Here is a 57,671-nt window from a genome sequence, read left to right as displayed (position 1 = left end):
GGTTGCAGTCAAAGAAAATTCATTTTCATTTATGTCTGTTACATTGGTTCCATCATCCAGTTGAAGCGATAGTTTTCTGTCAAAAATATCAATACCATTTTTATCGAAGATAGTGTATGAAATAATTCCATCTTTTGCTATATAGCCAACTTTAATATAATCAGGATTGCTTAGTGAAGCATAAGTTTGCGTCAATTCCTGATCTTCGACGTTTACTTCTACAAAAGGAATGGTAGTATCTTGATTGTGTAAAATAGTGTAAGTTCCTATTCGATCAACTTCTACTTCGATATAATCTTCATCAGTGTGAAGCGTTCCACCGATTTTTATCCATTTTTCATAATAATCTTCCCAGCGATAAACATTAAAATTATTCTGGTTTTCCAGATACTGAGTTAAAGAATCGGTAGAGCTGTAATTTATGCGAATTGTCATACTGCCATTATTCACAAAATGACCAATTGAATCTGCTAAAATATCTTCACTCAAAGTTCCCACTTCATATACTTTGGAATATGTGGTATCAGGAAGCACAACAGTGGAAACGTCAGGCTGATTTAGCGGTTGCAAATAATCATTTTCATTAATATAAATAATTGGTTGCAAACTGTTAATCTCCGACGAAAATTCGCACTCAAAATTGTTATCAAGAGAGGTAGCTACTGTGCCATTTTGTGCCAGATACATATTCATCTGATATATATCGGAAAGCAGCATATTATTTGAAAGAGTGATCTCCGCAAAAGATTCACCGTATTGATTGATAATTCCAAAGAATTTAGAGAAATTATTCATAAGTGGAAGCGGAACATAAACCCATCTTCCTTCTGATACTGCTAAAGGATCGATACTTTGAGTAGACAGAAGATTATAATTATCCAGAGCATCATATATTCTAAGGTTGAATCCGGGAGCATCGATTTCACCAATATTTCGCATAAAAAGTTTAACTGCTGGTTCATTATTAAATTCAGATAACTGAATATGTTCCAACCAGAGATCAGGTCCTGCAATAATAACTTCATAATTATCAGTTGTAGTTGAGTCTCCGATAGCATCAAAGATCTTAAATCGGAAGTCGATATCACTGCCGGGAATGTGTGGAGGAAGTATCTGGTTTAGCTGATAATAATTATCTTCCACATTTACCATATCCAAAGCATATCCTTCGGAAAGATTATAAAACTTAACTTGATCGATTCCATCTTCATCGAAGAAATCAGCTCCGATCATTATTTCGTCATATTCTGTTGGTTGCTCGGGAGTTATTGTCAGGTTGGAAAGCACCGCTTGACCAATCGAATAGTCGTCAATTCCAACCAGTTCTTTTTCTGGTCCTTGAGCAAAAAGTTTTACTGAATGATTCGTAATTCCGCTATATTCATCAGGAATTATGAAACTTCCATTAATATAACCATTTGTGTTTGGAATATTAAAGGGAAAATATAGATTCAAAGGCAGTTGAATATCATTTTCATCATAGATTACGAATTTTCCTTCTTCGATATCATTACCTACAAATGCTGAAAATTGCAATGTATCACCAACAGCAAGGTTATGATCATTCAATTCAATATCAACTGTTTCATCGGGAATGTAAATGTTGATAAATGGATCGCCCAGAAGTGCGCAACCGCTTGTTAAAGCATTACCAATTGCACCATTTCCATAATGGGCATAGAATTGTGCCTTGGTGAAATCAACTATTTCACCTACGTTCGACATGTTAAGACCAAAAAGTGCCTGATTGATCTTAAGTGCAAAATATTCATCAGCATTCAAATAGCCATAACCTGTAAAACCGATATGTCCGATCGCTCCTTTGCCCGGTGTAAGGATCAGTTCTTCTCCGATGCAGGAGGAGCCGGCAAAATTGAAAGCCGAACCATAACAGGAAAGGCTGGATACAAGTGGATAATTCTCATTATTAAATGTATTAATATCATATTTATTCAAAAGGTTATAATCTGCCCAGACATAGCCGCCACCATGACCCATAAATTGAACATAAACAGATCCGTCATTGATATTGCTGATTAGACTGGTTGTGTTACCAAAATATCCTGAGGGCAGATTTTGCACATTACAATATATTCTTTTTACGTTGAACTTGTCTGGTATCCAAGTATGACGAACATTTTCACTTTGCAAAGCGAAAAAAGAGCCTTCACCTGGATTTCCGCCGGCTGCAAGTGTAACATTGCTGTGCCAGTAATCTTCAAAGTTATTTGTATTTTTATAATAAATAGATTTATCCAAAACAGGTCCGATCTGATCTTCCTGCCAGATCGTGATTCTGCTGATACTGATATCGGCTACCGGATCGTCTCCGATAATACAAGCCATCCAATTATCGCTGGCAATAGCACCACGAGCTTCAACCCAAACGTTTTTGAAAGGGATCAAATTGTTTCCACGAAGTGGACTGTTATCTCGTTCATCAGTAAGGCCATCACCCAACAGCAACACGTGAGAAAGTAATGTAGCACTCCAGTTATTGTAGGCATAGCTCAAGAAATCTCGAATTGCTTCTGCAGATCGAATACCACCATTGAATTCGTCAAATATATCTTCTACGGATACGATCTTAAGAACATGACCTTCATCTTCCCAAACTTGTTTATACTGCAGCAAAAATTCATTCTGCTTAAATTCTTGAGCAGTAATAATGATATACTCCGCTGAATTCATAGGATCACGCAAAGATGACGGAAGATTTGGCTGAATCTTTAGCGGAACTTTTTTCATGCTGTCGGTAACAGCGATGTATTCAAAGGAATCCAGGTTTATACTGTCTTGAAAAGTAGCCATGTATGGCGCACCACCTGTATCATCGTCAGGAGTTATGAGTACATTTTCAAATTTACTGGAGCCGAGTTTGTAAACTGAAATATCGGGAGTGGAAAAATTTTCCAGTTCAAATTCATAGATGCCTGAGGATTGATCGGGAGGACGTTGAAAATGGAGATAGTTCGTATCTGTTTTATATTCACGCCAGTAATTCAATTCAAGATAATCAAGTAAAACGCTTTCATTTTCAATGCCGGGAATTCCTGGAAGATTTACATAAAGAATATTTTCTCCATGCTGCAAATGAAGATTTACAAGTGGATTATCGTTGTTGTTCAATATCTTTTCAGTTTGACCATACCATTCATCGATGTCGATCAGTGTTTCATTGATATTTATCTGAGCTTTATGATTGATTTCTTCGTAATTATAACGATTATATGTAAGACCAAACAAACAAACCTCTGCAGTAAATCGACGGCTATTTGATTCAACCGGATATTGGATATCAAAAGGATAGGCATGCAGGCTGGGAGCAGTAATTTTATCCCAGAACCAGATATCTTCTCTAAAGAAATTAGGTGTATTAAATTCCCATTGAGCAACCAGAAGATCGGTCAAGCTTTGCTGTTCAATTCTTACAGTTTGCAGGAAGGAGGTTGGCACAGTTATGGCATTCGGATTTACGGCATTCAAACCACCATTTTCGATAGCCATGCGGCTTCCGAAATGATCTTCTAAAGAAAGATTATAAACGTTTTCTGCTGTAAAATCGTCGTTGAATTCATTATCGCCGTTATGCCTGTCTCCGAAGAATTCGAAATAATCATTTGAATCGAAAGAACCGTCAGCTTCACCAACAAAGTTTATGGGAACAACACCATATTCATTTCTCAATTCCAGAAAACGTGGATCGATATCATTCCAATCGAAAGCCATTTCAAAATCGATGGGAAATTCAGGATCGGATACCGCATCCTGCAGCATTTGGCGAGTTATTTTATAGATTCCTTCTTCATCTACAATAATCTGAACTTCATTAACAAGATCGCCGTCTCGATTGCTGGAATAAGAACCAGAAGTGTTTTCCCGCGGTCTTCGCCAATTTTGCGAAAAACGATTGTTCAGGAAAAATTCGTCTCCGTATTTATCGATGAAATTTTCACTTCTTGTAAATGTAGATCGCCCGTTATCGACACCTTCGATGTCGATTCTAAAAGTTAATTCTGTAGTTACTTTTATTGTTTTAGTTGCTTCATTATATTGAAAAGGAAAAATACTGAATCCACAAAAATATCTATCTCCCAGATATGCCGGTTCGTTTTTCTTTAATAATAGGGGAGGGTAAAGCTCGTTTGATCTCTGTTTTTTTCTTCCATTTGGATTTTCTTCATAAAAAGATTCTTGAACAGGCAATAAAAAATTTGTGGAAATTTTGGTTTGATGCTGATCGATGATGCGAATATGCATATTTCCATCAATTGGCAAACCGATAGTTTCACCAAAAAATGGCAGTACATAACGATCACGATCATTTGTGTAAGCAGCGCCTTTACAAAAGATGCGATCATATTGTACACTATTTCTTTCAACTTTCTCAATTTGATAATCTGGAAGAGTAAATTTTACCATTAAATAATCTTCTTCCATTTCAATAACTTCAAACGAATTTGCCAGAAGACATAATGGTAAAAACAAACTTACCAGAATAATGAGCTTTCTAAGCATCAATACCCCACATTCTTAGACCTCACAAAATTCTCTGCCGACTTCTTGACAAGAACTTTTTTTCAAGGTGAAACTCATTTTTTTTGTAAGTTGGTGACATTATATATATTTATAAATTAAATTTGCATTAAATATTTTCTAAAATCAATTTAAATAGGGTATGAGTTGATTTTTTGCGAATCATTTCTCTATCGCCACTGAAAACATATTTAGTTTGAATAACTTTTCCATCAATATAAAGTGCGATATGTACAGTTCCCACAGGTTTATTTTTGGAACCTCCGGTAGGTCCCGCAATTCCGGTAACTGAACCCGCAATTGTAGATTGGAAAATCTCAGCACAATTTGTTGCCATTTCGATGGCAGTTTCTTCACTGACAGCACCGTGTTTTTTCAATGTATCTCTTTTTACATGCAATATTTTTATCTTCGCACTATCTGCATAGGAAGTTATTCCACCCATAAAATATAATGAAGAACCAGAATATTGAGTAATAATTTCCTGTATCATTCCTCCGGTACAAGATTCTGCTAAACTTAGTGTTAATTCTTTTTTGGTGAGTAATTCATGTACTTTGCGTGATGTTTCTGCAAGTTCTGTATCAATGTTGATCTCTTTTATAAGCGGTTTTGCTTTCCAACCTTTCAAGTTGCCATGCCGAACGTTTCCTTCCGGTTCAGTTTCACGCAAAATGTCTTTCTTGGTTCTACCCAGATCATCTCGTTCCATTATTTTCATGTGAAGGCGTTTATATTTTACAGTATCACCACCTTTTAAAACATGACGCTGTTTAAAACTGGTTTCATCGTTTACCATTACCTGGCCACGTTTTATAGCAAAACTTACTTCTTTATAAGTTGGGATCGCTCCAGCTGCTTTGAGTGCCTGGAACAAATAGATGAATCCGTCTTTATCAATCCAGAATTTCATTTTATATTAAAATCCTTTTTCCTTAAGTTTCTCCCTTGTTAAGGGGAGATGTTCTGCTCTTCTAAACAGAACAGAGGGGTTATTTTAGTTTTCATAAATTTATATCAAACATTCCGAAGATACAGGATTTCTGTAACATTCGGAAGTTGACCTAATATGATTTCGCTAAAATCACACGCTTTTTGCTATCGTTTCCACAGCAAAAACATTTACCAGATTCTTCCTTAGAATCTAATGGAATGCAGCGAATAGTAACTTTCAGATCGTTTTTGATTTTTTCTTCACAAGCTGCATTTCCGCACCAGTGGCTGTAGGCAAATCCGCCGTGAATTTCGGGATTTTCTTCATTTTTTGGAGTGAAGAATTTATAGAATTCATCTTTATCATCAATCTCAAAAGTATTTTCTTTTCGGAATTTCAGAGCTTTCTGATAGATATTAATCTGCATTTCATCCAGAATGGAAGTTATATTTTTTACAAAATCATCAGCGTTTAAACTCTTTTTGTCTTTGGGTGCTTTATCTCGTCTTCCCATAAAAACTGAATTATTTTGAATATCACGAGGACCGATTTCCAAACGAATTGGCACACCTTTTTTTATCCATTCCCACAGTTTTTCGCCACCCCGCAGATCACGATCATCCACATGAATCTGGATTTTCTTTTCATGATAGCGGAGCACTTTAGTTTTTTCGATCAGGTTATTGGTAAAATCCATCACCAGTTTCTTTTCTTCTTCATTTCGGTAGATAGGAACGATAACGACATGAGTTGGTGTGATGCGGGGAGGAAGGATCAGTCCATTATCATCGCTGTGAGTCATTACAAGAGCACCGATCAATCGGGTTGTAACGCCCCAGGAAGTAGTCCAGGCAAATTCTTCAAAACCTTCTGCATTTTGAAATTTTATCTCGGAAGCTTTGGCAAATTTTTGTCCCAGAAAGTGAGAAGTTCCAGCCTGCAGAGCTTTCTTATCCTGCATCATTGCTTCAAAAGTAAAGGTAGATTCTGCGCCGGGAAATCTTTCCGATTCGGTCTTTTCGCCTTCGATAACGGGCATCGCCAGAAACTCCCGGGCAAAATCTGCATACAATTTCAGTATCATCATTGTTTCATCTATCGCTTCCTGCTTTGTAGCATGAACTGTATGACCTTCCTGCCATAAAAATTCAGTGGTTCTCAAAAAAAGTCGAGTTCTCAGTTCCCAACGAACCACATTTGCCCATTGATTTATAAGTAGTGGCAAGTCGCGATAAGAATTTACCCATTTACTGAAAGATGCTCCGATAATTGTTTCACTGGTAGGTCGCACGATGAGTTCTTCGGTGAGTGGACCAGCTGGTTTCAAGCCGCCTTTGCCGTCATCTTCCAGGCGGGAATGTGTAACAACCGCGCATTCTTTGGCAAAACCTTCCACGTGCTCAGCTTCTTTTTCAAAAAAACTTTTGGGAATAAACAGAGGGAAATAAGCGTTTACATGTCCGGTCTCTTTAAATTTGTCATCCAGTTCACGCTGAATATTTTCCCAGATCGCATAACCCCAGGGCTTGATGACCATACATCCGCGAACATCGCTGTTTTCTGCCATATCTGCTGCTTTTACCACTTGCTGATACCAGGCAGGATAATTTTCTTCCCGAGTCGGTGTTATTGCAGTTCTTGCCTGCTTTGCCATAAATTAACTCCAATATTATTAATAACTTGTTCTAAACTTTTGGATAGCGGTTCTTTGTCAAATCAAAAAAGAAACTGTTAATAAATGAAGAGCTTATCACTTGATCAGTTGGAATTGACTCAAAAGGAAATTAGAGTTAAGGACAACCGGAAAGAAACAAAGATTCATAAAGAATAAACTCTGAAAAGCTTTCATTCGAGAATTCTGCCAGTTAAGACTTTCAGAGTTGGATTGAACCTTGAAAGTGTTAAGCACGAAGTTGAATTGAGAGAAACCTTTTCAAGGTGGATTTCATTTCAATAACGTTACTTTCTGCAAAGCAAGCTGCTTCTTGGTTTCGAGGTTTACAAGCTTACAAAAATACACACCGGAAGCTTGGTTTTCGGCGTTCCAGGTGATAGACCCTTCTACTCCGCTCAGGATGACAGGCAAGGTTTTTATCCTTTGCCCTTTTACGTTAAAAATCTCAATTTGAAGATTGTCATAATCTTCTGCTTTAATTTTGAAAGTAACAGTGGGATTAAACGGATTTGGGATAGATATTAAAAGTAATATCTGCTTTCGGGATAATTTCTTCCTCAACATTTATATTAGGATATTGTTCAATTATACCGGCGTGACCAGCAAAAACAAAGGCCAGAATCTTGATAAGAGAAATATATCGGTCAACGGTTTCAACCGTTTGCACAAATAACAAACCATTGAAATGTTTACTATAAAAGGTTTTGCTTGTTTTTCCCATGAATAACCCAGTGAAATTGAATTGATTTCACAGGTTAAAAATTCATGGGCTTGGCAAAAATGAAATTATAGTTTTTTTTGTTGATTTTTGAAAATAAATATTTTTCGTGGGATGCAAGCGAATTTATCAAACTTGACATCTAAGTTCATTCAATTGATTTGGAAAAGATGAAAATTGGAAATATGAAAAAATACGATGTTATCGTGGTTGGAGCAGGTCATGCCGGCATTGAAGCAGCGATGGCAGCTGCCAAAATGGGAGCGAACACGCTCATTATTGTTATCAAGATCGAATCGATCGGCAGAATGAGCTGTAACCCGAGCGTGGGTGGACCAGCAAAAGGACATCTAGCACGGGAACTTGATGCTTTGGGTGGACAGATCGGTAAAGCGGCTGATATCACCGGAATTCAGTTTCGTATGCTGAACCGCAAAAAAGGTCCAGCTGTCTGGGCTCCACGCTGCCAAAATGACCGCACCCAATATTCCATTTTCATGCATCACACTTTGGAGGAGCAATCCAATTTGGAGATCAAAGAATCGATCATCGATGAATTGATCTTGAGTTCCGATAAAAAGAAGATAATTGGAGTAAAATCTAATCTGGGAGAAAGCTATTTTGCTCCCAAAGTAATCTTGGCAAACGGTACTTTTCTGCGTGGTTTGGTTCATGTAGGAGAAGTTCATTATAGTGCCGGCAGAGCAGGAGAACCTGCTTCGAACAAACTTTCAGAATCGCTGATAAAATCGGGATTGGAAATTGCCAGATTTAAAACAGGAAGTCCACCGCGTGTGGATCTGCGAACTTTGGATTACAACAAATTGGATGAACAGCCCGGTGATAAAGATCCACAGGGATTTTCCTTTTATCGAGATATCAAACTGGATAATTCCGTGAGTTGTTACCTTACTTTTACCAATCCCAAAACGCACAAGATAATCAATTCAAACTTAAAAAGGTCTTCGCTTTATGGCGGATTTATCGACGGAGTTGGACCGCGATATTGTCCCTCCATCGAAGATAAAATAGTTAAATTTTCTCACAAAGAACATCATCAGGTTTTCATCGAGCCGGAAGGAAAAAACACTTTTGAAGCTTATGTGAATGGCATTTCCAACAGCTTGCCGCCGGAAGTTCAAACGCAAATTGTACACTCCATTCCGGGTTTGGAAAAAGCTGCGATCATCCGCTATGGATATGCAATTGAATATGATTACATAATTCCCAACGAAATAAAGGCTACCATGGAAAGTAAGAAGATTTCCGGATTGTATTTAGCTGGTCAGATCAATGGAACTTCGGGTTATGAAGAAGCTGGAGCTCAAGGTTTGGCAGCAGGAATAAATGCTGTTCTTTCTTTGGATAAAAAAGATCCCATGATCTTTGATCGTTCACGTTCCTATCTGGGAGTCCTGCTGGATGACTTGGTAACAAAGGGAACAACAGAACCTTATCGACTTTTTACTTCTCGAGCTGAATATCGTTTGTTTTTACGTCAGGATAATGCTGATGAAAGAATGATGCCGACTGGTTATAAATTGGGCTTAGTAAGCGATATGCGCTGGCAGAAATTCAGTAAAATGAGAGAGATTTTCCAGCGCGAAATGCAGAAGCTTTCCAACAAGAAAACAAAGAAAATGGAAGAGCTGCGCGAGCCGACAAAACTGATAAATATTTTAAAAAGACCGGAAATAGAGTTTGACGATTTAGAAAGGTTTGGTTATAAAATCGCTGATGATGTGAGTGAAGAAATAAAAACGAAATTGACGTTGGAAGTGAAGTATGAAGGCTATTTGAATAGGCAATTGGCGGAGATCGAGAAGTTTGAGAAAATGGAGAATTCACCAATTCCAATCGATATCGATTATATGAAGATCGATTCCATCGCCTACGAAGCGCGTGAAAAATTGAATAAGATCAAACCAACTTCGCTGGGTCAGGCTTCCCGAATTTCGGGAGTTAATCATACCGACATTACATCATTAATGGTCTGGTTAAAGAAAAATAATGTGTTCGTGAAGAGTAAAGATGAGTGATTTAATCGTCATTCTGCCTGCCCTGTGGAATGCAGCTTTGCTGCTGGCTTTTCCAATTCCACCGGGCCTGCCAAGCCGACTTGTCATGCCGTAGTCAATGACGAAGGCAGAAGCTTTGCGAAGGTTGGACGTTTCATGCACGATGTTCTTTGGAAGAATCTCTTTTACATACAAAGCGAGAAATAAAGCTAAAAGAAATTTCAGGAGATCTTTTGGAAAGTAATGCAACAGGATTCCTCAAGATGACAAAGTAAGTTTGATATTTAGGTGGAACTATGAAAAAATTAATTTTGTTGATTTTTATTGCAGTTTTGTTGGTTAGTTGCGCTTCCAAAAAGCCGGAAGCGAAGCCACCAAAAGTAGTTAAAAAAATAGTACAAGAACCACTTCCAGCCTGGGTTTACCAAATTCCAGCAGGAAGAGATTGTGTGATAGGAATTGCATCTCGTACGATCTATGAAGATCAAATGAAAGATGCTGCCAAGCAAATGGCAACGATAGTTCACAGCAGAAATAAAGCTTCTTACACGATTGAAAAAGCTGCTTCCACCGATAAAGAAAATTATCTTCAGGGTGGTTCGGCAGAATTCAAATTGAATGTGAGTTCTTCACCGGAAGAAACACAAAGAATCTACGAAAATCTTCAACTCTTGGACGAAGCTTTTTATTACGAATTTTATCTGGCACTTTTTGCTGAAAATGGTGATAGTTTATCCAGTTTGTGCACAACCAAGTTCATTGCAAATTTTCCCGATTGGTATGAGAATGATGGCCTGAAAGTGGATGAAAATGGAATTCGTTGTTATGCTTCCGAGAGTTCTTCCAACCTGATTTCTGCCTGGCAGAGAGCAACTGAAGAAGCACGTTTTGAACTGGCAAAATATCTGGAAAAAAATGTGCAATCCCAGCTTCTGAGCAAAGATGAAAATATTACTAAAAAAATCGCTATTGAAACTAGATTGAAACTGGAAGAGATGCAGGTCACTCGCAGCTATGTTACATCCGAATTAAAAGATAATCTACGCAGCTACAAGGTATATCTTGAAATGATCTTGAGGTAAAAATGAAAGCGATTGCAATAATTCCTGCCCGTTATGATTCCAACAGATTTCCCGGAAAATTATTGGCAAAACTTGGCAATAAACCTATCATCCAACACGTTTATGAAAGAGCTGTAAAAACCGGATTGTTCGACTGCGTTGTAGTGGGAACAGATGATCAGCGGATTTATGAAACAGTAGATAGTTTTGGCGGGAAAGTGTCACTTACCAGTAAAAAACATCAGAGCGGAACTGACCGAATTGCTGAAGTTTGCCTCAAATTGGAATGCTGCAAAGATGCTGATATAGTTGTGAATATTCAAGGTGACGAACCTTTTATTTCTAGCAAGCCATTACGAAATCTGATCGCTTCTTTCGATAATGAAAACGTGCAGGTTGCATCCTTAATGCACGAAATTTCAAAAGACATTGAAAATCTCAACAAGGTAAAAGTCGTTTGTGATAAAGCTAATTTTGCTTTCTATTTCTCCCGTTCTGTCATTCCTTTCGATCGTGATAAAAATCAGACTCCACAATATTATAAACATGTAGGTGTTTATGCTTTCCGGCGTGAAATGCTGTTTAAATTTGTGGATATGCCGAAAAGTAAATTGGAAGAGATTGAGAAATTAGAACAGCTGAGACTTCTGGAAAATGGCATTCGCATCAAAATGATCGAAACGGAATATGAGGGAATCGGCATCGATACACCGGAAGATTTGGAAAAAGCTGAGAAATTGTTGATAAAGTAGCAACGAACAAAACTAACGATTCGTCACTCTGTCTCCCCTTAACAAGGGAGAAATAAGGAACTCAAATTTTCAATCTTAAATCTAAAACCCCTCTTCGAAACTTCGTTTCTCTTCTCCCCTTACAAAGGGGAGCTTTTCATTCTTAAATCTAAAATCGTAAATCTTCAATCGTAAATCTTCAATCTTAGATAACCCCTCTGCCTGTCGGCATCTCCCCTTAACAAGGGAGAAATAAGGAACTCAAATTTTCAATCTTAAATCTAAAACCCCACTTCGAAACTTCGTTTCTCTTCTCCCCTTAAAAGGGGAGCTTTTTCAATCTTCAATACTCGTATTTGCTTCCGCCAATAAATTCACGCAGAACCGAATCTTTTGGAACAGGAGAATCGTCTTCAACAGCTTCGAATTGTTTCAGAACATTAAAGGTTCTTTGAGCTCGCAGATCAGCATCTTCCTTTTCAGGATTGTTCCGATAAGCATCTTTCCATTTTTCAAATTCGGCAAACAAACTGGCTTTATAAAGTGGCAATTCATAGGGCATTCCGCTGGAAATGATGTAATCAGCTCTAGTCTGATTGGGAATTATGTGACGCATCTCACTGGCGCGAACATAATGCCAATGTTCCAAAGTCTGCTGAGGCTTGTAGGCTCGATGGCTGGCATCACGAAGCATGCGGCGCATCATGCGAATGTCGCTCCAGCGAATGTATTTTCCATCATTATCTTTAACCTGCAAAAGCGATTCGATATAAACTTTGAACTTCTGATTATCAGAAATACTTTCACTCATGGGCGGATATAATCCATGCAGACTGTCAATCAGCAGAATTTCACCTTTTTTCAGTTTCATTTTGGAACGTTCCAAATGACGTGTTCCGGTTTTGAAATCATAAAATGGAATCAGCACTTCTTCGCCGTTACACAATTTGCTGATATGTTCGTTGATGAGCGGAATATCCAGAGCCTGCGGTGTTTCAAAGTCATAATCGCCAAATTCATCTTTGGGATGCATAGCCAGATCGAAAAAATAATTATCCACTACAAAAGCTTTGAATTTCAAACCAATTTTATTGAGATCTTCTTCCAGTTTGATAGTTGTCGTTGTTTTACCGGAAGATGATGGACCGCTCACGAAAACCATTTTCAAATCATCACCACGTTCTGCGATCATTTTGGCAGCTATGCCGATGTCTTCCTGATAAAGTTCTTCACATTCGTGGATGACATGGGGAAAGCGTTTATTCCTGATATGCTTATTAATTGCTTCAATTGTATGCAGATCGTGATCGACTGTCCAATCCAGGATTTTCCACAACTTGGACCAGGGAATATTTTGAGAGGGAATAGATGCTTTCAGAGCTTTGTCATCGCGTTTTTGCTTCTTCTCATTTCTATATAAAATATAAACTTTTGCTACTTGTGCGTTGCCATTTTTGATGAGAGTTTTTTCTACGCAATCCTGAATTTCTTCGATATGAGGATCATGATCGGCTGGAAAATTTTTCCGGAGATTTTGCAAAACCTGTTCGGCCAGAAATTGTGCCTTTTCTTTGTCGCGACCGCCTACAGCTACGGCAGCTCGATAAATAGCATTAGCAATTCTTTCCAGTTTGAAAGGAACTTTCGCACCGCTGCGTTTTATTACGCATTTGAATGTTTTCATGACTCCTCCTGATGATTAATTAAATCTTCAATCTTAGATAACCCCTCTGCCTGTCGGCATCTCCCCTTAACAAGGGAGAAATAAGGAATCTGATAATTAAATAAATCTTAAATCTAAAACCCCACTTCGAAACTTCGTTTCTCTTCTCCCCTTTAAAGGGGAGCTTTTCATTCTTAAATCTAAAATCGTAAATCTTCAATCGTAAATCGTAAATCTTAAATCTATAACCCCACTTCGAAACTTCGTTTCTCTTCTCCCCTTACAAAGGGGAGCTTTTCATTCTTAAATCTAAAATCGTAAATCTTCAATCGTAAATCTTAAATCTATAACCCCACTTCGAAACTTCGTTTCTCTTCTCCCCTTACAAAGGGGAGCTTTATCATTCTTAAATCTAAAATCGTAAATCAATAACCCCTCTGCCTGTCGGCATCTCCCCTTAACAAGGGAGAAATAAGGAATTCAAATTTTCAATCTTCAATCTAAAACCCCACTTCGAAACTTCGTTTCTCTTCTCCCCTTACAAAGGGGAGCTTTTTCAATCGTAAATCTTCAATCATCCAGCGTTGTTTCTGCCATCTGCCAGCCATGAGCTGTGGCGTAAATTATCGATCTGGTGCCACCGGAACAATCTCCAATGAATTTCAAATTATTAAAATGATTATTATCCAGCAAGTTTGAATAAAATTTGATTTCTGGAGCGTAAAGCAGATTGTCACCATTGGCAATTCCGGGAACGACTTTATCCAGATTATCGATAAAATCAATTATACTTTCCGCAATACGGCGCGGAAAAGCCAGGTTGATATCTCCCAGAATAAAACTATTACTATCTAAAGTGGGAAGAACCCGATAAAGGTGTTTTGTACGCTTGGAATTCACAAAATTTTCGTAAGTCTGCAAGATCACTTTATTCTGGCCTGCCAGAATGTTCGACAATTGAGCAATATGCGATCCGTATCCGACGGGATCGTTAAAAGGCTCTGTTAGTTGAACGGTCGTCAGGATTGCGAAATTTGTATTCTTGCTTTTTTCATGCAGTTTGGAATGACCGTTCACAGTAACGAAATCTTCATAAGTTTCGGTGACAACATAACCGCTGGGATTGTTGCAGAAAGTGCGCACCATATAACCGGTTTTGCTACGGTATTTCACCTTGAATTCATACATTTCTTTATTCAACTCTTCCACGATATGATCGGGAAGCTCGAAACGCACACCAAGATCGACCCTGGTATTATCGGTGATCAGTTTTGGAAATTTGGAAATGATCCTCTTAACCAATTTATGACCGCTTCTGCCGACTGCAACTATCACTCTATCGAAAGTATCTTTTGCATTAATAATGATTTTTCCAGCTATCGGTTCGATATCGGTTATATTTTCGCTGAAATGAAAAAAAATATTTTTATGAAGCTTGAAATCTTCGTAAATTTTGTATAAAACCTGTTTGAGTTGATCTGTTCCCAAATGATAAAATTCGGAATGAATGGGTTGAAACCCCTTCTCGTAAAATTGTTTGTAAAACGTTTTGGAAGAGAATGAACTTCCCCGCTCAAATTGATTATTATCAGTCTTATCCAGATAAAATTGTACTAGCTTATTCTGCAAAGCTTCATCCACTTCGATGCTGCCACCCATTTCGCGGGAAACAAATAATTTCCCATCAGCTCGAATACCGGAAATACTGGAAGAGTAGATGTCTTTGCTTTTTTCAAAAACATGGATCTCATGTGGCGAATTTTTAATTCTTTCGATGTAACCAATTGCGGCTGCGCCAAAACCTATAATTGCTATTTTCATATAAATCCAAAATAATACTCCCGATCCACAAAAAGATGAATCGGGAGTTTAGTAATTTTTTATTTCAATAAAAGTGCTTTGCGGGTTTGTGTTTGATTTCCTGCTCGAAGTTGATAATAATAAATTCCGCTGGCAACATTTTGGTTGGAAGAGTCTGTTCCATTCCAAATATAGGAATGGAAACCGGCTGTAAGCTGAGAATTAACCAGAATTTTCACCAATTCTCCTCTTGCGTTGTAAATTTTCAAAACGGCTTTTTCAGCAGCATTCAAATAGAAGGAAATATTCGTTTCCGGATTGAATGGATTAGGTGAATTTGGCAGAAGAACATTTTTGTTTGCCGTTAGAATATCATCAAGATGAGAACCTCCTGTTATTTCAACCCACCAGGTTTTTGCATAATCATAGCCATTTTTTGTACCGATTCCCACGATTTCATGCCAACCATTTACAGTAAGCGAAACATTGAAAAGAAAACCTGTTTCGGTTTGAAGTTCATCGTCCACGTACCAACTGAAAGTTACATCCGGTTCATTTGTAAGCATTCCGAAAACCAGCGGATCGCCGGCATTCACATAAAGCGAATCTTCTTCGGGACTGAACCCGTAAAATTGTGCTGTCATAATTCGCACACTGTCGATCTCAACGTCAACTAACGGTTTATCGTTTGCATCTGTAGGAACTTCACTGATGTCTTCCACGATATCGCTTCCCATTGTCACGTGACCAAAAGCAGCATAATCGCCATTCAACCAGGTTGTCGGCTCTACTGTTATGAAATATTGTGATCCAGCAGAATTTGGTGCGCCAGTGTTTGCCATTCCGATTACATAAGGTTCATTATAATTTACCAGTGGATTCCATTCATCTGGAATTGTATAGCCCGGACCTCCGTAGCCTGTTCCCAGTGGTCAGCCGTCCTGGATCATGAAATCTGCAATAACACGGTGAAAAATCAGGTTATCATAGAAGTTTGAATTGGTTAGGTCCAGAAAGTTATTTGTTGTAATCGGCATCAGATCTTCGCGCAATGTTACTTCAAAATCTCCCATCGAAGTATACCAGCGTGCGATGCTTTGACTCCAGATCAGGTTTAGACTGAAAATAAAAAATAAAACAAAAACTAATCGAAAGTTTTTCATGTGCCCTCCTCATTAATTTATCTCAATCGAATATTTGTATAGAAAGAAATGAGTCAATTTCTTTTATTAAATTAACCGCAGATGAATGCAAATAAACGCTGATTAAATATAAAAAATTTCGTCATTCTGCCAGCCCTGTGGAATGCAGCTTTGCTGCTAGTTTTTTCCAATTCCACCAGGTCTGCCAAGCTTCGCCGACACAGGTGGGAAGAATCTCAATTGTTTTCACGAAAGGTTAGTTCATTCGTCTCGATTGAACTATAAGTTTCATTTTGATCGTCCTCGATCAATTAAATATAAACTTCCAGACGAAGTTCAGAAACATACAGACTCCACGAGACGTGAAGTCCAACTTCCTCTTTAAATAAAGTTGAGAGAAATCTCACGAGATCGTTCCGGCTTGGCAAAGCTTCGCCGGACTCAGTCGCAGGTAAAGCTAAAAGTTAACTCAGAATGACAGTTAATTATATTATTTTATTCTTCTTTTTCCAGTTCTTCGGCAAATTCGGGAGCAGTAGAACGATAAACATCGTTCGTACTCATTTCCAGTTCCAATGCAATTTCTTCTGCACCCCAGAAATTCTTTTCCAGAAGCTGGATCAGATTTCGCCGAAATTCTTCACTGCCGAAACCAGATGTAAGACGCAGACTTTTATTACTAACAACTCCAGCGGTTTTCTTTTTCAGAACAAAAGCTAATGTGAAAGTAATCGCAGCTATTAAAATGATTGCAATAATAATTAGGATTATCGTTCCCGGAGTCAGGAAATTCTGGATAGAACGAACCAGACGATTCTTGGAAGATTGTTGTTGCTGTTGCTGCTGAGTTATCTGCTGATCCTGTTGAATAACAGTTTCAGGAGGAAGCTCTTCTTTCAATTTGTTTGCCATTTCCCGATAAGGTCTTGCAGTATCAGGTTTTCCCGTAGCTTCAAAGAAATAGGCGAAACTGTTGTATTCCTGGTAAGTCTTGGGAGTTTTGGTAGCATAAACATCCAGGATCAATTTGTAAACTTCATCTTCAATTTCATATTTTTCCAGACTGTATTTTGTTTGTTTTTCCAATTGATTTTGTGAATTTATGGATATGATCACCATTACTTTATCTTCGGTGGAATAATAATCGAAAGATTCGATAACGGCACTTTGAAGAAATTGTTGATTCTGAATATTTATATCTTTGGTGCAATTCACAATATTCAGCTGAATATCGTTTTCATTTTCAATGATCTTATATTCAGGTTTTGAGCTGAAGACAAGCACGCTGCGGTTGATAACGCCATAATCTTTATGATACATATCGATGAAAATATTGGCAAAAGAAGAACCAGTGATCAGTATCAGAATTAACAGCAGCAAAACTCTCTTCATATTTCCTTACATACCTGTTTTTATTTACTTTGGCAAGAATCTGCAAATTTCATTCTTTTGTCAATGATAGAATTTTTCATCATCAAGTTTTATCAAATGAAGCTATTTCTTTATTTTTCTGCGAGCTGCCAGAATATTTTCTTTTATTCTTTGGTTATTCCGATCGTACTTGAGAGCTTCCGAGAAATATTTGTAAGCATTTTTATAGTCTTTCATCAACATGTAAATGCTGCCGATATTATTCAGAATATTAGCATTTTCTGGATATGTCTCATCCGCTTCTATCAGCAGTTTTAGCGCTTCCTCATCTTTTTTTTGCTGGAGTGCTTCAGTTGCTTTGAAAAGCAGCATTTTACTGCTTACATATTTTTCTCTTTCCACTTCATCCTTGGAAAGTGCAAGATACTTTTTATAAGATTCAGAACGCGGATTTATTTCGGTTAATTTCTGGAAATGATCGATCGATTCCTGCCATTTTTTCTGCATCAATTTTGTTTCAGCCAAAGTTAGCAGGATCATTTCATTGCCGGGAATCTCCTGATTTATCTTGTCCAGATAAGCTTCTGCATCTTCGTATTTTCCCAAAGCTGTTTGGCAAAGAGCAAGATTGTAAATATTTTCGTAGGAATTATCCAGCAAGACAGCTTTCTGAAAAACAGGAAAAGCTTTCTCGAAATCTCCTTTGGTCAAGAGTTTTTGACCTTTCAAGCGTAGTCGCTTGATCTTCAGGATTTCGAAAAAGCTTTTCATAAAAACCTCTTATTTATCTTCTTTTTTATCTGCGGTTTTCTTGTCTGCCAATTTTTTCTTTGCAGCTTCTGCTTTGGCTTTTGCTTCTGCTTTCTTTTTGGCACGAACTTCTTTTAAAGGATCGAAAATTGCACCAGTCGGGCAGACATCGGCACACATTCCGCAATTAATGCATTTTTCATAATCGATGACAGCGAGATCATCCTGCATTGTAATTGCATCTTTAGGGCATTTCTTTGCGCAGAGACTGCAGCCGATACAAGCTGTTTTGTTGCCGCAGCGTTTCCTGGCTTCGGCACCTTTATCATGCGATGAACATAAAACATGAACGCGTTTTTTGATAGGAACCAGTTCGATAAGATCGCGAGGACAGGCAGTTACACAAGCTCCACAGCCGGTGCATTTTTCTTTATCGATGATGCGCATTCCGTTTTCATCCAGATGAATGGCATCGAACATACAAGCGGCAATACAATCATTTTGAAAAACACAGCCGTAGTTACACAGATTTGGCCCTTTGGCAACCAGAACGGCTGCTTTACAGGTTTTTATTCCCTGGTAATCATAACGGAAGAAAGTGTTGTTGTATCCACCACTCTGGCAGTGGATCAGAGCTACTTTTTTATCGGCAGCAGAAGCTTCGATTCCCATAATCTCAGCAATTTTGGCAACAACTTCATCACCACCGGGCGCACATTTATTTATTGGTTCTCCGCCATTCACAATTGCTTCTGCATAACCACCGCAACCGGCAAGACCACAAGCTCCGCAATTCACTCCCGGCAGTACTTCATTGATCTTATCTATTTTGGGATCAACTTGAACGTGAAATTTCTTGGACGCGAAAGCCAGACCCAATCCGTAGATCAGTCCCAGCACTCCTAAAACTATTATTGCATAAATTATTATCATGTTTTTCCCCTTACAGTTTCAATCCCGAAAATCCCAGGAAAGCCAGAGCCATACAACCGGCTACGATCATTGCAATCGGCATTCCCTTCATCGCTTGTGGAAGTTCTGCTTTTTCCAGTTTTTCCCTGATTCCAGCCATTAGAACTAAAACGAGAGTAAATCCCAAACCTGCAAAAAGTCCATTTAAAATTGCTTCGATAAAATTGTAATTTTCATTAATGTTAAGGATCGCAACTCCCAAAACTGCACAGTTTGTTGTGATAAGCGGCAGGAAAACTCCCAACGCTTTATAAAGTGCCGGTGCTGTTTTCTGGATGATCATTTCTACCAGCTGCACCAGAGAAGCAATCGTTAAAATAAAAGCGATTGTCTGCAGGAATTCCAGATTGAGTGGAACCAGCAGATAGTTTTGAATGAGCCAGGTAAATGTGGAAGCCATTGTCATCACGAAAATAACTGCCATTCCCATACCAAAAGCGGAATCTACTTTTTTGGAAACACCAATATAGGGACAAAGTCCCAGAAAACGCATGAGTACAAAGTTTTGAACAAAGATGGCGGCGATTGCCATCGCGAAAATATTTCCTACGAATTCCATTTATGTCTCCTTATTTCTTTTTCTTCAAATTCATGGCACCCATCAAAAGGCCCATAACGATAAATGCACCGGGAGCTAAAATTGCTACCAGCATTGGTTTATAAGTGGCAGGAAGAACATTCATTCCCAAAAATTGTCCTGCACCCAGAATCTCTCTGATCGTGGCAATTACAATAAGAGCAAGCGCGAAACCGAGTCCCATTCCCAAACCATCCAAAAACGATTTGAAAACGCCGTTTTTGCCGGCAAAAGCTTCCGCTCTTCCCAAAATAATGCAGTTAACCACAATGAGCGGAATGAACAATCCCAGACTTTTGTGCAGCGCAGGAACATAAGCTTCCATCACCATATCCACGATCGTAACGAAAGAAGCTATAACCACGATGTAAGCCGGAATGCGGATCTTATTTGGAATGAAATTCTTGATGAGCGAGATGATAATATTTGAACAAACCAGCACAAATGTGGCAGCCAATCCCATGCCAATTGCGTTCATCACAGAAGAAGAAACAGCCAACGTTGGACACAAACCAAGAGCCATCACGAAGACGGGATTTTCTTTTATAAATCCTTTGGTAAATTCTTTGATCATTCTGTTACCTCCTTAGTTTCAGTTTCGGAAGGCATTTTTTCTGCCACCAGTTTTTCCAGCATTATAAGACCGTCTTTAATTGAATTCGCAACAGTTCTTGTAGTAATGGTAGCTCCAGTTATACTGGCAATCGGGCCACCATCTTTGTCGACTTTCATCTGATCTAAACCTTTATCGGAAAATTGAGCTTGAAATTCAGGTTTTTCACAATTTGCACCCAAACCGGGTGTTTCAGTTTGGGAAATTATTTTTATTTTATTCACGATCAAATCGGTTTTAACGCCAATCATCGATTTAACATCGCTGCTGTAGCCGTAAAGAGACGCCAGAAATGTAAAACCGATAGTATTTCCTGAATCATCTTTTCCGGCAAATACATCTTCGTTGTTGAAAGAACCGATAACTTCAAAAGAAGCAGCATCAGGTAATACTTCTTTTCGGGCTTCTTCTTTTGCTTTGCGCTGATTTTCGGCAATAATTGGTTCAGTAAAACTATTGATGTAAGCCAGAATTCCGCTGGCAATGGCAGTAATTATTAATAAAACAAATCCTAATTTAATATAATATTTCATTTCTTCACCTCCCCAAAGATCTTGGGTCCAGTGTATCTGTCGATGAGTGGAACAGCAATGTTCATCAGCAGAATAGAATAGGATACACCTTCCGGATATCCACCGACCATACGAATGACAACAGTTAGAACTCCGCAGCCGATACCGAAGATTATGCGTCCTCTTTTCGTAACTGGCGAAGTAACCATATCGGTAGCCATAAAAAATGCTCCCAGAATCAATCCACCGGAGAAAATGTGGAAGATCGGCAACATGATTGAGGCTGAGAATAATCCGTTTATTCCGCCAAAAATGTAAATTAAAACAAAAACAGTTCCAATATAACTGATTGGAATTCTCCATTCAATAATGTGTTTATAAGCCAGATAAGCCGCACCGATAAGAAGTGCTGCAGCCGAGATTTCTCCAATACAACCACCGATGTTTCCCCAGAAAATATTTTGAATAGTATCAGTACTTGCCAAATTATTCATAACAGTTTCTGCCATGTCTCGACTTATTTGTGTTGTGTCTCTGAGAGCTTTTGCAACACCAAGAGGAGTGGCAGAAGTAATCACATCAGGAATATTGGATGGTAGTGCTTTCAAACCATTGATCGAACTTTCAAAAATTCCATTAAGCGGCATGGTTTTAGTCCATCCGGCTGTAGTTAAAGTCGGCCAGGAAGCTACTAAAAATGCTCTTCCCAGAAGTGCCGGATTGAAAATGTTAAATCCAAGTCCACCAAATATCTGCTTTCCAACTGCAATAGCAAAAACCGATCCTGCAACAGGCAGCCACCAGGGTGAAGCAACGTTGATGTTGAAAGCAACCAGAATACCGGTTACAACTGCACTGCCGTCACTTACCGAGATCGGAACATTGCGTAATCTCTGAATTAGTGCTTCTGTAACAACAGCAGCAACCACCGCATAAAGTGTAAGCAAAAGCGATTGAATTCCAAAGAAGAAAATTCCTGCCAGAAGAGCTGGAATTAAAGCGATAACAACCTGCCACATCACAGAGGAAACAGAAATCTTTTGCTTTATATGAGGAGCTGCCGAAACAGCATAAACTTCGCTCATAAATCCTCCAAATTTATTATTTTTAATTTATTTTTTGCTTTCGAACCCCTCTGTCTCGAAAACTCTCGAGACATCTCCCTTTAACAAGGCAGAAATCAGAAAACGAAAAAGAATCCGAATTCCTCATTCTCCCGCTGAGAAGTGGGAAACAGGGGGTTGATAAATATGCATTTTTCATTTATTTTTTGCTCGTTTTTCGCTGATCTTCAGTTTGCCAATATCGATCCATTGGATCAGTTTAATATGGGAAGGACATACATAAGCACAACTGCCGCACTTCATACAATCCATCACACCATATTTTTCTGCCATATCAATATCGTCATAGCGAACGTTATTTGCTATCAGGCTGGGAACCAGGTTCATGGGGCAGATGTCTACACAACGAGCACAACGCAAACAAACATCTTCTTTTTCTTTGTTGGCTTCTTTTTTATCAAATAAGAGAAGTCCTGAACTGCCTTTTGTCATGGGAGTTTCCAAGCTTGGAATTGCAAATCCCATCATCGGCCCACCAGAGATCACTTTACCGATATCGGATGTTGTTCCTCCGCAAAATTCCAGCAGATCTCCATAAAAAGTTCCGATTCTTGCCCGTAAATTCTTAGGTTTTCTCACGATTTTTCCACTGACTGTGATAACACGTTCCACAAGAGGTTTTTTATATTTTACAGCTTCATAAATTGCGATTGCAGTTCCCACATTCTGAACTACCACATTCACATCCATGGGAAGTCCGCCTTTATTGGGAACGGCTCTTTTTGTAGCAGCGTAGATCAATTGTTTTTCTGCACCCTGAGGATATTTTAATTTCAAACCTTCAACGCTTAATTTAGATTCATTTTTTAGAAGTTCTTTAAAAAGTTTTATTGTATCCGGTTTGTTTTCTTCGATGCCGATAATTCCGCGTTTAGCATTCAGGATTTTCATCACGATCTTAAGGCCGGCAATGATATCATTGGGTTGTTCCATCATAATGCGATAATCTGCAGTAAGATAAGGTTCACATTCCACACCATTTAAAATCACAGTATCGATCGGTTTATCTTCTGGTGGTGAAAGTTTTACATGAGTGGGAAAACCAGCTCCACCCATTCCGCAGATTCCTGCTTTGGCAATGCGATCTTTCATCTCCTTCACAGCTACCGCCATGAATTCTTCCTCTTCGATAAAATCGACCCATTTGTCTTCACCGTCGCTGGTTATCTCGATTCCGTCTGCTAAAATTCCGGTCGGATGATTGAATCTTCCGATTTTGGTAATTTTACCTGAAATAGAAGCATGCATCGGAATGGAAACAAATCCACCAGCTTCGGCAATAATCTGTCCTGCCAGAACTTCATCGCCAACTTTTACGATCGGTTTGGCCGGAGCTCCAATATGCTGAGAAAGAGGAATTACCACTTTATTTGGAATTGGCATTTTTTCAATTGAAGCATGTTTGGAAAATTGCTTGGAATCATGAGGGTGAATACCCCCTGGAAAAGTTTTCAAGCCCATTTCTTCTCCCTTTTTATTTTTCTAATTTTTTTTCTACTTTTTCGCAAACAACAATTTTCAAGGTTATTATAAAAGCAAGATTTTTTTCTATTTACAAAGATTAATATAATTTATTGATTTTATTTTGTTGTTTTAGTTTTTACAAAAGCAAATTGCCTGCAATCATAAAGTTTTCAAAACCAAAAAATCGGTTGAGAAGCTATTTATTTGATAGACAAAATTCTTAAGCTCGTTGATTTTGCTTTCCAAATATAAAAGCAGGATAGATCCTGTGATAATGAGAAGAAAATGAAATTGAATAGTTTGGAAAAGAGAACTTTTATCTACCTGATGCTGGCAAGCTTCTGTCATGGTTTTGTGATGAGTTCCTTTCAAGTGCAGGACATCATTGCCAAAAAAGCCCTGGGAGCTCTGGATTGGCAGATTACGGTCCTGGTTATGTTATGGCCGCTTTCCAATCTCTTTTCAATTTGGTGGGGAAAAATCCTGGAGCATTCCAGCAGTATTGCCAAATATTTCATACTCACAGGACTGGTGGGAAGACTTGTATTGATATTGATGCTGTGGGTTACAAATTATTATCAATATCTGGCAATTTTGATCCTGGTATTTTCTTTCAATGCTTTTATAAGTCCTGCTCAGAATTCCATTTTGCAGAATAATGTAACAAAACAAAATCGCGGAAACATGTTTGGCTACAGTGCCAGTATCGTAACTTTAGTTGCGGTTTTCAGTAGTTATTTTGCCGGAAAGATGCTGGATGTGAATGAAACGTATTTCCGTTATTTCTTCTCAGTTGTCGGTGTGTTTGGCTTCCTTCATTCTATATTTATGAGTCGCATCAAGATCAAAAAAAATCACAATAAAGATAAAGCTTTTATCTCGATCAAAGAAGTAATAGTAAAACCGATTCAACGAAGTTTGGAGGTTCTGAAAAAAAATCATGATTTTGCAATTTTTCAGCGAAATTATTTCATTTATGGAATTGCATTTATGATTTTGCTTCCCGCCATCCCGAAATATTTAGTAGATTATCTTAGAATGAATTACAGCCAAACTTTCCTGGCCAAAGGAATTTTATCACAGATTGGTATATTGTTTTTAGCGCCATTGGCAGGTCGGTTTTTTGATAAAAGAAATCCAGCACTCTTCACTTCATTCACATATCTTATTCTCAGTTTATATCCGCTATTTCTATTAATTTCCAGTTTCTTTATTGGCACTTCATTTGTTAATTTGATAGTTTATACGGCATTCTTTTTTTTCAGCATTGCCATGTCGGGAATCGTGATTTCCTGGAATATCAGTTCAATCTTTTTTGCTCAGGACGAAGATGTCTCAATGTATCAGAGCGTTCATGTAACATTGACTGGATTGCGGGGAATTTTTGCTCCATTTCTTGGTTTGATGATTATGGAAGTGGTTGGAGTTAGAGCTGTTTTTGGATTAGCTTTTTTTCTTTTTCTTCTGGCATCCTGTCTTAATTTCAGATTATATTATCATATGCATGAGAAAGAGTGGAAGATGTCTTCCAAGGCTGTTTGGGGCTACTTTCGCAAACTATTTCCTTATAATTAGATCATGATTAATTTTAAATTTTTTAGGAGTTGTAAATTTTGAGTTTTCATAAATTTGTTTTTTTGATTTTGACAATAATTTTTTCTATATATTTAGCTGCTGATGTAGACGTGGAATATCGATCAGGTTTATCTCCTGAGATCATTATGATAATAGATATTGATGGAGTTCCATATTTCAATGTTTTTGAAATGAATAAAACTTTCAAAGCTACAGTTCAGGAAGATATTTTAGATAGCAGATTGCACATGAATTTATATAATGAGCAACTTATAATTCTATTAGATTCAGCTTATCTGCAATACAAAGGTGAGATCTATAATTTTAAATATCCACTTATTCAGCAAGATGGAAAATACTATCTTCCTCAAAGATTTTTGTTGGAACTTTTACCTGAAATTTTAAATGATTATATATCGAAAACTGGAGATAAATTAGTTGCCGCTAATCCATCTGATAATCGCTTAAAAACTATTGTGATCGATCCGGGGCATGGTGGAAAAGATCCGGGAGCGATCGGAAATTCCAAGAAGAATTATGAGAAAACACTCGTTTTGGAAATTTCCAGAAAATTGCAGAAAAAGTTGCGAGATAATCTGAATGTTGATGTTATTTTAACTCGCAGTAAAGATGAATTTGTTTCTCTTCAACAGAGAACTCAATTTGCTAATAGTCAAGCAGCAAATCTGTTTATTTCGGTTCATTGCAATGCGCATCGCAGCTCAGAAGTAAGTGGCATCGAGGTGTTTTATCTTTCTACCGCCAAGACGGATGAAGCCAGAGCTGTGGAAGCAATGGAAAACCAGGTTGTGTATGATTATGAAGGCGGGGAAGAAGCAGTAAAGAAATATGATGATCTGGCTTTTATACTGGCAGATATGGCGCAAAGTGAACATTTGGAAGAGAGTTTTCAACTCGGGTTGAAGCTGCAGAACAACCTGATTTCAGCTACTGGAGCCAGAAATCGCGGTGTAAAACAAGCGAATTTTTATGTATTGCGGGGAGCTTTCATGCCGGCAGTGCTTTTAGAGTTGGGTTTTCTTACCAATAAAAAGGAAGAGAGAAAACTAAAAGATTCATCTTATCAGAACAAACTAGTGGACGCATTATATCAGGGTATAAAGGATTTCAAATATCAGTATGATCAAATGCAGTAAGAAGTTAAATAATATTTTTCTAAAAAAAATAAAAAGAGTTTGACATAAAATGCCCTTAACTTTCTTTGTCTCAAAAAATTATAGATACGGAGGAATTGATGCCTAATCATAAATCTTGCGAAAAAAGATTAAGGCAAGAGCAAAAGCGCTCAGCACGAAATCATTATGTAAAAATGACCATCAAAAGTTTATCTAGAAGAATGCACAGCGATATTTCATTAGACGAAAAAGAAAAACTATTATCAGAAGTGTATGCTCAGTTAGATAAAGCAGCGAAAAAAGGTGTTATTCACAAAAGAACAGCTTCGCGCCGAAAAGCTCGTATAGCAGCTTATTTCAACAAAGAAAAAGCAGCAGCCAAAGAAAAGAAATAATATTTATTATTAGATAAATTTAGGCAGGCAGAGATGTCTGCCTTTTTTTTATAATGAGGAATTGATGGAGCAAAATTTATATATCTATTTAGGAATTGCAGCAGCGATTTTAATTGCTATTTTAATATATATTGCAATAAAAAATAAGGAAAAGAGAATTCCAGGCGAACCGACCGATTCTGATTATCTGCAGCTGAAACTTTCCAAAACCAAACAGGGATTGCTGGGGAAACTTGCTGAAATCGTAAAACTAAGTGGAAAGATCGATGAAGATTTGATGGATAACTTGGAAGAAATGCTGCTGCAGGCAGATGTTGGAGTACAAGCCAGCGGAGATATTATTGATAAATTACGAGCAGAAATCAAGCTGAATCAGATTAAAGAACCTGCCCAAATTCGAGAACACCTGGAAGAGATTATTAGAAATCTGCTGTTGCAGGATTATAGCAGTGAAGATCATTTTAAACTTGGTGATAAAAAACCATTTATCATGCTGTTTGTTGGTGTGAACGGAGTTGGAAAAACTACCACGATCGGGAAACTGGCAAAAAGATTTAATGAAATGGGAAAGTCTGTTTTGCTGATCGCCGGAGATACTTTTCGGGCAGCAGCAGTGGAGCAGCTTACTATCTGGTCGCAGAGATCAAATGCTTCGATTGTAAAACAGCAGCAGGGAGCTGATCCTTCTTCGGTGGTTTATGATGGCGTGATGAGTGCAGTAAATAAAAAGATCGATGTTGTTCTTATCGATACAGCCGGCCGTCAGCATACCAAGGTGAACCTGATGAACGAACTTTCCAAGATCGTTCGTACAATAAAGAAAATAGTTCCTGATGGACCTCATGAAACTCTTTTAGTTGTCGATTCCACAACCGGGCAAAACGCACTGATGCAGGCAGACAATTTTGATAAAGCAACAAACCTATCTGGAATTGTATTAACAAAACTGGATGGAACAGCCAAAGGCGGAATTGTAATTGGAATTAAACATCAGATGGATATTCCTGTTAAGCTGATCGGAGTGGGAGAAGCTGTGGAAGATCTGCGTGATTTTAATGTAAATGATTTCGTAGATGCTATTTTTGAGTAGTTTCAGACAGTATCACAGGATGAATAAATAATTTTCCTGATGCTAAAAAACTTGAATCGAAAGAATTCCTCGCTGCTCTGCATCGGGGTTTTCCAAATATTCTCCCCTGTTTGAGGGGAGATGCCAAAGGCAGAGGTGTAAATAATGAAAATTCGATTTTCAGCTTGCTGAAATAAATTTAGCGAAATACACCTTGGCTCTGCCACGGTGATAGTCAAATTTAAGAATTTTCTTTATTTATCGACCTGGCAGGTCGATAATACACTCCAGCTATTTATCGTTCTTAAACTCCAGTTTGGGAACGCAGTTTTTTTTATCGAAACTTCTGTTTCAGAAAAGGAAAGGCAATCAAAATTTATAATAAAAGAGAGCAGACCAAGCGATCTGCTCTTAATTTTCCCGCATTAATTAATTTTATGTATAAGCGTCTTCTTCGTGCTGAGATTTATCCAAACCTGCTGTTTCATGTTCTTCACTTACACGTACCACGGTAATCTTGTTGATGACCCACAGCATAATGTAGGTAAATACATAAGCGTATATAGCAGATGCTATTGTTGCAATCAACTGCTTAAAGAAAAATCCTGAATTTCCAAAAACCAGGCCGTCAGCTCCATTGGCATTGATCGCTGTGCTGGCAAAAACACCGAGCATAATCGTTCCGATTAAACCACCGATTCCATGCACACCCCAAACGTCCAAAGCATCATCCCATTGTAGTTTGTTCTTCATATGAACAGCCCAGTAACAGCCTAAACCAGAGACAACACCAATAATTGCAGCAGCCCAGACTGGAACGAATCCAGCAGCAGGTGTTATTGTTGCCAAACCGGCAACAGCACCTGTCATCAAACCGACAAATTTAGGTTTTCCTTCCTTGCGCCATTCCACGATTAGCCAGGTTATCGTAGCAAAAGAAGCTGCAATATCTGTATTGAGAAATGCCTGTACTGTTACTTCATCTACCTGCAATTCACTACCGGCATTAAAACCATACCAGCCGAACCAAAGTAACCCGGTACCAATCGCAACTAATGGGATACTGTTTGGTTTAGTATTTCGATCTTTTCTTGCTCCAATAAAAATTACTGAAGCTAATGCTGCAAAACCGGCAATGGTGTGAACAACGATTCCACCTGCAAAGTCCAATACTCCCCATTTTGCCAGCATTCCACCACCCCAGATCATGTGTACAAATGGGTAGTAAACAAATACCTGCCAGGCAACTAAGAAAATTAAGTAAGCTTTAAAGGAAACTCTACCTGTGAAAGCACCTGTGATAAGCGCAGGAGTTATAATTGCAAACATCATCTGATATGCTACAAACAGATATTCCGGGATCTTTCCATCTCCGTTGAATACCGAGTGCAGATCTACTCCCGATAAAAATGCTTTATCGAAATTTCCAAAAATGGCACCGCTACCACTGAAACACAGTGAATATCCCACAGCGTACCATAAAATTGTTGTAATGCCCAGAGATACAAAACTCTGGATCATGATTCCTAAAATATTACGTTTGGAGGCAAGTCCTCCATAAAAAAATGCCAGCCCGGGTGTCATAAGCATCACAAGGCTGGTAGCTAACAACATAAAACCAGTTGATCCTGATTCCCACATTGTGCCCTCCTAGAGATATTTTACAGACTCGCAAAAGGAATTATCCGATGAGGGCTCATCACTGCGGGAAATGATTGCCCACTTATCTTCACACTTCAATCCACAAATCTGTCAGCAATTGCTGTATGCATACTTTGGCCGCAATTGCTTTGCAAAAACTGAAATATTTATTAGTTTACGTACGTCAAGTAAATGTATGAATTAAACACTTTAGCCTGTTTAAATCGAAAGAATTCCTCGCTGCTCTGCATCGGGGTTTTCCAAATTTTCTTTATTTGAGTACTTAAGGATTTTTGTTTTGTTCAGTTTTATTCTCGTTACTATACTCTGGTTTAGGAACGCATTTTTTTTAAATCACCAAATCATCCAATCATCCAATCATCCAATCACTCAATCATGTCATAAAGCATTTTAATTTCATCTTTCCAAATCTCCGAATTGGGTGTTTCCAGGATCAGTGGAATATTATCAAATCGCTTGTCATTCATGATGAATTTGAAAGCATCAAGACCGATAAAACCTTTGCCGATACTTTCATGTCGGTCTTTATTGGAAGCAAATTCCTTTTTGCTGTCGTTCAGGTGCATTCCTTTTAAATAGTTCATCCCGATCATCTTATCAAAGTCAGCGAAAGTCTTTTCAAAAGCTGTTTTAGTACGGATATCATAACCGGCAGTAAAACCATGACAAGTATCATAACAAATTCCCACCCGGTCTTTATTTTCAACGTGTTCTACAATAAAAGCAATCTGCTCAAAGCTATGTCCCACATGATTTCCCATGCCAGCAGTATTCTCGATTACAGCTATCACATCATCAGTTCTGTCGATAGCCCAGTTGATTGAATCTGCAACGGTTTTCAAACATTCTTCTTCCGATATTTTGCCTAATGAACTTCCCGGGTGAAAATTTAAAAGCTTCAAGTCCAGTTGTTCACAACGCTGCAGTTCATCTAAAAACGCTTTTCTAGATTTCTCCAATTTTTCCCGTTCCGGATGTCCCAGATTTATTAGATAAGTGTCATGCGGTAGAACGTGTTCTGGTTTAAATCCATTTGCTTTCAAATCTATTTTGAAATTCTCGATATTCTTGTTTGTAAATGGTTTTGCCTTCCACTGCCGCTGATTTTTGGTGAACATTCCAAACGCTTTTGCTTCAATCTCATTTGCATTGCCGGGTGCATTTTCCACTCCACCTGCTATGCTTACATGTGCTCCAATGTATTTCATTTACTTTCTCCTTATCCACAATTTAAATGAAATAACCTATATTTCAAGTAGTTTCTTATATTTATTATTCACCAAAAACCGATTGACTTTAAAAACTGAAAGTAACAAATTGAACAAAAAGAGAATATTTGGAGGAAATTAATGGATTATAGAGTATTAGCTATAAATCCTGGGTCAACTTCTACTAAGATAGCCGTCTTCGATGATGAAAAATCTGTGTTTACAGTAACTTTGCGCCATGATGTCGATGAGATCAGCAAATTTGATGGAATTATCGAGCAGTATGATTTTAGAAAAAAGTTTGTATTGAAAGCTCTTGAGGAACATGATGTTTTACCTGAAAGCCTTAAAGCAGTAGTGGGAAGAGGTGGACTGATAAAACCAGTGAAGGGCGGAACTTATTCAGTGAATGAAAAAATGCTGGAAGACCTGCAAAATCCTGAACTTTGGGGTAGAATACACGCTTCAAATCTGGGAGCTTTTATTGCAAATTCCATTGCTTCAGAATTGGGGATCCCGGCTTTTATCGTCGATCCTGTTACAGTGGATGAATTTGAACCGATCGCCCGAATTTCCGGTTGTCCAAAAATTGAAAGACAATCTCTTTTGCATGCACTAAATCTGCGTTATTGTGCTATTATGGTGGCAGAAGAAAAAGGAAAAAATGTAGATGAAATAAACCAGATCGGAGTTCACATGGGCGGCGGCATCAGCGTGGCTGCCATTAAAAAAGGAAAGATGGTGGATGTAAATAATGCAGTTCTGGGAATGGGACCATTTTCACCTCAACGTGCTGGTGCTCTTCCTATCGGCGATCTGCTGGAAATGGCATTCAGCGGAAAATATACTCACAATGAAATGAAAGCAATGTTTACAAAAACCGGCGGATTGATCTCTTATCTGGGAACTGATGATGGGGAAGAAGTTCAAAAGAGAATCGAATCTGGTGATAAAAAAGCCAAGCTTGTTTTCGATGCTATGATCTATCAGATCGCTAAAGAGATCGGAGCATGTGCTACCGTTCTAAAAGGTGATCTCGATGTTATTTTCCTGACAGGAGGATTGGCTTATAACGATTATCTGCGAGAAAACTTGATAAAGCGAATAGAATTTTTATCAGATATTAAAGTAATTCCCGGTGAGAAAGAGATGGAAGCTCTCAGCCAGGGAGCTGTTCGAGTTTTGAAAGGTTTGGAAGAAGCAAAAGAATATAAATAAATAATTTTTTAAGCAGTGAAAGCTGCTCCATTTTTCCTGGAGGAAAAAATGCTAAGATGGATCACACTTCTAATTCTGGTTGTATTGTTAATTTCCTGCTCCGAAAAAGAAAAAGAAGCAGACTGGACGATATTGGTTTACATGGCTGCCGATAATGGTTTGAATGCAGATGCGCTTGCCGATATAGAGGAAATGATGCTCGGTCAGTTTTCTGATGATGTAAATGTTATTGTTCAAATTGATGAATCTGAACTGAGTGACGACCCTACTGCAAAGCGATACAAAATCCTGCCGGGAACAAAAACCTTGATTTCAAATCTGGGCGAGATCGATAGCGGTTATTACAACAATCTTACCAAATTTGCTAATTGGGCTTTTGATAAATATCCTGCCGAGAAGAAAGCACTTTTCATCTGGGGTCATGGAAACGGCTGGTATAATGCTTACAATAAGTTCTGTCCTGATAACGATAGTAATTCAGCCATAAGTGTTCCTGATGAAGAATTCAAAATGGCAATGCAGAACATAAATTTCCATCTTGATATTTTGGTGTTGGATGCCTGCAATATGCTCACGATGGAAGTGATCACCGAGATCTTTCCATACACGGATTATATAATGGGTTCCGAAGCTGCTATTTGTCCGGACGGTTCTCCTTACGATGAATTTTTAACAATGTGGGAAGATTACGAATCTGTTGATGCATTGGTTCAGCAAATGGCAGTAAATTTTGTGAACTCCTATATGCCGCAGGGAAGTCAAAATCCGAATTCTATTCCTTATGAGATAGCCTTGGGAGTGGTTAAAACTGCAAATTTTGATGATCTGGTAATTGCACTTTATGATTTTGTGGAAGATTGGCTGGCAGCTTCTTTTGATGTTTTTGCTCAAAGTCGGGATGAGTGTGCAGTGGTATTTAACGATCTGCAGGCAGATGTTGATATTTATGATTATTTTTCAATTGTGAAAAGCACTGCCCAGAATGATGATCTGATAAATTCCTGCACCGATATTCTGGATTTACTGGATGAAATTTTCATATATGATTATTATATTGATCTGCACAATCCGAATGGCACCCAGAATTATCCGGCTGGAAGAGCGTCGATCTGGTTTCCAACAACTCAGGACACCTACGATGATCTGCTGACTGAATATCAAAAACTTGATTTTTCTGCTACAGGATGGCAGCTGTTTATTGGGAATTATTTCCGAAAATAGTTGGAATCTGAAATAATTTTCAAAAAAAAGAATTAAGTTTCTGGAATTGATAACATCAAAACTTTCTGCAAAACCTTTTGACAACAAATCAGCATCTAAAATTTTAATCTTAAATTAGTTAGAAATTGTGAGAAATTAAATGAATAGAGAATTATTAACATCAACACTTAAGGAAGATTTCGCAGATTTGGGAGATGTAACAGGTGAAGCTATCTTTAAGAACGAACAAAATCAATTTGTTTTAATCGCCAAGCAATCTGGAATTTTATGTGGAATTTTGGAATTCAAATCTGTGATTGAAAGTGTAGATAATTCAATCGAAATTAAGTTGAATTTCAAAGATGGAGATAAGATTGAAGAAAACGATGAAATTGCTATTTTGTCAGGGAAAGTATCTTCAATTTTGAAAGCGGAAAGAACTGCTCTAAATATTCTGGCTCATCTCAGTGGAATTGCCAGTAAAACTTCCCAATTTGTAGAAGCATCGAAGGGAAAATCAATAATTTTGGATACTCGCAAAACACTTCCGGGATTACGCAAACTACAGAAATATGCAGTGAGATGTGGCGGTGGCCAAAATCATCGTATGGGACTTTTCGATATGGTGATGATCAAAGACAATCACATCGATGCTGCCGGTGGAATCTCCAAAGCGGTACAAAAGATCAGAGATAAATGGCAAAATAGATTTGGGATAGAAGTGGAAACAAGAAATTTGCAGGAAGTAAAAGAAGCACTGGAATGCAAAGTAGATCGCATTATGCTGGATAATATGAACTGTGAAATGATGAAAAAAGCAGTTGAAATTATTTCTGGAAAATGTGAAACAGAAGCCAGCGGAAATATGACTTTGGAAAGAATTCCGGAAGTGTCAGATACTGGTGTCGATTTTATTTCGGTAGGCGAACTAACCCATTCGGTGAAAGCTTTTGATTTTTCGTTGCGAAAAGCTCCCCTTTGTAAGGGTAAATAAAGAGGTAATAATTTTGAATTTTATAAAAGAAATTCAGAGCATAAAAAACGAACTTGGTAACAAAGCTATAATCGCTGCACATCATTATCAGGATCCTGAAATCGTGAAGCTGGCAGATTTCCTGGGAGACTCTTACAAACTGGCGGTTGACTGCAGCAAAGTGCGATCGGAATTCATTATTTTCTGCGGAGTTTACTTCATGGCAGAAGCCGCAGATATTCTTTCCAGTTCAGATCAAAAAGTAATAATCCCCAATATTTCTGCTCGCTGTCCGATGGCGGATCAGATAAATTTAAACCAGGCAGAAAAAGCCTTCCAAAAAATTGCTGAAAGAACTAAAAAAGAAATTGCTCCAGTCGTTTACATGAATTCCAATGCAGATGTGAAGAGCTTTTGTGGAGAAAAAGGCGGTTCTGTTTGTACCAGTTCCAATGCTGCTAAAATTGTTAAGCATTATGTAGAAAAAGATAAAATCGTCTTTTTCTCACCAGACTACAATCTGGGAATCAACACTGCAAATGATCTGAATTTGAAGGATGATGAAATTTTAAAGATCACCAAAGACTATGAATTGACAGGTGATCCGAAAAATGCGAAGATTGTTTTGTGGGATGGTTACTGCTATGTTCACAAAAGATTTACTGTTGGCGATATCGAAAATCTTCGCAGAAAATATGCAAAAATCAAGATCATTGTGCATCCGGAATGTGATGAAGAAGTTGTGAAAAATTCTGATATTTCTGGCTCTACAGCAAAAATTTATAACGAGATAAAAAAGTCACCAGCCGGATCGGTTTGGGGTGTGGGAACTGAATATCACTTTGTGCAGAGAATTGCCGATGAATTCTCGGGCAAAATAATAGTACCATTAAGAAATTCTATTTGTAAAAATATGGCTAAGATCACTCCTGAAAATCTATTAAAATCACTTAAAGCAATCCAGAGTAATGTCCAAAATAATGAAGCTTTGGAAGGAATTGTGCAAGTAGAAAAATCTATAAAAGATGGTGCGAAGAAAGCACTGAAGAAGATGATCGAGATTGTGGAAATGTAAAAACTTCTAAATGTTCACGATTCATCGTGATCTTTAGAATGTTTTAATCTAAGAATTCCTCGATGCTCTGCCACGGGGATAGTCAAATTTAAGAATTTTCTTAATTTGAAATGATAAAAATAGTGGATGATATAATAAACGAAAAGATCATAATGTAATGATAACTTATTCTTGTTCCCAAACTCCTGTTTGGTAACATCAGTGTTAATTGAAACTCTGTTTCAAGAAAAAGTAATAATTTTATTAAGGTAGAAAATATGCGGAAAAAGAATGATGTTCTAATAATCGGATGTGGCGTTGCCGGTCTTACAGCAGCAATCTATCTGAAAGAATCTGGCCTTGATGTGTTAGTAATTACCAAAGTTGCAGATATTTTTGAAACCAACACGAATTATGCTCAAGGCGGCATTATTGCCTGGAAAGAAGGTGACGCCTGCCACAACCTGGAAGCAGATATTATGAAAGCCGGCTGTAATTACAACAACAAAGCAGCTGTAAAACTTTTTGCCGAAAAAGGTCCGGAACTTGTTTTTGATTTTTTTATCGATAAACTGAAAACACCTTTCACGCAAACATCGGAAGGTAAACTGGATTATACCGAAGAAGCAGCTCATTCCGATAGAAGAGTTCTGCACTATGAAGATCATACTGGTGACGTAATTCAGAAAAGTTTGAAAGAATACTGCGAAAAAATTAATATTCCAATTCTAACGCAGCATACAGCTGTTGACTTGATCACAAATAATCATCATTCCAATGATAACCAGGAACTGTATAAACCTCGGGAAGTGATGGGATGCTATGTTCTGGATAACAAATCTGGAGAAGTGATCACATATTTTGCCGATAAGATTATTCTGGCTACCGGCGGTTTAGGAAATCTCTATCAGCATACAACCAATCCCTCTGCAGCAACCGGAGATGGAATGAGCATGGCATATCGTGCCGGAGCTGATATTATCAATGCAGAATTCATTCAATTCCATCCGACTGCGCTTTATCATCGCGATATAAAACGTTTTCTGATTTCTGAATCTCTGCGTGGTGAAGGTGCCAGGTTGATGGATACAAATGGTCATTATTTCATGCAGGATTATTCCGAAATGGCAGATCTGGCTCCGCGTGATGTTGTTGCCAGAGCTATCTACAATCAGATGGCAAAAACCGGCAGCGAATATGTCCTCTTGGATATTGCTTCTTTTTATAATGGCGAAATACCGCTGGCAGAAAGGTTTTCCAAAATCTATCACACCTGTCTCAAAGGCGAGATCAATATTACGAAACAACCCATTCCGATCGTTCCGGCGGCGCATTATTCCTGCGGCGGCATCAAAGTTGATTTGAATGGGAAAAGTTCTCTGGAAAATCTTTATGCTATCGGTGAAGTAAGTTGTACAGGATTGCATGGAGCAAATCGATTGGCTTCATCTTCATTATTGGAAGGCTTGCTCTGGGGAAAATTAGCTGCAGACGATATTGCTCAGAATTATGAAAATATTTCAATTCAAAGACTGGAAGTAATTCCTGATTGGAAACCACCTCAAAATGTCGAGGTATTTGATCCACTTTTAATCGTTCAGGATTGGAAGGCGATCCAGATGACGATGTGGAATTATGCCGGAATCATTCGCACCAGAAAAGGTTTGGAACGTGCCAGCGCCGATCTGAATTATTATTCACACCGGATTTTCAAGTTTTACAAAAGCGCTCGTTTGAATAAAAATATCATCGAATTGCGCAATGCAATAGTTAATGCTTCGATCATCGTAAATGCAGCAACTCACAATGATCAATCGATTGGCTGTCATTTTGTAAAGTAGCGCAAACATTCTGTTTGTGAACTTATATAATTCATTCTCAACTCCAGTCTCGCGAAAGCTCTTCTGAAGTCGAATCCGACAAAACTTCCGATTGTTCCCGAAAGCCTTCGGGATCATCGGAATGTTGAAAATATAATTCTCGATTTCAGATGTCTACTTCAACCTTCTTAATGGTCGAGTTTTACGAGACCTTACGAATGGTTGAACAAAATAAACCATTGCGGAGGTCAAAACCATCCGCAAGGTTTTTACATTTCTATTTCATCAGGACCTGTCCCGTGAAATTCCGAAGGACTATTTCATCAGGATCATCTTCTTGGTTTGAACGAACTTGTCTGCTAGAACAAGTTCTCCCGAAAACAATTTTCGGGAAGTAATGAAAATAAAAACGCTCCGACCTAAGCCGGAGCGTAATCTGAAATATAAAGTCTAATTTCTATTTCATCAGGACCTGTCCCGTGAAATTCCGAAGGACTATTTCATCAGGATCATCTTCTTGGTTTGAACGAACTTGTCTGCTTTCATTTTGTAGAAGTAAACACCAGTTGAAACTCTCTTATTGTTGCTATCAGTTCCATCCCAAACTACATTATAATAATCAGCTTCCAGATTACCATCGATAAGAGTGGTAACCTTTTCACCTTTGATGTTATAAACTTCCAGAGTTACATGAGCAGCATCGTTGATACCAAAACTGATCGTAGTTTCAGGATTGAATGGATTTGGATAGTTCTGGAACATTTCTGTAGTAACAGGAACCAGATTTGCCCCTCCACTTGTCGGTAGGAATTCAATTGATGACTGAGTTGTGCCTTGTGACAAGAAAGTTGCATTTCCACTTAGGTTTGTATATTGGAAATCAGAATATTCAGTATCCGTGCTGCTGTCCCAGAATCTAAATGTGAAGTCATTACCGTTTGTGAATCCGTCGATTTCTGTGGTAGTTACATCATCGGTTGCAGCGATCAATGAGATCATATCATTTTCTCCAACCTGAGCAGTTCCTGCGCAAAGATCACCATCAAATACTGCCAGTTCATCATTTGCTTCCAGAGTTACTCCAGCTACTTCCAGATCATTAATGTAGAAGTTCATCGGCAGGAAGGGATTATTCTGCCATTCTGGTTGGAAGTGATATGTTTCTCTATTTAAAGGTTCATTCGAATGTTGTGCATTTTTGTATCTTGCAACAACATCAGTAGGTACATCAATCGTCAATGTACAGTCAGCATTCACTTTGATGAAATAACCATCACCCGGGTAGAAAGTATTTATTTGATTTAGCCAGTTTGTTCCATCAAACCAAATTGCTAAACCCATTTCGTTTTGAACTTTTTCCAAAACTCCCAGATCGATGAGAGGTTGAATTACAGGTAAAGCTGCTTGAGAGGTATTACATGGATAACTAATAATATTCCAGCCTGCAGAAAGTTGAATATCAATTGGCAGAGTTACAAAATCGTCTCCGAAAATGTAAAGATCATTATCGGCATTGACCTTAGTGTAATAACCTTCTGTATAAGTAAGATCACCAATTCCATTATACCAATCGTCTCCTGGAATTTCAAACAATGCATTTCCACTTTCGTCTTGTACTTTTACAAGAGCATCAGTGTAAATAAGATGATCAAAAATAGCTGCCATATCAAGATCGTATGGTTGAACATAAGTAGAAACTAAATTCCAACTATTATATAAAGGAATGTCTTGCGCTAGAGCATTAACATCATAGCCGAATAGTTTAGTAAATGCTGTTCCATATTGCGTAAACGTAACATCTCCTGTTAAATAAGAAGGTTCTTCTGGAACTAAGTATTCTGTTGATGAACTTTCATTCCAAAGTTTGAATGTAATATCATGCCCTTCGCTGAAACCATCACTTTCTGGTGTATCAGGATCATCTTGAGAAGCAATCATTTGGAATGGAAGGTCTCCATTATAGATTAAAGATCCAACACAAAGGTTTCCATCAAAAATACCAATTTCATCACCAACATCCAGATCTTCACCGTTCATAGCTGCATCATAGATGTGGAAAGTCATGTTTTGATAACCATTACCACTCCAGCATTTTACGAAATGAGTTCCCGCTACAGTTATGTAATCTGTTTTGGTTTCGGTATCAGTATCCGTTCCATTACTTACTGTAAGAGAAACCGTGTAAGTTCCTCCACCAGGATAAGTATAAGCAGGATTTTCATCAGTGGAATCAATTATACCATCATTATCAAAATCCCATTCCCAAGTTGTCGGATTGCCAGTAGAAAGGTCTGTAAATTGAATTTCTGTACCATTTGTAACACTTGTAGCATCTGCTTCGAAATCGGCTGAAATGCCATGGAAATTCATGTTAAAAGAGATATCCTCAGATGGTTCAAGGTTCGCTCCCAAAACAGTTCCAGTCACAACATAATCACCAAGAGGGTAATCACTGTTAATAATGAAATTTGAAACATCACCAATTGCCCACTGTAAACCATCAAGCAGGAAATAACCATTAGTCACAATATTATTGAAATCTATTAGGAACATAGGTTCAGTGCCATTAATAATAGGCCACATAAAGTTTTTCCATAGATCTTCTGGAGCTGTGTAAACTGTTCCATCAACGCCTTTAGCAGCCCAGTAAGTGTAGAAGTCATCCGGAACTGAAGTTACGTCTAAGTAGAAAGGGTGTTGTCCTGCTTGAAGTTCAATATTTGTTGTAGCAACAGCATTATCAATATTTAAGAAATAATAATCTTCTATAACAAATGGATCATTCGGATCAAGGATCATACTATAATCGTAATTAGATGTGCTTGGAACAGCTGTCCAAGGACCATTTACAGGATCGAAAGCTTGGATTAATGCCAGATCTGTAAATTCAGGAATGTCTCGTGATAAGCTCAAATCAAACTCGATATCATTTGAAACTAAAGTACCCGATTCAATATTTCCAGATACTACATAATCACCAGCAGGATAATCGCTGTTAATAATGAAATTCGAAACATTTCCCTGAGCCCATTGTAAACCATCAAGCAGAAAATAACCATTTGGTACAATATTATTATAATCAATAAGGAACATAGGTTCAGTGCCATTAATAATAGGCCACATTAAAGCTTGCCATGTTCCTGGATTGTTTGTGGCATAAGTTTCAGTTACATTATTAGCAGCCCAGTAAGTGTAGAAGTCATCCGGAACTGAAGTTACGTCTAAATAGAAAGGATGTTGTCCACTGTCTATGGTCATATTAGTTGCTGCAACAGTATTATCAATATCGAGGAAATAATAATCAGCAACAACAAATGGATCATTCGGATCTAAAGTCATACTGTAATCATACATTGATGTGCTTGATACAGCTGTCCAAGGACCATTCACAGGATCAAAAGCTTTATTTAAAGCCATATCTGTAAATTCAGGTAGTTGAATTGTCTGAAGTTCAAAATGCCACAATCCGCTCCATACAGTTTCTGTAGCACCAACACATTCTATTCTCCACCAGTATTCACCGTTCAAAGCTAAAGTTGGAGTGAATGAATACATATTTCCACCAAGTGAAATTGCATCACCAACGTAAGACAGATTATCAGCTGCTTCTCCAAACCAGACTTTGTAGGTTGCATTATCTGTCGGGAAATTTCCCTGCCACTGGAGATCGGCACTCAAAGAAACACCAGTTGCATCTCTGTTTGGAACTGGGTAACAGGCAGCTTCCAGATTAGCAGCAGATGGATATTGAAGAGTACTGAATCCAAGAGTTTCTAAAATTGGGATATATACATTCATAGATTCATGAGATATAGGATTACCATAACCATAACGTTCTAAGTAAAGAACGTCATCATCGCCAAATCCGGTATTCAAAGTTAATGGATAAATATCTGTGATCTCATTTCCATAGATATACAACCTGTCCAATTCTAAAAGACCAGAGAGAGCAGAAATTTCATTGATAAAGTTATTATCCAGATAAATCCAGGAAGTTGTGGTAAAAGTAGAAAGTGGAGAGATATCAACTATCAGGTTTTCACCAAGATCAATGTAGTAAAGGTTAGTTAGACCGGAAACAGCAGAGATATCTACGATTTCATTTCCATCAAGTTTCAATTGATCCAGAGCTGTAAGATTTGCAACCGCAGAAATATCAATGATTTCATTTCCATCAGCAAATAATCTTTCCAGATTTGTTAAACCAGCAATTGGTGAAAGATCAACAATTTGATTATCATCAATATATAATCTATCTATGCCAGTTAAATATTGAGCACCTTCTATTGAAATAATCTCTTCATCAGATACATCAACAGTTCCAGTAATTCCATTTAAATCTGCAATTGTAGGATAATATCCTGATGGTTCTCCCAGAATATCATTTAATGCTTCTCGGAAGTTTTCATCGGGAACAACTAAATCTGCCACAACAATATATTCTGTTTTGGTTTCTGTATCATCATAAGCTCCCCATTCTACTGTTAAAGTGACATCATATGTTCCTACAGTATTGTACGTAAAGGTAGGATTTTGCAAATCAGAATCCTCTATTCCATCTCCATCCAAATCCCAACTCCAGGCTGTAGGAGTTTCATTGGAAAGATCGGTAAATTGTACAGTTGTACCAGGAATAACTGATGTTTGATCTGCTTCAAAATCTGGTTCAAATGTATAGAATTCTATATCAACACTAATATCCTCGGATTGGATGCCGTTAGCACCAGTTACATTTCCAGTAATTGTATAATCGCCGATCAAATAATCTCCGTTAACTCTGAAATCATCCTGAGTACCGTCTAACTCATAAAGCAGACCATCGACCAGTTGCCAGGAACCATCAGCAGCATAACTGATATAGAAAACAGGTAAGTTAGAGGATATAATCTGATACATTATTGGTTCCCATGGAAGATTTGGATCTACTGGAACACACCCATCAAAAACGTTCTTTGCAGCCCAGTAATCGAAGAAGCCAGCAGGAACACCATCAAAATAGAAAGGATGTAAACCTACCTGCAAAGGTGTATTTGTGGCAGAAGCCGCTGTCATATCTAAAAAATAATATTGTTCTGTAGGATCTAAAAGCATAGAATAATCATACATTGAACCGTTAACCGGTGTCCAAGTTGATTGATCATTTGATTGGAGCAAACCTAAATCAGTAAATTCTGGAGTGACAAAATCAACTGTGATATAATCAACCTTGGTTTCGGTATCTGTATCAATTCCATTTCCCACTGTTAAACTTACTGTATATGTTCCGCTGGTGGTATAAGTATATATTGGATTTTCATCAGTGGAATCAATTGTACCATCATTATCAAAATCCCAGGACCAAGTTGTTATTGATCCATAAGATTCATCAGTAAATGTAATAGGGGTTGCATTTGTTACAGTAGTTTGATCAGCGCTGAAATCAGCAAAAACAGCATTTGCATCAGGTGTACTGAAATGCCAGATCTCACTCCATAAACTTCCAGTAGTGGTTACAGTTTCAATCTGCCAATACATATCCATATTAGAAGATAAGTAAACTACTCCATTAGATGTCCATTCTGTACCGCTTCCATGAACTCCGTCACCATAATAATTCATTGAAGCAATTGATATACCAGCCCAAATTTTATATGTTACATCGGCAGGATTATCAGATCCCTGCCATGTAAAATATACATTTGCAGGAGAAACCGTATTATCTTCTCTCTCTGGATCTGGATAGCAGGCTGCTTCTAAATTTGGTGAAGCTGGATAATGAACATCAACACCTCTTGCTTCCAATGCTGGAACATGAACAGCAAGTGCTTCTACAGACAGTGGATTACTAACTCCATTTCTTTCCAGATAGATCAAATCTCCCGATTCCAAACCAGCATTCTGAACTAAATGATAGATTTCAGTAATCTTATTATTATGTAAATACAGTCTATCTAATTCTACTAATCCTTCCAAAGCTGAAATAGAAGAGATCTGATTGTTATCCAGATATATCCAGGAAGTGGTAGTTAATGTGGATAGAGGTGATATATCTTCGATTTGATTTTCACCAAGATCGAGATAATAAAGATCAGTTAAACCAGAAACAGCGGAGATATCTACTATAAGATTTCCATCAAGTTTTAGTTGAACGAGAGCGGTTAGGTTTGCTACAGGAGAGATATCAACGATCTGGTTTCCATCAGCAAAAAGTCTTTCCAAGTTCGTTAGCCCAGCAACTGGTGATAAATTGGATATCTGATTATCATCAATATAAAGTCTGTCAATCCCAGTAAGATATTGTGCACCTTCAATAGATAAAATTCCTTCATCACCAACATCTAATAGGCCTGTTAAGCTGTTCAAGTCTGCAATTGTTGGATCGTAACCAACTGGTTGCCCAAGTTCATCATTTATTGCCTCTCTAAAATTTGCATCTGGAACATAAGTTTGCGCACATAATCCTGCAAATATAAAAAATACAACAAAAAAAGTTAAAATAAATTTCATTTTTCCTCCTAAGAAAAATTTTATTAAATTATCATTAAACACATTATTAATCACATGCATGCGCACGTACATTTAAAAAAAACAAAAATTACCAAAAAAATAATTCTAAAAAGTGGATTTTGAATAGTTATAATGCATAGTTATGAGAATCTTGCTGTATTTCACATTATCCAATAGGTAAAAAACTCCAATTTAGGAAGTTAGGTCAAGAAGTTTTTTTAATTTTAATTTATTTTTTAATTAAATTATTATCAGTCAAGAAATATTATACATATGTAAAATTCGTTATTTCTGTTTGGTATCAAAGTTTTCAAAATTCCTTGTTCAATAATTTATATAATAATTGAATTGAATAAAGTTCAATTTTTTTACTTTATTTTAATCTATGCGAAATGAAATTCTTACAATTCAAACTTTAAAGGATTTTGACAGATTTTATTCAGTGATTTCAAATATAATTGCCCAACAAACCGAACTTGACACAAAAACTATGCTTTAAAACTATGCATTTCAAACAATAATAAGTGATATAAATAATGTGTGCTAGGTGGGGAGTCAGCGGTGCCTTGTAACCCGCAATCCGCTATAGCGGGGCTGAATTCCTGCAGGAGAATACTGATTTCCGTTTCAAGAATAATAAGCGGTGTTGAGAATCAAGCCCGACGCAATTGTAAACTGTGAACCTTGTCAGGTCTGGAAGGAAGCAGCAATAAGCAGATCTTGCAATGTGCCGTTGGTCTACTTGGTTTGAGCTGGCTGTTATCTCTTGTTATGGAATAGGTATCGAATGCAGGTGCACACTTTTTTTAAAAATTTGAAATTTTCAATTAAGAATTAGGAATTAGGAAATGGCAAAAAAGTACAAAGTACCACGTGGAACTTACGACATATTACCAAACGAAAGTTATAAGTGGCAGTACATCAAAAAAATTTTTCGAGAAACAGCTGAACAATTCAATTTTCAGGAAATTGTTACACCGATTTTTGAACAGACGGATGTTTTTGAACGCAGTGTGGGTGACAGTTCCGATATCGTTCAGAAAGAGATGTATCGTTTTCAGGATAAAAAAGGCAGGAATTTTGCTTTACGCCCGGAAGGAACCGCTTCTGTAGTTCGTTCCTTTGTAGAAAATAATCTCGGAATGACCGGTGGAAATTCCAAACTCTATTATATGGGGCCAATGTTCAGATACGATCGTCCGCAGAAAGGACGTTATCGACAATTTTATCAATACGGTATCGAAAATATCGGCAGCGACAATCCATTTATCGATGCGGAAGTGATTGCTTTTGGCTATAAATTCCTTTCAAATCTTGAACTCAAGAATTTTGAATTGGAAATCAACAGCATCGGCTGTGAAAATTGCAGTAAAGATTACGATAAAGCACTTGTGGAATACTTTACACCAAATCTCGATAAACTTTGTTCAGATTGTAAAACAAGAATAGATAAGAATCCAAAAAGATTGCTGGATTGCAAAGTGCCAACATGCAAAGAAATAGCAACGGATGCTCCTGATATGTTTGAATATCTGGATGAAGAATGTAAAACGCATTTTGAAGAAGTAAAAAAATATTTGAATCAAATGAAAATTCCATTTAAAGTGAACCCCAAAATCGTGCGCGGTTTGGATTATTACAACAAAACAGCTTTTGAATTCCTGGATAATAATCTGGGAGCACAAAACGCTTTGATCGGCGGTGGAAGATACAACGGATTGGTACGACAGTTTGGTGGCAGAGAAACGCCTGGTATAGGTTTTGCAGGTGGTTTTGAACGTCTAATTTTATCGATGGAAACTGAAAAGGTATTTTTCGGAGAACTTCCGAAACCTGATGTTTTCCTGGTTTTAATTGGCGATGAAGCGAAAAACAAAGCTGCCGATATGCTTCTGAATTTACGAACTAATAATATCAAAGCTGAATACAATCCTGATAAGGAATCTTTGAAAGCACAGATGAAAGCTGCCGATAAGGAAAATGCCAGATTTACGATCATTATTGGAGAAGATGAGATCAAAAAAAATATCGTAGTTGTAAAAAATATGCAAAGCGGTGAACAGCAGGATATTTCAGCAGAAAACCTGGTTTCCTTTCTGCAATCTAAAACAAAAAAATAAGTAAGTAAATTTTTCTTGACCAAAAAACCTGGCACTCTAAAAAAGTGTTTGCTAAAAAATGAAAATTATTTAGTGTATTTTAGTGAAATTTAGAAAAGAAAAAATTTATTTTTGGAGGAAAATATGAAATTAAAACCACTTGATGACCGAGTTGTGATCGAGATGAAAGAAGAATTGGCTGAGAAAAACGTTGGTGGAATCATCATTCCCGATACAGCCAAAGAAAAACCACAAATTGCTGAGATCATTGCAGTTGGTACTGACGAAGAACTGCAGGAATTGGTAAAAGTTGGTGATAAAGTGATCTTTGCCAAATATGGTGGAGACGAGTTCGATCTGGAAGGAAAGAAAATTAAAATAATTTCTCGCAGCGACATCTTGGCTGTAATCGAATAAAACCGAGGAGGAAAAATGGGTTTGATCGAAGTTAATCAAGACAATTTTGAACAGGAAGTTCTGCAAAATGATCTTCCAGTTTTAGTAGATTTTTGGGCACCCTGGTGTGGACCGTGTAAAGCGTTATCTCCAACGGTGGAAGATATTGCAACAGAATATGATGGCAAACTTAAAGTTTGCAAGATCAATATCGATTCAAGCCCAAATGTAGCTAACCAGTTTTCCATTATGTCGATTCCTACTTTGCTCATCTTCAAAGCTGGAAATGTGGAAGGACAGATCATCGGTTTGGCCAGTAAAGATAAGATCGTTGAAAAGTTCAAAGATTTAATTTAAAATAATTCATTAAGAAAACCTCCTGAGTAATCGGGAGGTTTTTTGTTTTTAGAAAAACTAACAACGAATAAAGAAGATTAAAACTGAAAGATCAGCGATCAGGCTGATCGTTTTCTTCAACAGAATTGTTTGCTCTTTGATTTCTGTGTCTCAGCGTCTCTGTGTTGAACAAATCACCAAATGATTTCCCAACGGCTGTGTTAATAAATCCTGAACAGAATATTCATCATCCAGTTTCACTTTTATCTGCGTTCTACACAAATTATCATCATTTCCGGTTTGGATTATCTTTCCTTTTACCTGCCAGAATTTATTAAGTTCTTTGCCACCCAATCGGAAAATCTCAATTTCCTGCAAAGGAAATTCTCCCTGAATTCCCACACCGATTCCCGATTCAAAATGTGAACGGATTTTGAAATTGGAAACCAGACTGCAGGGAACTGTGCAATGTGCCAGAATCAATGAATTATCTTTCATGTCAATTTGAGCTGGATTTGCCATCCAGGGGAGATTACCGGCTTTTTCATAAGCCCACATCATTCCGAGAGTGCTGACCAGATCGCCTTCGCACCCAGCAATTATTCTTTCGTCATTTAAGCGGGAAAGTGCAAAACAGCCGGTAGTTTTCAGGTCGAGAACCAGATCGAAACAACGAATTGTTACGGCATCAAGATTGTACTTGGAAATCAACTTTTTCATCGTTAAATAAACTCGAATGTTATCGTCTATTTCAGATTGGGAAGGTTCAAGAATTGATTTCGCCTTAGAGATAAATTCTGTTTTTATTACAGAAATTTCAGAATTTGGGATTGCTTTAAATAAATCTTTCAATTCGTCCAATTTGATCTCGATTACTTCAGCACCAAATGCTTCTTTCACAGTTGCAATCCTCGGACTGCTTGCCACCAGCCAATCAGAAGGTTTACCGATCAATCCGATTCGTTTATCGGATAAAATATCTTTTTGCGAAAAATATTGAATGCTCGGAGATTTTGGAGATGTAGTTTCAAATTCTACTGCGGGAAGATAAATAATTTTTCCTTCAATATTTTCCTGCTGCAATCTTGCCAATACTTCCAAAGCCGCAGGAAGAGAATTGTGGGTAGCGTGAGCCAGCAAGACAACTTTTTCATTTGGATGCTTTCTTAAACGCTGTTGATGTATATCAAGGATCTGCTGTTCGGTTCCACCGGTAACAACAAAGTAATAGAGAAGTTCAAAATCTTGAATCGAATCAATTGATATCTGCTGACAAGCCAATTTCTTAAAATAATTGGCATTGAGTTCAATAATCGATTGAATCTCTTTATCTGAAATAAAATCTGATGCTACTGGTAAAAAATCCATTTCTCCTCTATAAGAGGGGTGCGGCTTCAGCTGTGGGGTGTGTAATTTCTTTCATAATTTTCTTTTAACCATTGCGGAGGTTTTCAACCATCCGCAAGGTTATTTCCTAAATATCTTAACGATCCTTTCTGCAGTTTTGCCATCCCAGTATTTGGGAATTTTACCATTTTTTATATTGCCATTCAAAATTTCTTTCGCTTCTTTTATGATGTCGTCGGTTTCCAGTTTTACAAGTTTGTTGGTTCCTTCCCAGATAGTTATCGGTCTTTCTGTATTTGGTCGCAAAGTAAGGCAGGGAACTCCAAAATAGGTCGATTCTTCCTGTATTCCGCCGGAATCGGTAAGAATGAATTTTGCTTCCATCTGCAATTTCAAAAAATCGTAATACCCAACTGGATCTGTTAAAATAAGATTAGTCATTTTCTCTACTTTTTCTTCCAAATCAAATTCTGAGATCTGCTTTCTGGTTCTGGGATGGATTGGAAAAACAAGTTTGATCGATTTGGAAATTTCTTCGAAAGCATTCAAGATTGTAAGCAATCCTTTTTCGCTATCTACATTGGAAGGCCGGTGCAGAGTGATCAGAGCATATTCTTTTTCTTTGATTGCGATTTTTTTTAGGATATCAGATTGTTTTGCCTTATCTTTGTATTGTATCAGCGAATCGATCATGATATTTCCAACGAAATGAATTTTTTCTTTGGGAACGCCTTCATTTAGTAGATTTTCGTCTCCGTCGGTAGAAGGTGTGAGAAGATAATCGGAGATTGCATCGGTTAAAATTCGATTAATCTCTTCCGGCATGGTTCGGGCAAAACTGCGCAGTCCTGCTTCCAGATGTGCAACCGGAATGTGCAATTTTACGGCATCGATAGCGCAGGCAGAAGTGCTGTTCACATCGCCGGCAACTATAACCAGATCAGGTTTTTCTTTCAGCAGAACTTTTTCATAGCGCTCCATAATTCTGGCAGTTTGCTGACCATGTGTTCCGCTGCCGACTTCTAGATATTCATCTGGTTTTGGCATTTGCAGATCATCAAAGAAAAACTTACTCATGCGTTCATCATAATGCTGTCCGGTGTGGATCAGCTTCAATTCAAATTCTTCCGGAAATTTGGCAAACTCTTTATAGAGCGGTGCCATCTTCATAAAGTTCGGCCTGGCTCCCACGATAAGATGGATTTTCTGTTTTTTCAATTTTATTTCTCCTAAATCTTTTTTTTATTCAGTCTCCCTTTAGAAGGGGAAGAGGTTTAATAATCAAAATTATTTATCTGACAAAACCCCTCTTCGACTTCGACTTCGTCTTCTTCTCCCCTTACGAAGGGGAGCTTAAACAACTAACAAATAAATCAATCGAACAGATAAAAAAGATTATTTTTGTTAGTCTTGTTCGTTTTTTTATATACTCCATTCAAAAGTAAAAATGAACTTCTGATTTTCCTCGTAACTAAAAGTCGCACCTAACGTTTTGGTAGGTTGGAAATGAATTCCCGGTTGAAAAAGAAATTCATCACCAAATTTGTTTCGACTATCTTCATTCCAGACATATTTCAATTCTGCAGTAAAACTTAGCATTTCTCCAAATACATCCCAGGGAAAATATAACTGCTCTGCAATTACAGCTTCAGAATTGCTGACGAAACAGGAAACAAAAGAGTAATACATAGGTAAGCATATAGTTCCCGTGATTCGAGGTGAAAAATTCATTTCCTTAAAATTTTTATTACCAATTTCATTTGGAATATCTTCGCTTTCCATTCCAGCACTAATACTGTAGCGAACAATTCTTCCTGCATGGGGAAGAAGCTGCAGTCTAATGCTTGAATTATAGGTGTTGAACTCCTCATTTTGCCAATAATTTCGTACGATAAATTCCGCAATTCCCAATCTCAATGAGAAATCAATTTTATCAGCTTTGTAAGGTGCAATTCTTAGCTTAAAGTCGGTTGAAAAAAGCTTTTTGGAAATGCAGGCAGTTTCGATGCTGATGATGCGTCTTGGTGGCTGCATGCACAAGAAATCTTCGTAAATACCGTATTCGATATCTTCTTTTTCTTTTTTGAGCTGAAGTTTTTTCTTCTTATAATCTAATTCAGTCTGATCCTTTTTTAATTCTTCCGATTTCAGCTGCTCATCCAGTTGATTCATCTCTTGAGTTTGAGCCAGGATTTCAGCTTTTCTCTGCTTTTCCAATTCGATCTCATTTTGAATAAGGTCAAAAAAATCTTCTTTTACTATGCAGATCAAACTGAAATATTCATCTTCATTTTCATCGTAATATCGTTCTGTTATAAAAACTCCCCGCAATATCATATCAGTTGTAATTTCGCTGGTCATACTGAATTCTTCAGAAGCTTGCGAGTTGATTTCTGTTCTTTTATTCAGGATAGATTCAGCTATTTTGATCTCGACATTCTTGGCAAACTCACATCTTGCATCATCATCAGATTCTTTAAAACTATTTCCAATTCCAATTCCAAAATAATATTCTTGAGCATTTTCTATTGCTCTTCCTGCTATGAAGGCATTTACCCATTCAGGTTCTTGTGCAACCAAGTTGGAGATCAACGCTAATACTAAAAATATTAAGCTATTTTTCATATAATTAATCCTCGAAGTTCCCCTTTGGGAGGGGGTTTGATTTTGATAATCAAATTTAAATATCTGACAAAACCCCTCTTAATCTCCCCTTACGAAGGGGAGCAAAATATTTCTTTCGCAATGATTCTCATAAAATCACTCCGCCGCCCAGCAGATGATCTGTTTCATAAAAAACAGCTGATTGACCAGGCGTTACCGCTCTTACCGGATTTTCAAGGATAACTTTCAAACTTGTTTCACAACATTCTAATTTCTTGATGGGGACAGGTTTGCTATTGTAGCGGATTTGAACAGAAATTCCATCTTTCTCTTCGGGAATTTTATCGATCCAGTTCACTTTATTGATTCGAAATTCAGAAACCAGCAGATCATCAGGATCATCTGTAACTACGAGTTCATTTTTCTCAACATCCAACTTTAAAACAAAAAGGGCGGATTTCCAGGGAGTGTTCAAGCCTTTACGCTGACCGATTGTGTAAAGTGGTAATCCACGGTGTTTTCCAATTATTTCTCCATTTTGCAAAACTATGTTGCCTGATTTAAATTCGAGATGTTTTTTTAGATAATCTTCATAATGGCCTTTGATAAAGCAGATTTCCTGGCTGTCGGTTTTTTCATGAACCGGCAGAAGCATTTCTTTTGCGATCTTGCGCACTTCCGGTTTTGTTAGCTCAGAAATGGGGAAGAGGGTTTTGGAAAGCTGCTTCTGATTCAACGCCCAGAGATAATAGGATTGATCTTTGTGGGAATCTTCCGCTTTGTGAATTTGGAAGGTTCCCTTTTCATCGATCAATTTCACATAATGTCCGGTTGCCACTTTTTCTGCTCCCAAAGCCAAAACCTGATCGTGAAAAACTCCCCATTTGATAGTGGGATTGCAAAGCGTGCAGGGATTTGGAGTTCTTCCTGCTTTATATTCATTTATGAAATGATTTTCTACTATATTATGAAATTCAGTTTGAATATCCAGAACATGATGCGGAATCTGCAATTTTTCACAAACTTTTGCCGCATCCAAAATTGCCTGATCGATTCCTTCATCAACATCAAAACCATAAGCTGAATTGTCAAAATGGTGCATCGTTACACCGAAAACTTCATGTCCTTGTTTCTGCAAAAGTGCAGCAGCTACTGAACTGTCCACTCCACCACTCATGGCAACGGCAATTTTCATTATTTTTCCTTAACAACTAACAAAACTAAGAAATTCTACCAATCTTCAATGCTGTTTTCATAGTTTTCCATGGCTTCTAACCAATCAGGAAGCATTTCTTTTATTTCCATTTTTAAATCATCGAGATCGTCTTTTGAAATAAGTTTTTTTTCATACATAAAAGTATAAAATTTCTTAATGCTTGCTGCAGAACTTTTTATAAAAGCTTTACTGGACCAAAGAGCTTTTCGAATAAACCAATCACCCAAAAAACCGCTTATAAATTGGGTACCTTCAACTGCTTTGAATGAATCATAATAATTCAAATAATCATTAATGTAAAAATCAACATTCAACCTATGATTATGTATAGTCTTAGGTTTAAGTCCCTTTTTTCTTAAATAACCTTCAAATTCAGCTAATAATTTTTCGTTTTCCTTTTCATTTTGCTGAACTTCCTTTTGGAATTCTTCATAATCTGACATAAATCATCCTTTTTTCCTTTTAATGTCTGCACCCATTTTTTTCAGTTTTTCTTCAATGCGTTCATACCCACGATCGATGTGATAGATGCGGGAAATGGTGGTTTGCCCTGATGCTGCCAAACCTGCTAAAACCAGAGCAGCACTGGCGCGGAGATCGGTCGCCATCACTTCTGCTCCGCTTAAAGATTTCACTCCGTTAATCGTAGCTACATTTTTATTCATTATAATATCAGCATCCAAACGATTCAATTCTGCCACATGCATAAATCGATCTGGGAAAATCGTGTCTTCGATGATACTGGTTCCGTTTGCCAGAGTCATCAAAGCCAGAAACTGAGCCTGAAGATCTGTGGGGAAGAGCGGATAAGGTTGAGTTTGTATATCTGTTGGTAAGATATTTTCGGCAGGAATAACTTTGATCGAATTATCATTAATTTCAAAGTTGCAGCCGGTTTCTTTTAATTTTTCCAATAATATCTGAATATGATCGGGAATGCAATTTTCAATAGTGATTGGGCTTTTGGTTATTGCCCCAGCGATGACAAAAGTACCTGCTTCGATGCGATCCGGGATCATTTCCATTTCTGCAGGATGCAGTTCTTTTACTCCTGTTACCTGTAAATGATCGGTATTTTTGCCTTTGATGTTCGCTCCCATCAAATTCAGAAAATCGATCAAACTACCAATTTCCGGCTCGATCGCAGCGTTGTAAATATTGGTTTCACCTTTTGCCATTACTGTAGCCATCAAAGCATTGGCAGTCGCACCCACACTCACTTTTGGGAAGGTGATATGTCCACCTTTCAGCTTTTTGGTTCTGGCAAAAATGTAACCATGTTCAATGGTTATTTCCGCCTTCAAAGCTTCCATTGCCATCAAATGCAGATCTACCGGACGCGTGCCAATCGCACAACCGCCGGGAAAGGAAACTTTTGCTGTTCCAAAACGAGCCAGAAGCGGCCCCATCACATAAATTGAAGCGCGCATTTTACTGACCAGTTCATAAGGAGCTTCGCAGAAGCTGGCATGCGTGGCATCAATCTCCATGGTATTGTCTTCAAAATCGATACGTGCTCCGATCACTCGCATCACATGTGCCATCATTTTGATGTCGTTCAGATGCGGAACATTATGCAGAACCGATTTTCCTTTGGCCAGCAAGCTCGCTGCCATTATCGGCAGGATGGCATTTTTGGCTCCGCTGATCTGTACCGAGCCTGAAAGTGTCTTTCCACCATTAATAATAAATTTATCCATAACTAAATTCCTTTTAATCCCACTTCTAAATGATTTGCTAATTTATCAAGTGCAATTTTATGTTTTGCTATTTCCATCTGGGAAAGATTGTATAATTTCCACCTGATTGCCGGCAGATTCTTGATATGATCAAATTCCAGCAAATCCCATTTTGGCTTCAATTTCTTAAAAGAAAGGATGAATTTTTCTCTTTTTAATCTCTTCTCAATAATCCTTATATTACCTATTTTTTCTCTTGTATAACTGCTAAATCTTTCCAGCATAGAAGAAATTTCAGATAATGTTTGAAGGCGATTTTTTACAGGCAGATAGGTTAAATCAATATCTACAGAAAGACGTGGGTAATCCCTTACAAAATAGTTAATTGCTGATCCGCCTTTCAGAGCAAAATCTTTTTCATTGTTCAAAAACGGCACTAATTCCAACAATAGATTTGCCTGATTAAAATACAGGGATTTCATCATTCCTATCCAATTCTGGAACCGTTATCAGATATTTTTTGTTAAGTTTACCATTCTTATCTATAACCCGTTTTCCATGTCCAAGATAGATATTTTTTAATTTTAGTTTTTTGAACCAATGTTGTTCGAATTCTTCGGCAAAATATAAGAATAATCTCTTCACCTTTATTGAGTTACAGCTTTCCAACAATAACTGAACCAAATCAGCTCGAAGTGTTGTAAGATTTTCAAATATTTTGTATGCTTCATCGAAACTCTGATTTTGAGGGATGTTATGCAACATCTCGAATGAAGCCAATTCGGAAGAAGCTATTTTTATTGAAAAACTTTTATGCTGATAATTCACAAAATAACTTTCAAGGAAGTTTGAGAATAGATTAGTAGGGCGAAAGATACATTTATCAGCATCTTGCAGTTTGAAAAACCACGCAGGCAATCTATCTTCCTGCGAACTATACATATAAATGTTGTGAAAACGAAATGGCAGATAATGTGTCTTTCCAAGAAGCTGCAAGGCGGATTTTCCGGCAGGATGAATATCCGAATGATTCTGAGTTTGCAAGGTGTAAATACCACCCAGCCAATCTACTTCGTCTTCTTTTTGTTTGAAAGCCCCTCTTCCGAGGCTTTCTATCCAGTTACTTTGTTTATACTGATATATCAAGGCATCACTGAAACCAAGACTTTTTAGATAGGCAGATGTATAGATAGTTCCTTTTGGCCAATCTTGTAATAATCGGTTTATTTTTCCCATAATTGATCAACTAATCCTTTATTTTAATTCATCAAAATAAACCATCTTTGGTTTAATTTTCCTTATCTAAATTTATTAATAATTTATCTATGAGACAAAAATTAAACCAAGTTGATTATCCTGCAAGCAATATTTTCTATTCAATCCGCATCATCCGATCGAATCCGTTCAAATCCTGAAAGACTTCGATTCCAGTAAAACCGTTTCGCAGAGCTATTTCTCTGATCCTCTCTGCCTGATCATAACCGATCTCGAAATAAATTTTTCCATTATTATTCAGGAATTGCTTCGCTTTTTCCAAGATTTGCCGATAAAAATAAATTCCATCCTCATTTGCCAGCAGTGCACTTTCCGGTTCGAATTTTTTGATTTCGGTAGAAAGCTTTTTGTATTCATCTTTTGGAATGTAGGGCGGATTTGAAACGATCAGATCAAATCTTCCTGAAATATTATCAAATAGATCGGATTGGATAAAATCTATTTCTGTCTGATTTGTTTCGGCATTTTCTTGAGTTGTTTTTAGAGCTTTTCCCGAAATATCAGTAGCTGTAACGCTGGAATCCGGCAGTAGTTTTTTGAGGGTAATGGCGATACAACCACTGCCGCTGCCGATTTCCAATATTGACTTTTCAGCAGGATTTTCATCGATGATTTTTTCTACCAGCAGTTCGGTTTCGGGGCGGGGGATCAGCACGGATGGATTTACTTTGATTTGTAATCCATAAAATTCAGTTTCACCTAAAATGTACTGGATCGGTTCGTGATCTATTCTTCTTTGAATTGCTTTTTTTATTTTAATTTGACTTTCTTCAGAAACTTCATCATCAGCATGAAGATTCAATTCCAGCCGATTGATTCCTGTGAAATGAGAAATAATGAGTTCAGCATCCAGTTTGGGATTGGTGCTGCCGGCCTGTTTCAAACTATTTTTAGCTTGTTCTAACAAATTTAATATTTTCATATGATTGAAACCCCTCTCGGCTAAAGCCGTATCTCCCCTTGACAGGGGAGAATTTATTCGATTTAGAACTGTTATAAAGCTATTCTTTTCTTTCATTTTTCTTTCACTTTTTCTTTCACTTCCCCCTGAAAAGGGGGACTGAGGGGGTTAATGTTTTAATCATGCTGCTGTGTGTTTGTCTCAAATATGGATGTTTCATATGATTGAAACCCATTTCCGGCTAAAGCCGTATCTCCCCTTGACAGGGGAGAATTTCTTCGATTTAGAACTGTTATAAAGCTATTCTTTTCTTTCATTTTTCTTTTACTTTTTCTTTCACTTCCCCCTGCCTGCCTTGCCAAATTCATACGAAGGCTGGTGAAGGGAGAGTGAGAGGGTTGATTTTTTAATCATCCGCTTGTGTGTTTGTCTCAAATATGGATGTTTCATTTTTCCTTTTCTCACTTCAAAACAAGAGAATGAAATTCGCTTTAACGGGCAAGAAAAAAGAAATCGCGAATGTTTGTGAAAATCATGATTCGTGAAGGAATCAGTAGACGGGAGTTAAAATGGGAATATATCACTGGCTTGATCAAGTTAAGAAGGGTTGACGGTTAACGGTCAAGGCTATGTGCCGTTTTAATCAATAGAAAACCTCGACGCTTGCGTCGGGGTTTTCCGAAATTTCTCCTCTGTTTGAGGGGAGATGCCGAAGGCAGAGGGGTAAATAATGAAAATTCGATTTTCAGCTTGCTGAAATAAATTTAGCGAAATACACCTTGGCTCTGCCACGGTGATAGTCAAATTTAAGAATTTTCTTTATTGGCATATAGCCTATGTTATCGGTTGGATTTAGGAGTTTGAAAGTAAATTCTTAAAGCATTTTCGTCCCATATTTCATTTTAAAAACGCAATGAGTCAACAGCCATTAGATGAGCTTCTTCATTATTAAAATTGTAAAGTTTTACATAAGTCTGGGAATTCTCATCATCACTCTGTGGAGTTATTACGACAAATTCCATTTTTGTGGAAGATGATGGATTATGATCAATCCAGGTACCAGAGTTAACATAAATCGCCTTTTGCCCATTATGATCTAAGGAAACTTCCATGTCTGCAACATGTGTATGTCCAAAAACAACAATTCTCACATCAGAATTAGGATTTTCAAAATACTGTATCTTAGCTTGTTCACTCAGTTCACTTTCAGATGCTGAGTTGGCAATAGCACGATCTGTAGGAATAGGAACAGTAACATGGTTATGTGTTTGCCTTTGATCCCATGTGTCCTGAATGCCTCTATATAACACTACATCAATTTCTCCGCCCGGAGTAGTTTGGTAAGGTACGAGATCATTGACGGAGTAGGTGTCGGTAAAACCATCAAAATTTGTTACAATTATATTTTCATCAAATGTGTTATTTATCTTAAGATATTTAATAGCCCATTCCCAGATTTCCCAATATGCAAATAAAAGATCCTGGCTTTCACCACCAGATTCATTTGGAGTAACAACCGACAAAATATCTCCTGCTACAGCCGGATAACCTTGCGACGCATGAAGAGCGCCTATTCTTGTAAAAAAGTATCCTGGCGGTGATATTGTCCCCGGAGCGATATCTTGATTTGAGAAAGGATCGGGGGCACAAAAGAAGTTGTAGCGATGTCCATGTTCAATTGCAATTTCAGGATAGCCGATTGGAGAGTAAGTTCCTAGTCCAAGTTCAGGATCGCGTTCTTGATTTATACCTGGAAGAATTAGTTCAACACTTGCTTCAGTTACTGTTAAATCGTGGTTTCCCGGTACATAAGTTACTAAAATTTCCCCTTCATTAATTATGTCGTTAAAGGCGTCAATTACACCTTGATTGGTTGCCGCTATGCGTTGTACAAAATCTGCTTGATCGTTTCCTTGATAAGTATCAATTGTAGCTGGTACAAACCATTCATCAAGTAAATCTCCAGCAATAACTAGTTCTTTAATATTTGGTGATACCTTTATTTTTAATAGTAAATTCTCTAAAGCTTCAAGGTTATTTTTACACTCGGCATAAGCAAGATCTGCCCCAAGATGCATATCGCTGATAGTTACTATCATGTTTCTTTCATTTCCGCCATTACTGAATGGATCAATACCTTGATCTTCACTTTCAACTGAATTACTGCAAGATGTTATTGCACTTAACAAGGATATTAGTAATAGTGCATTGAATAATCTTATAAGTCAAGTCCAAATTTGTGTGTAAATTCCTCATATTGGATTTCACGCAATTTTCTTGATTAGTTATTTGTTATTTTCTTTCTTTGATTCATAATACTCGTCCATTATAAAATACTTTTTACCAGTAATCCATTTTTCG

At 37.6% G+C, this 57,671-nt stretch carries 43 protein-coding genes, 1 other RNA gene and 1 pseudogene (1 of these 45 running past the window's edge); 16 read left to right on the top strand and 29 right to left on the bottom strand.

The window, feature by feature from the left end; translation table 11 throughout:
* The 5 genes from K9N40_02040 to K9N40_02020 all read right to left on the bottom strand — a co-directional run.
* Nucleotides 1–4,518, bottom strand: partial view of a hypothetical protein gene (locus tag K9N40_02040; GenBank protein MCF7813242.1) — the 5' portion only. The gene continues 474 nt to the left of window position 1, outside the view; only the first 4,518 of its 4,992 coding nucleotides appear in the window; its start codon is at nt 4,516–4,518; the stop codon falls past the left edge of the window.
* 127 nt (nt 4,519–4,645) lie between these two features.
* A complete protein-coding gene (locus K9N40_02035) occupies nt 4,646–5,449 on the bottom strand; it encodes an RNA-binding S4 domain-containing protein (protein MCF7813241.1) in 804 nt (267 codons plus the stop codon).
* A 151-nt stretch (nt 5,450–5,600) separates the two neighbouring features.
* Nucleotides 5,601–7,124 (bottom strand): proline--tRNA ligase, encoded by a 1,524-nt coding sequence (gene proS / locus K9N40_02030; GenBank protein ID MCF7813240.1) that lies wholly within the window; start codon nt 7,122–7,124, stop codon nt 5,601–5,603.
* A gap of 291 nt (nt 7,125–7,415) precedes the next feature.
* A complete protein-coding gene (locus K9N40_02025) occupies nt 7,416–7,706 on the bottom strand; it encodes a T9SS type A sorting domain-containing protein (protein MCF7813239.1) in 291 nt (96 codons plus the stop codon).
* A complete protein-coding gene (locus tag K9N40_02020) occupies nt 7,645–7,866 on the bottom strand; it encodes a hypothetical protein (GenBank protein MCF7813238.1) in 222 nt (73 codons plus the stop codon). The genes K9N40_02025 and K9N40_02020 overlap by 62 nt, the downstream gene beginning before the upstream one ends.
* Before the next feature lie 182 nt (nt 7,867–8,048).
* Here K9N40_02020 and mnmG point away from each other — a divergent pair, with 182 nt between their 5' ends.
* From mnmG to kdsB, 3 genes are all read left to right on the top strand, one after another.
* Complete coding sequence (mnmG, locus tag K9N40_02015; protein ID MCF7813237.1) at nt 8,049–9,902, top strand: tRNA uridine-5-carboxymethylaminomethyl(34) synthesis enzyme MnmG; 1,854 nt, start codon at nt 8,049–8,051, stop codon at nt 9,900–9,902.
* 275 nt (nt 9,903–10,177) lie between these two features.
* Nucleotides 10,178–10,963, top strand: coding sequence for a hypothetical protein (locus tag K9N40_02010; GenBank protein ID MCF7813236.1), 786 nt, complete (start codon nt 10,178–10,180; stop codon nt 10,961–10,963).
* A 2-nt stretch (nt 10,964–10,965) separates the two neighbouring features.
* A complete protein-coding gene (kdsB, locus tag K9N40_02005) occupies nt 10,966–11,694 on the top strand; it encodes a 3-deoxy-manno-octulosonate cytidylyltransferase (GenBank protein MCF7813235.1) in 729 nt (242 codons plus the stop codon).
* A gap of 322 nt (nt 11,695–12,016) precedes the next feature.
* On the opposite strand, the gene K9N40_02000 is transcribed toward kdsB, so the two are convergent.
* The 11 genes and pseudogenes from K9N40_02000 to rsxC all read right to left on the bottom strand — a co-directional run bounded on the left by K9N40_02000 (nt 12,017) and on the right by rsxC (nt 23,658).
* Nucleotides 12,017–13,357 carry a response regulator SirA gene (locus tag K9N40_02000; protein ID MCF7813234.1) on the bottom strand — a complete coding sequence of 447 codons (1,341 nt, stop codon included), beginning with the start codon at nt 13,355–13,357 and terminating at the stop codon, nt 12,017–12,019.
* A 549-nt stretch (nt 13,358–13,906) separates the two neighbouring features.
* Entirely contained in the window at nt 13,907–15,157 is a 1,251-nt protein-coding gene (locus K9N40_01995; protein MCF7813233.1) for an NAD(P)/FAD-dependent oxidoreductase, read from the bottom strand.
* Between the two features lie 611 nt (nt 15,158–15,768).
* Nucleotides 15,769–16,299 (bottom strand): annotated as a pseudogene (locus tag K9N40_01990) (peptidylprolyl isomerase).
* A 474-nt stretch (nt 16,300–16,773) separates the two neighbouring features.
* Entirely contained in the window at nt 16,774–17,670 is an 897-nt protein-coding gene (locus tag K9N40_01985; GenBank protein ID MCF7813232.1) for a hypothetical protein, read from the bottom strand.
* A gap of 102 nt (nt 17,671–17,772) precedes the next feature.
* A complete protein-coding gene (locus K9N40_01980) occupies nt 17,773–18,420 on the bottom strand; it encodes a tetratricopeptide repeat protein (GenBank protein ID MCF7813231.1) in 648 nt (215 codons plus the stop codon).
* 9 nt (nt 18,421–18,429) lie between these two features.
* The gene (locus K9N40_01975) at nt 18,430–19,332 is read right to left on the bottom strand and encodes a Fe-S cluster domain-containing protein (GenBank protein MCF7813230.1); all 903 of its coding nucleotides are present in this window, start codon (nt 19,330–19,332) and stop codon (nt 18,430–18,432) included.
* Nucleotides 19,333–19,342: 10 nt separating this feature from the next.
* Nucleotides 19,343–19,930: an electron transport complex subunit RsxA gene (rsxA, locus tag K9N40_01970; GenBank protein MCF7813229.1), complete on the bottom strand. Its 588-nt coding sequence runs from the start codon at nt 19,928–19,930 to the stop codon at nt 19,343–19,345.
* Nucleotides 19,931–19,940: 10 nt separating this feature from the next.
* Entirely contained in the window at nt 19,941–20,522 is a 582-nt protein-coding gene (locus K9N40_01965; GenBank protein ID MCF7813228.1) for an electron transport complex subunit E, read from the bottom strand.
* On the bottom strand, nt 20,519–21,094 hold the full coding sequence (locus tag K9N40_01960; protein MCF7813227.1) for an RnfABCDGE type electron transport complex subunit G: 576 nt from the start codon (nt 21,092–21,094) through the stop codon (nt 20,519–20,521). Before K9N40_01960 ends, K9N40_01965 begins: the two co-directional genes overlap by 4 nt.
* Nucleotides 21,091–22,158 (bottom strand): RnfABCDGE type electron transport complex subunit D, encoded by a 1,068-nt coding sequence (locus K9N40_01955; protein MCF7813226.1) that lies wholly within the window; start codon nt 22,156–22,158, stop codon nt 21,091–21,093. Before K9N40_01955 ends, K9N40_01960 begins: the two co-directional genes overlap by 4 nt.
* Before the next feature lie 174 nt (nt 22,159–22,332).
* Nucleotides 22,333–23,658, bottom strand: coding sequence for an electron transport complex subunit RsxC (rsxC, locus tag K9N40_01950; GenBank protein MCF7813225.1), 1,326 nt, complete (start codon nt 23,656–23,658; stop codon nt 22,333–22,335).
* A 288-nt stretch (nt 23,659–23,946) separates the two neighbouring features.
* Between rsxC and K9N40_01945 the strand changes: the two genes are divergently transcribed.
* The 4 genes from K9N40_01945 to ftsY all read left to right on the top strand — a co-directional run bounded on the left by K9N40_01945 (nt 23,947) and on the right by ftsY (nt 27,857).
* Complete coding sequence (locus K9N40_01945; GenBank protein ID MCF7813224.1) at nt 23,947–25,236, top strand: MFS transporter; 1,290 nt, start codon at nt 23,947–23,949, stop codon at nt 25,234–25,236.
* 38 nt (nt 25,237–25,274) lie between these two features.
* Nucleotides 25,275–26,393, top strand: coding sequence for an N-acetylmuramoyl-L-alanine amidase (locus tag K9N40_01940; protein MCF7813223.1), 1,119 nt, complete (start codon nt 25,275–25,277; stop codon nt 26,391–26,393).
* A 98-nt stretch (nt 26,394–26,491) separates the two neighbouring features.
* Nucleotides 26,492–26,767: a 30S ribosomal protein S20 gene (rpsT, locus tag K9N40_01935; protein ID MCF7813222.1), complete on the top strand. Its 276-nt coding sequence runs from the start codon at nt 26,492–26,494 to the stop codon at nt 26,765–26,767.
* A 64-nt stretch (nt 26,768–26,831) separates the two neighbouring features.
* On the top strand, nt 26,832–27,857 hold the full coding sequence (gene ftsY / locus K9N40_01930; protein MCF7813221.1) for a signal recognition particle-docking protein FtsY: 1,026 nt from the start codon (nt 26,832–26,834) through the stop codon (nt 27,855–27,857).
* A 414-nt stretch (nt 27,858–28,271) separates the two neighbouring features.
* Here the strand turns inward: ftsY and K9N40_01925 are convergent, their stop codons facing one another.
* Nucleotides 28,272–29,477, bottom strand: a complete 1,206-nt coding sequence (locus K9N40_01925; protein ID MCF7813220.1) for an ammonium transporter — start codon at nt 29,475–29,477, stop codon at nt 28,272–28,274.
* Between the two features lie 386 nt (nt 29,478–29,863).
* Nucleotides 29,864–30,706, bottom strand: coding sequence for a deoxyribonuclease IV (gene nfo / locus K9N40_01920; protein ID MCF7813219.1), 843 nt, complete (start codon nt 30,704–30,706; stop codon nt 29,864–29,866).
* Between the two features lie 141 nt (nt 30,707–30,847).
* Here nfo and buk point away from each other — a divergent pair, with 141 nt between their 5' ends.
* From buk to nadB, 5 genes are all read left to right on the top strand, one after another.
* On the top strand, nt 30,848–31,924 hold the full coding sequence (gene buk, locus K9N40_01915; GenBank protein ID MCF7813218.1) for a butyrate kinase: 1,077 nt from the start codon (nt 30,848–30,850) through the stop codon (nt 31,922–31,924).
* Between the two features lie 48 nt (nt 31,925–31,972).
* Nucleotides 31,973–33,145, top strand: a complete 1,173-nt coding sequence (locus K9N40_01910) for a hypothetical protein (GenBank protein ID MCF7813217.1) — start codon at nt 31,973–31,975, stop codon at nt 33,143–33,145.
* A gap of 139 nt (nt 33,146–33,284) precedes the next feature.
* Entirely contained in the window at nt 33,285–34,118 is an 834-nt protein-coding gene (nadC, locus tag K9N40_01905) for a carboxylating nicotinate-nucleotide diphosphorylase (protein ID MCF7813216.1), read from the top strand.
* A 13-nt stretch (nt 34,119–34,131) separates the two neighbouring features.
* The gene (gene nadA, locus K9N40_01900) at nt 34,132–35,172 is read left to right on the top strand and encodes a quinolinate synthase NadA (GenBank protein MCF7813215.1); all 1,041 of its coding nucleotides are present in this window, start codon (nt 34,132–34,134) and stop codon (nt 35,170–35,172) included.
* A gap of 242 nt (nt 35,173–35,414) precedes the next feature.
* Nucleotides 35,415–36,992, top strand: coding sequence for an L-aspartate oxidase (gene nadB, locus K9N40_01895; protein ID MCF7813214.1), 1,578 nt, complete (start codon nt 35,415–35,417; stop codon nt 36,990–36,992).
* 474 nt (nt 36,993–37,466) lie between these two features.
* On the opposite strand, the gene K9N40_01890 is transcribed toward nadB, so the two are convergent.
* Entirely contained in the window at nt 37,467–43,529 is a 6,063-nt protein-coding gene (locus tag K9N40_01890; GenBank protein MCF7813213.1) for a PKD domain-containing protein, read from the bottom strand.
* Nucleotides 43,530–43,995: 466 nt separating this feature from the next.
* Here K9N40_01890 and ffs point away from each other — a divergent pair.
* The 4 genes from ffs (at nt 43,996) to trxA (ending at nt 46,309) form a co-directional block, all read left to right on the top strand.
* An RNA gene (gene ffs, locus K9N40_01885) (signal recognition particle sRNA large type) lies at nt 43,996–44,258 on the top strand.
* A 47-nt stretch (nt 44,259–44,305) separates the two neighbouring features.
* Entirely contained in the window at nt 44,306–45,577 is a 1,272-nt protein-coding gene (gene hisS / locus K9N40_01880) for a histidine--tRNA ligase (protein MCF7813212.1), read from the top strand.
* Nucleotides 45,578–45,700: 123 nt separating this feature from the next.
* A complete protein-coding gene (locus tag K9N40_01875) occupies nt 45,701–45,973 on the top strand; it encodes a co-chaperone GroES (GenBank protein ID MCF7813211.1) in 273 nt (90 codons plus the stop codon).
* Between the two features lie 15 nt (nt 45,974–45,988).
* Nucleotides 45,989–46,309: a thioredoxin gene (trxA, locus tag K9N40_01870; protein MCF7813210.1), complete on the top strand. Its 321-nt coding sequence runs from the start codon at nt 45,989–45,991 to the stop codon at nt 46,307–46,309.
* A 150-nt stretch (nt 46,310–46,459) separates the two neighbouring features.
* On the opposite strand, the gene K9N40_01865 is transcribed toward trxA, so the two are convergent.
* The 10 genes from K9N40_01865 to K9N40_01820 all read right to left on the bottom strand — a co-directional run bounded on the left by K9N40_01865 (nt 46,460) and on the right by K9N40_01820 (nt 57,409).
* The gene (locus tag K9N40_01865) at nt 46,460–47,656 is read right to left on the bottom strand and encodes a fucose isomerase (protein ID MCF7813209.1); all 1,197 of its coding nucleotides are present in this window, start codon (nt 47,654–47,656) and stop codon (nt 46,460–46,462) included.
* 99 nt (nt 47,657–47,755) lie between these two features.
* On the bottom strand, nt 47,756–48,853 hold the full coding sequence (wecB, locus tag K9N40_01860; GenBank protein ID MCF7813208.1) for a UDP-N-acetylglucosamine 2-epimerase (non-hydrolyzing): 1,098 nt from the start codon (nt 48,851–48,853) through the stop codon (nt 47,756–47,758).
* Between the two features lie 204 nt (nt 48,854–49,057).
* Complete coding sequence (locus K9N40_01855; protein ID MCF7813207.1) at nt 49,058–50,260, bottom strand: LPP20 family lipoprotein; 1,203 nt, start codon at nt 50,258–50,260, stop codon at nt 49,058–49,060.
* Between the two features lie 127 nt (nt 50,261–50,387).
* Nucleotides 50,388–51,434: a tRNA 2-thiouridine(34) synthase MnmA gene (gene mnmA, locus K9N40_01850; protein ID MCF7813206.1), complete on the bottom strand. Its 1,047-nt coding sequence runs from the start codon at nt 51,432–51,434 to the stop codon at nt 50,388–50,390.
* Nucleotides 51,435–51,469: 35 nt separating this feature from the next.
* On the bottom strand, nt 51,470–51,898 hold the full coding sequence (locus K9N40_01845; GenBank protein ID MCF7813205.1) for a recombinase: 429 nt from the start codon (nt 51,896–51,898) through the stop codon (nt 51,470–51,472).
* Between the two features lie 3 nt (nt 51,899–51,901).
* Nucleotides 51,902–53,155 carry a UDP-N-acetylglucosamine 1-carboxyvinyltransferase gene (gene murA, locus K9N40_01840; GenBank protein ID MCF7813204.1) on the bottom strand — a complete coding sequence of 418 codons (1,254 nt, stop codon included), beginning with the start codon at nt 53,153–53,155 and terminating at the stop codon, nt 51,902–51,904.
* A gap of 2 nt (nt 53,156–53,157) precedes the next feature.
* On the bottom strand, nt 53,158–53,619 hold the full coding sequence (locus tag K9N40_01835; protein ID MCF7813203.1) for a nucleotidyl transferase AbiEii/AbiGii toxin family protein: 462 nt from the start codon (nt 53,617–53,619) through the stop codon (nt 53,158–53,160).
* Entirely contained in the window at nt 53,597–54,370 is a 774-nt protein-coding gene (locus K9N40_01830) for a type IV toxin-antitoxin system AbiEi family antitoxin (protein ID MCF7813202.1), read from the bottom strand. The genes K9N40_01835 and K9N40_01830 overlap by 23 nt, the downstream gene beginning before the upstream one ends.
* Before the next feature lie 136 nt (nt 54,371–54,506).
* Nucleotides 54,507–55,331 carry a peptide chain release factor N(5)-glutamine methyltransferase gene (gene prmC, locus K9N40_01825; GenBank protein MCF7813201.1) on the bottom strand — a complete coding sequence of 275 codons (825 nt, stop codon included), beginning with the start codon at nt 55,329–55,331 and terminating at the stop codon, nt 54,507–54,509.
* Between the two features lie 881 nt (nt 55,332–56,212).
* Complete coding sequence (locus tag K9N40_01820) at nt 56,213–57,409, bottom strand: metallophosphoesterase (GenBank protein MCF7813200.1); 1,197 nt, start codon at nt 57,407–57,409, stop codon at nt 56,213–56,215.
* Nucleotides 57,410–57,671 lie beyond the last annotated feature (262 nt).

The organism is Candidatus Cloacimonadota bacterium (genome assembly GCA_021734245.1).
Lineage (GTDB): Bacteria > Cloacimonadota > Cloacimonadia > Cloacimonadales > TCS61 > B137-G9.
Note: the sequence above shows the minus strand (reverse complement) of the source record. Positions and strands in the feature narration are given on the sequence as shown.

Bases quoted from the DNA above. Each gene is read 5' to 3' on its own strand.
- K9N40_02035 (MCF7813241.1), bottom strand. From the start codon at position 5,449: ATGAAATTCTGGATTGATAAAGACGGATTCATCTATTTGTTCCAGGCA.
- proS (MCF7813240.1), bottom strand. From the start codon at position 7,124: ATGGCAAAGCAGGCAAGAACTGCAATAACACCGACTCGGGAAGAAAAT.
- K9N40_02020 (MCF7813238.1), bottom strand. From the start codon at position 7,866: ATGGGAAAAACAAGCAAAACCTTTTATAGTAAACATTTCAATGGTTTG.
- mnmG (MCF7813237.1), top strand. From the start codon at position 8,049: ATGAAAAAATACGATGTTATCGTGGTTGGAGCAGGTCATGCCGGCATT.
- K9N40_02010 (MCF7813236.1), top strand. From the start codon at position 10,178: ATGAAAAAATTAATTTTGTTGATTTTTATTGCAGTTTTGTTGGTTAGT.
- kdsB (MCF7813235.1), top strand. From the start codon at position 10,966: ATGAAAGCGATTGCAATAATTCCTGCCCGTTATGATTCCAACAGATTT.
- K9N40_02000 (MCF7813234.1), bottom strand. From the start codon at position 13,357: ATGAAAACATTCAAATGCGTAATAAAACGCAGCGGTGCGAAAGTTCCT.
- K9N40_01995 (MCF7813233.1), bottom strand. From the start codon at position 15,157: ATGAAAATAGCAATTATAGGTTTTGGCGCAGCCGCAATTGGTTACATC.
- K9N40_01985 (MCF7813232.1), bottom strand. From the start codon at position 17,670: ATGAAGAGAGTTTTGCTGCTGTTAATTCTGATACTGATCACTGGTTCT.
- K9N40_01980 (MCF7813231.1), bottom strand. From the start codon at position 18,420: ATGAAAAGCTTTTTCGAAATCCTGAAGATCAAGCGACTACGCTTGAAA.
- K9N40_01975 (MCF7813230.1), bottom strand. From the start codon at position 19,332: ATGATAATAATTTATGCAATAATAGTTTTAGGAGTGCTGGGACTGATC.
- rsxA (MCF7813229.1), bottom strand. From the start codon at position 19,930: ATGGAATTCGTAGGAAATATTTTCGCGATGGCAATCGCCGCCATCTTT.
- K9N40_01965 (MCF7813228.1), bottom strand. From the start codon at position 20,522: ATGATCAAAGAATTTACCAAAGGATTTATAAAAGAAAATCCCGTCTTC.
- K9N40_01960 (MCF7813227.1), bottom strand. From the start codon at position 21,094: ATGAAATATTATATTAAATTAGGATTTGTTTTATTAATAATTACTGCC.
- K9N40_01955 (MCF7813226.1), bottom strand. From the start codon at position 22,158: ATGAGCGAAGTTTATGCTGTTTCGGCAGCTCCTCATATAAAGCAAAAG.
- rsxC (MCF7813225.1), bottom strand. From the start codon at position 23,658: ATGGGCTTGAAAACTTTTCCAGGGGGTATTCACCCTCATGATTCCAAG.
- K9N40_01945 (MCF7813224.1), top strand. From the start codon at position 23,947: ATGAAATTGAATAGTTTGGAAAAGAGAACTTTTATCTACCTGATGCTG.
- rpsT (MCF7813222.1), top strand. From the start codon at position 26,492: ATGCCTAATCATAAATCTTGCGAAAAAAGATTAAGGCAAGAGCAAAAG.
- ftsY (MCF7813221.1), top strand. From the start codon at position 26,832: ATGGAGCAAAATTTATATATCTATTTAGGAATTGCAGCAGCGATTTTA.
- K9N40_01925 (MCF7813220.1), bottom strand. From the start codon at position 29,477: ATGTGGGAATCAGGATCAACTGGTTTTATGTTGTTAGCTACCAGCCTT.
- nfo (MCF7813219.1), bottom strand. From the start codon at position 30,706: ATGAAATACATTGGAGCACATGTAAGCATAGCAGGTGGAGTGGAAAAT.
- buk (MCF7813218.1), top strand. From the start codon at position 30,848: ATGGATTATAGAGTATTAGCTATAAATCCTGGGTCAACTTCTACTAAG.
- K9N40_01910 (MCF7813217.1), top strand. From the start codon at position 31,973: ATGCTAAGATGGATCACACTTCTAATTCTGGTTGTATTGTTAATTTCC.
- nadC (MCF7813216.1), top strand. From the start codon at position 33,285: ATGAATAGAGAATTATTAACATCAACACTTAAGGAAGATTTCGCAGAT.
- K9N40_01890 (MCF7813213.1), bottom strand. From the start codon at position 43,529: ATGTACGTGCGCATGCATGTGATTAATAATGTGTTTAATGATAATTTA.
- hisS (MCF7813212.1), top strand. From the start codon at position 44,306: ATGGCAAAAAAGTACAAAGTACCACGTGGAACTTACGACATATTACCA.
- K9N40_01875 (MCF7813211.1), top strand. From the start codon at position 45,701: ATGAAATTAAAACCACTTGATGACCGAGTTGTGATCGAGATGAAAGAA.
- trxA (MCF7813210.1), top strand. From the start codon at position 45,989: ATGGGTTTGATCGAAGTTAATCAAGACAATTTTGAACAGGAAGTTCTG.
- K9N40_01865 (MCF7813209.1), bottom strand. From the start codon at position 47,656: ATGGATTTTTTACCAGTAGCATCAGATTTTATTTCAGATAAAGAGATT.
- K9N40_01855 (MCF7813207.1), bottom strand. From the start codon at position 50,260: ATGAAAAATAGCTTAATATTTTTAGTATTAGCGTTGATCTCCAACTTG.
- mnmA (MCF7813206.1), bottom strand. From the start codon at position 51,434: ATGAAAATTGCCGTTGCCATGAGTGGTGGAGTGGACAGTTCAGTAGCT.
- K9N40_01845 (MCF7813205.1), bottom strand. From the start codon at position 51,898: ATGTCAGATTATGAAGAATTCCAAAAGGAAGTTCAGCAAAATGAAAAG.
- murA (MCF7813204.1), bottom strand. From the start codon at position 53,155: ATGGATAAATTTATTATTAATGGTGGAAAGACACTTTCAGGCTCGGTA.
- K9N40_01835 (MCF7813203.1), bottom strand. From the start codon at position 53,619: ATGATGAAATCCCTGTATTTTAATCAGGCAAATCTATTGTTGGAATTA.
- K9N40_01830 (MCF7813202.1), bottom strand. From the start codon at position 54,370: ATGGGAAAAATAAACCGATTATTACAAGATTGGCCAAAAGGAACTATC.
- prmC (MCF7813201.1), bottom strand. From the start codon at position 55,331: ATGAAAATATTAAATTTGTTAGAACAAGCTAAAAATAGTTTGAAACAG.
- K9N40_01820 (MCF7813200.1), bottom strand. From the start codon at position 57,409: ATGATAGTAACTATCAGCGATATGCATCTTGGGGCAGATCTTGCTTAT.